Source organism: Nocardiopsis metallicus (assembly GCF_014201115.1).
Classification (GTDB): domain Bacteria; phylum Actinomycetota; class Actinomycetes; order Streptosporangiales; family Streptosporangiaceae; genus Nocardiopsis; species Nocardiopsis metallicus.
Genome location: NZ_JACHDO010000001.1, coordinates 7,627,455 through 7,683,956, shown reverse-complemented (window position 1 = coordinate 7,683,956; position 56,502 = coordinate 7,627,455). Strand labels below are relative to the sequence as shown.

Sequence of the window (56,502 nt, the reverse complement as noted above, 5' to 3'; positions counted from 1 at the left end):
CGTCAAGGTCGGCCAGGAGCACCTCACCTACGAACAGCACTCCAGGGAACTGCGGCAGGTCATGGCCGCCGAGTACCCGAACCTCGACGCCTTCGTCACCGTCACCGAGGCCGACGCGCGCACCTACGCGGAGCGGATGCCGATGCCGGGGGTCAGGTTGCTGTCCATCCCCAACTCGGTGCCCGCGCCGCCCTTCACCGTGAACGGCCAGAACTCGCGCACGATCGTTTCGGCCGGTCGCCTTGCCCCCAGCAAACGGCACGACCTGCTGGTGCAGGCGTTCTCCATGGTCAGCGACGAGTTCCCGGACTGGACGCTGCGGATCTACGGTCGGGGCAGCCGTCGCGGGGCGCTAGGCAGGCTGGTGGGTTCACTGGGGCTCCAGGACAGGGTGTGGCTGATGGGGCCGCACCCGAGGGTCGAGGAGGCATGGGCGCAGGGGGCATTCGCGGCGGTGACGTCCAGCGAGGAACCGTTCGGGATGACCATCGTGGAGGCCATGCGGTCCGGGCTGCCGGTGGTGAGCACCGACTGCCCGCACGGGCCCGCGTCGATCATCCGGGACCGGGAGGACGGGCTGCTGGTCCCGAACAAGTCCGCACCAGGGATCGCCGAGGGCTTGGCCCAGCTGATGGGCGACGACCAGCTGCGGCGCCGGATGTCGGCGGCGGCGCTCACCGACTCCGAACGCTTCGATCCGGCCAACGTGGTGCGCATGCACGAGGAGCTGTTCGCGGAGCTCGCGGGGGCGGGGGCGCCGTCACCGCCCACACCGCACCTGCCCGCTCCGCGCCCCGAACCACCCGCCTCCTGCCGGGTGGAGGCGGGCCCGGACGGGGCGGCGGTGCTGTGGTTCGGACTGGTGGAAGGGGTCGCCGGGTCGGACGCCGGGCGGATCCCGGAACGGGTGGTGCTGGCCAAGTCGGGGAGAAGGATCGAGCTGCTCCCGGAGGCCGACGGGCGTGTGGTGGTGGATGCCTCCCGCAGGGCCACCGAGGTCGGGGGCGGGGCCGAGGCGGTCGGGTCGGGCGTGCACGATCAGGCCGTGAACGGACCTGGAGCGGGCGGGTCCGGCCCGGGCGGGTCCACCACCGTGGCCGCTCCGCTGAAAGGACTGGTCACCGGCGAGTGGCAGGTCTTTCGGGTGGACGGGGGCGTGGAGGCCCCGGTCCGGGACGTGGAGATCCACCAGCACGGGTTCCCGATGCCGGCCGCAGACACCGAAGAGCTCTCCCTGGTGGTGCCCGCGCGTTCCACGAAGGGCCGTCTGGTGCTGCACGTGCGGCGCTCGGCGCACCACGCGGAGATCGAGCACGTGGAGATCGCGGACGGTCTGATCACCGTGCAGGGCCGAGTGCTCGGACGGCAGCGCCCCGATGCCCGTGCCCGGCTGGTGGTGCGGCTGCGCACCGCTGCGCAGACTCGCCGGGAGTTCCCGTCGGCGGTCACGGCCAGCGGTGAGTTCACCGCGGTCATCGACCCCGAAGTGGTGGTGCGCGGGCGGGAGGGCGACTCCGAGAAGTGGCAGATGCTCCTCATCCTCTCCGACGGCACCGAGTGCACGGTGGGCAGGCACCTGTCGGGGGTGGTCGGTTACAAGCGGATCATCGAGTACGCGTCCCAGCAGGTGCGGCCCGTCCGGGGCATCGGCTGCAAGGTGCGCCCGTACTACACGGTCAACGACCGGTTGGGGCTGCTGACCGCACCGCTGGCCCCGACTATGCCGGTGGATCGGGTCCGGGTGCGGCCGGTGGGGCGCCGCGGTGACCGGCTGCTCTTCGAGGTGGCCCTGGGCAGCCCGGCCCCGGAGGGCACGGCCTTCGCGTTGGAGGTCGTTCGGGGCACCAACGCGGGGCAGCGGTATCCGCTGGAGGCGCTGCCACACCGCCCCGGCCGCGAGGAGGGGCGGCTGGTGGGAACTCTGCCGCTGCTCGCGCACAACGACTACCGCGGGGTGTCCGTGCTGAGGGCGTCCTGGCAGCTCAGGCTGAAGGCTGGCCCGGCCGGTGCGCTGGCGAAGGTGGGTGCGAAGGCCGTCCCGGACCAGACGGCGCGCCGCTGGAGTCACGGAGCGTACGTACGTTCCGTGACCGTGGCGCCCACGGGTTCGGGCGACATGAAGGTGACCGTGGCCGACGTGCACGTGGCGGAGGCGCTCAACCGCCGCCTCCGCTGAAGGACCCCGGTGAAGAGTGCCGAGGAGCGGGCGGGGTGGGCCACCCACCCCGCTTCGTTGTGCCCCTGGACCACGCGCGCCGCCGCGTACCCCACTGTTCGGGCAGGTGGCGGGGCCAGGGCGGTCGCGGCGTTCCCGCGCTGTGCCCGCACCCGTGTTCGCGTGGGGCGGGGCGGCTGGCTTACCCCGGACCTGAGAGCTGTTCGGGCGGCGCTACAGTTCCCCTGATGGACGGGTACAGCAGCAGACAGCGGTGGGGCACCCTGGTAGTGCCGTTGATCGCTGTTGTCGTGCTGTGTTTCCTCTGCGCCCTGTGTTATCCCGGGGCCGCCTCCGCGGGTGACGGGTTCGGGGGCGCGGGGGTCGCCGTGGAGCGGGCGGTGGCTCCGGACTCCCCGGATGAGCCTGGTTTTCCGCACACCTGTCCCACTCCGGACGAGCAGGGGCTCCTGACCGCGCAGCCGATGCTCGCGTTCGGGTCCGTCCTGGTTCTCTGTGTCCCCTTGGTGCCCCGAGCCGGTCCTTCCTCGCGGCGATCGCGCCGGGACCCCGCTTCGCCGCACGGGTACCGGCTGCTCACCCTTCTCTGCGTCCAGCGGGTCTAGAAGCACCGACGAACCCCACTCCCCCGCGGCCGTGGGGCTCACACGCGTGCCCGTTTCCGAAGAACCCGGACCCCTGGGATTTCCATGAGCAAGAACCTGATCATCACCCTCTGCCTTCTCCTCGTCGCCGCCCTCGGGATCGGCCTGCTCGTCTACCTCGACCGCGACGACGACACCGCGGTCGCGGAAGGCTCCGCCAGACCGACCGCGCCCGGGGCCTCGCCCGAGGACCAGCCCACCGCCCCCGCCGACGTGCTCGTCCGGGAGAACAGCCGCTACCTCGACCAGGTGGAGGACGCCCGGGTGACCGTGGTGGAGTTCCTCGACTTCGAGTGCGAGGCCTGCCGCGCCCAGTACCCCGTGATGGAGCGGATCCGCGAGGACTACGACGGCCGGATCAACATGGTCATCCGTTACTTCCCGCTCCCCGGGCACCACAACTCCGGCCCCTCCGCCGCCGCGGTCGAGGCCGCCGCGCAGCAGGACGCCCTGGACGAGATGTACCAGCGGATGTTCGAGACCCAGGCCTCATGGGGCGAGTCCCGGGAGGACCAGAGCGAGGTGTTCGTGGGCTTCGCCGAGGACCTCGGCCTGGACATGGACGAGTTCGTCGAGACCATGGAGGCCGCCGAGACCCAGCAGCGGGTCCAGGCCGACTTCGACGACGGCGTCGCGCTGGGCGTGCAGGGCACCCCGACCATCTACGTCAACGGCCGCCTCGCACCGAGCATGCCGAGCCACGAGGTCCTGTCCGCGATGATCGACGCGGAGCTGGAGTGATGAGCGCCCGGTCCGGCGAGCGGGAAGTGCCCGCGTCCCCGTACCCCCGCCCTGGCGCCGACGTGCCGGTCCTCAGCCGGGCCCTGCCGTGGGTGCTGGTGGTGGGCGGGCTGGTCGGCCTGGTCGCGGCCGCCGCGCTGCTGGTGGAGAAGGTCCGGGTCCTGGCCGACCCGGAGCACGTGCCCGCGTGCAGTTTCAACCCGGTGCTGTCCTGCGGAACGGTGATGGCGACCCCGCAGGCCGAGGTGTTCGGGATCCCGAACCCGATCATCGGGGTGGCCTGCTTCGCCGTGGTCACGACCGTGGGAACGGCCCTGCTCGCCCGGACGGGAACGGGCACGGACCTCGGGTTCCGGCGCTGGTTCTGGCTGGGCCTCCAGACGGGCTGTGTGTTCGGGGTGGTGTTCGTGCACTGGCTGATCTTCCAGAGCCTGTACCGGATCAACGCCCTGTGCCCGTACTGCGTGGTGGTGTGGGCGGTGACGATCCCGCTCTTCTGGTACGTCACGCTGCACAACCTCCGCAGCGGGCACCTGCCGGTCCCGGCCGCCGTTCGCCGACCGGCGGGTGTGCTGGCCCGCAACCACACGGTGGTGCTCACCGTGTGGGGGCTGGTCATCGTGGGCGCGGTCGGGCAGGCCTTCTGGACCTACTGGACGACCCTGCTGTAGAGAGGGCCGTGACTTCGGGGCGGGCTACCGGTTCTCCGGTGGTTCGTCCCGATGGTGGGACCGAGGGGACCGGTGACCGACTCCGGTCAGGCTCACGGCGGGTGGCCAGGGTCTCACCTGGGCGAACGGTGACCGGTGATCCACAGAGCGCGAACCCCGTCTGTACCCGGGGTACCCGCGCGGGTTAAGCTGCGCCGGGGAGAGGTCCGTGTGACGTGCCCCCCGTTCGTCCCGGCCCCGTTTTCTCCTCGAACCGACCGTTTCCCCGCCCCCGCGGGGATGGACCCCCGGACCATCATGCGACGAACCTCCCCCACCTCGGCACGCAGACACCGACTCCAGGGACGCCGTGACGACGGACAGGCCAACGTCCTCCTCCTGTTCGGGCTGACCCTGAGCCTGCTCGCGCTCACCTTGCTGTTCGTTCGCGTGGGCAGTGCCAACGACATGCGTTCTCAGGCGCAGACGGCCGCGGACGCCGCCGCGCTGGCCGCTGTGGCGGGTCTTCGGGACAAGGCGGCCGAGCAGCTCGCCAACGACGTCTACCCCATGCCCCGGTACGACGAGGAGGTCGCCAAGGGCCGCGCCGAGACGTACGCGAAGAACAACGGCGCCGTGCTCACCGACATCCGGGCCAGCGACAACAGCATGGGCCGTTTCGGCAACATCGTGCGGGTGGAGATCCGCGGAGCGGCCTGCCAGAAGGAGCTGGCCGAGGACGGCTCCCGGCACTGGAACGACGTGGTGTGCGACGGCGAGGAGGACGACGCCTCGTCCTTCGAGGGCACCGCCGCGGCGATCGCGATCATCGAGCTGTCCGTCGACTGCGGCCGCAACGACGACGGGCTCTACTGCGACGGCCAGGCCATCAACGACGGGGACCAGGCCGCGGGCTACTTCGACGTGCACCTCATCGATCAGGAGGGGCAGTACAAGTACGACCCGAACTCGGTCTTCGGCGGCGGGGCGATCGTGGACTGCGGCGCCCTCGACGGCCTGCACCCGCAGATGTGCGCCACGCACGAGGTACTCAACCAGGAGTTCCCCGGGTTCTACCTCAGCGCCGGCGGCTATCGGCCGGGGTTGGAGAGTGACCACGGGTGGGGACAGGCCGTGGACTACATGATGGCCGAACTGGGCGGGATCCCGACGCCCCAGATGCACGCGACCGCCATCGAGGTGATCGACTTCCTCATCCAGAACCACGCGGAACTCAACGTCAAGGGGATCATCTACGACTACCACATCTGGAATCCGCGACGGGAGTCGGTGGGGCCGTGGATGCAGGTCCGACGGGAAGCGACGTACCACGGCAACCTGACCCTGGACCACGTGGACCACATCCACCTCTCGGTCGGCCCCCCGCCCTTCCGCTAGACACGGCCTGATCGGGTCGGGGCGCGGAGTTGCCCACAGGTGGGAGATCGGGGCTTGTCCGGGGCGGACGGGCGACCGAACCTGGAGACATGCCGCGAGATCACACCTCTCCCACCGGTTGCTCCCCTCCGCTCCCGTTCCCCCGCCCCGCCCACGCCCCAGGGCGCATCAGGCCGAGCCGCCGACCGGCCCGAGTTCTCCGCTCGCCGTCCTGCCGCCCGACCACGACCTCCTGCTCCGAGCGCGCCATCCCGTTCTCACACACCTGTCCGCTGACGCCGTCGCCTTCGGTCGGGCCGCCGCCTACGTGTGGGGGTGCGGACACGCGCCCCGGGGTACCGCGGTCACCCGCGACCGACTGCACGTGGCCCTGTGGCCGGGGGGTCGAGGGGGCAGCCCGGGCCGGGGGCGTTCCGCACCGCGAGCGGGCGACCGCCGCCGAGCGCAGCCTGCTCCGGGGTGCGCGGGGTGACGACCATCGCGAGGACCGCCCTCCTCGCCCACCCCCCGGCGCAGGCAGTGGCAGCTCGATCAGGCGTCCGGCGGGCCATCCGGCGCTTCGAACGGAACCAGCCACGGCTGGTTGAGGGGTTCGGGTTCGACCGCAACCGGCCATGATCCGGCCTCGGAGGGTGATCGCGTGCTGGGCCGACGATCACCTCACCCCCTGGTGCCGGTCCGTGCCCGGGGTTCCGGTCCGGGCCCCGGGCCTCCGCTACCCGCGTGGACACCAGCGATCCGGGCTGGAGCCGCTAGGCCCGGGTGACAGCTCTGCGGCCCGGCCCCGAACCCGTACGCTCCGGTGACGCGGCCCGGTTCGTCACTGTCGGCGGAGATTATGTTCGCCCGACACCCGAACAGAGCGGTGAGTCACCGCGTCGTACTCCGCGTAAGCGGTACCCCCCCGAACACCGAACTGCAGAATCGAGGCGCTGCCAGTGCCGACGTCGTTGCCGTCCACCGGTGAGGAGTCGAAGACCGAAGGGCCCGGCCGGTCCCATTGGCTGCTGAGCCTGCTGCTGACCCTGGTCGGTCTGGCCGTGGTCGCCAGCGGCTGGGGCATGGCCAAAATGACGCTGGGCGGCGGCCAACCGGACCCGGCGATGGGGGACTCCCCATCCGAGACACGCCCCCCGCTGGTCCGCGCCGGGGACGCCGACCCCACCGCCCCGGAGGAGTTCCTGGAGCTGGCCGCCCAGGAGCTGCGGTCCGCACCCTCGTTCCACATCAGTTACACGCAGAGTGTCGAAGGCCGCGGGACCGCGCACGGCTGGGCCCGGCACGAGCCCGATTCCGACACCGCCTTCGAGCACTACTTCAAGACCCACTCCGGGGTCCGGGTCTACCGGTACGACCTGCCGGGCACCGGGTTCATCATGTCGGCGGAGAAGGGGCTTCCCGGGATGACGGTGCTGGACTCACCCTCGGAGGCCGACCGGCGCCTGTGCTCGGTGGAGTTCGTCCTGGGCCCCCTGGACGAGCTGACGGGCTCGGCCACCGACCTGGAGATGACCGGCACGGAGGAGATCGAACTGCCCGAGGGTTCCCGGGGCGTCCAGGCCAGCACCCACACCGCCCACCGGTACACGGGAACCTTCCGGACCCTGGCCGGGGACTACCAGCCGGATACCGGCCGCAACACCCTGACCCGGATCGCCGAGGCCGAGTTCGAACTCTGGGTGGACGAGGACGGGCACCCCCGAAGACTCAGCTACACCTCTCCGGAGGGCTTCGGTGAGACCTACGACTACCACCCGCTGACCACCTGATCCGCCGACCGGAATCCGGTTCCCGCCGGCGAACCCGCTCTCCTGCCGGCTGAGGCCACCGGATGAAGGCCCCGCGGTCCCGGGCAGACCGCTCCCACCCGAGCCCCGGGATCAGCACGACTGCCGGTACCGGTGGGAGCCGACCGGTTCCCACCGGCGTGGTCAGTCGGTGCCGGCTCGGTTCATGACCACTTCGGGGACGTTGACGGTGTCGTCGAGCTCGTAGGCGTAGGGCGGGTCGGGCACGTTGCCGCGCAGCTGGGGCTGCTTGGAGTCGACCAGCAGGTTGTCCCGGGTGACCACGTTGCCCGGTTCGTCGGTCTCGGTGGACACCGACACCGGGGTGCCCTCGAAGTAGTTGCCCTCGACCAGCACGTTCGATCCGTAGGCGGACTCGACCCCGTACTCGGGGTTGTCCCGGAAGTAGTTGTTGAACACGTGGACGTGCTCGGCGTTGCGGGCACGCGGGTGTCGGCCGGAGGTGCCGTCGAAGAAGTTGTGGTGCACGGTCACGCGCAGCGCGCCGGGCTGGTCGTCGCGGCCGCCGATGACGACCGCGGACTCGGCCTCGGTGAAGTGGTTCCAGGAGAGGGTGACGTGGTCGGACCCTTCGGTGACGGAGATCAGGGCGCTGTCCTCGCCCCCGGAGAAGGTGGAGCCGTCCACCCACACGTGGTGGGCTCCGCCGCGGACCGCGATCGCGGGGCCCTCGGAGACCATGCCCAGGTTGGCGAGGATGACGTTGCTGGAACCGTCCACGATCAGGCCGCCGCCGGTGAGTTCGGCTCCCTCGCCCACGCCGAGCAGGGTCTTGTCCGAGGCGACCCGGACGGTGCCGTCGAGGTCGATGTCGCCCTCGACCTCGACCACCAGGGGTTCGGCCGCGGACAGGTGCTCGGCGAGTTCGTCGGCGTCGGTGGCGGTGACCGTCTCGCCCCCGGCTCCACCGGTCACCCCGGGGTGCTCGGTGGGGCCGACCGGCTCGTCCTCAAGGGGCGGCTCGTCCCCGGGGTCCGCCGGGTCCGCCGAGGACTCCGCGGAGTCGCCGTCCTCGTCAGCACCGTCCTCGGCCGTGGTGTCCTCGTCGGCCGGGTCCTGGGTGGGGGCCGCGACCGCCTTGGGCTGGTCGGCCCAGCCGACGGGGGTACCGAAGGACCATTCCGCCTCCGGCGGTTCCGGGGGCGGGCTGGCGTCGTCCGCCTCCCCGGCGCCTGGGTCCACCGCCGCCCCTACGGGGGGATCGAAGGCCTCGTCGGAGTCCTCCTCCTGGCGGGAGCAGGAGGTGAGGGCCGCACACAACAGGACCGCCAGGCACGCGGCGGCGAGAGGGTGGAGTCGCATCTGGAACTTTCCAACGAGCGGGGCGGGGGGAGTGTCGGACTCCGACGATTCTGTCAGGCAGCGGGGTGCCCCGGCACTCCGACCGTCTGTTTCGCCGCCGAATCCCGGGGACGGCGAAGGGCGCCGGCCCCTGGTGAAGGGGGCCGACGCCCTCAGTGTCACATTTCAGAACATCTGGCGAACGCTCACCGCGTCGGCCGGTTCCGCGCGGCGCCCGGTGCGGACACCGCGCGGAACCGGTGGAGAGACTCCGCGGAGAAACTCAGCGGAGAGGCATCATCCGAAGACGATGACTAGTCCTCCTTGGCCCAACCGATGTCCTCGTACACGTAGTCGGCGGCCAGGCCGTACTCACCCCAGTTGTGCAGGTTGTCCTTGAGGACGTAGAAACCGGGACGCTCGAACAGCGGGATGGTGACGACCTCCTCCCAGAGGAGGGCGTCGATCTCGTTGGCGATCTCGGCGTAGCGGTCCGGGTCGGTCTCGACCGCGAGGTCGTCGAAGAGGTCCGAGATCTCCTGGGTGGAGTGCTTGCTGTTGTTGGCACCCCAGTCCTCGCCGTCCTCGTCCAGCGGCATGCCGTAGTTGCCCTTGGTGCTGGAGGAGTAGGGGCTGGTGCCGACGAGGACGTAGGTCACCATCTCGTAGTTGCCGGGGGTGACGTACTCCGAGAACAGGGCGTTGGCGGGCACCTGCTGGACGTCGACCTCGATGTTGACCTCGGCCAGCATCTGCTGGGCCATCTCGGCCTCGTCGACCGCCAGGTCCATGCCCTCGGAGGCGACGTAGGCGAGGGTCAGGGTCTCGCCGTCCTCGTTGGTACGGAACTCGTCACCGTCCTCGAGGGTCCAGCCGGCCTCGTCGAGGAGCTCGGCGGCGCGCTCCAGGTCGCGGTCGCCCAGGTCGCCGCTGTTGTCCTGGTAGCCGTGCTGGCTGGAGCGAAGGAGGCGGTTGACCTCACCGGTGATGGGCCAGTCCACGGCTCCCAGGGCCACATTGGCCAGGGTGTCGCGGTCCATGGACAGCGCGATGGCCTGGCGGACGCGCTTGTCCTCCAGGCGCGGGCTGGAGCCGTTCAGCGCGGTGAAGCGGTGACCGTGGTTGACGGCGCGCGTGAAGTAGGTGTCGTCCATGTCCTTGACGCGCTCGTAGCCCGCGGCGTCGTAGCCGAGGTAGAAGCCGTCGACCTCGCCGTTGGCGAAGGCACCGGCCTGGGCGCTGGTGTCCAGCGCCGAGAAGATGATGCGGTCGAGCTTGGCCTCCTCTCCCCACCAGTCCTCGTTCTTGTGGACGGTGATGCGGGAGGCGACGTCGTCGAACTCCACGTCGCCGAAGGGGCCGGCGGTGACCGGGATGTCCTTGTCGTAGCCCTCGGCGAAGAGCTCCTCGTCCTCCATGTACTCCTTGGGGTACACGGGGGAGAACAGGGTCGGCCACTCGCCGAACGGCTCGTTCATCTTCAGGGTGAAGGAGTACTCGTCGTCGCCCTGGACGACCTCGTCGATCCACTCGTAACCGACGGTGGACAGGATCTCGAAGTCGCCGTCGCGCTCGCCCTTGCGGGTGATGACGGTGGCCTCGTAGTCCTCCCAGGTGATGGGGTTGCCATCGGACCAGACGGCGTCGGGGTTGAGGGTGTAGTCGACCTCGAGGCCGTCCTCGCTCACCCCGTACTCGAGGACGTAGTTCTCGTTCGGGGCGAAGCCGCCCTCGGCGTCGTAGCGGCTGGCCGAGGGCATGACGGCGGCGATGACGCGGCGGACGTCGCCCTTGTTGCCGTTGACGTGGTGCATGTTGTGCTGCTGCTCGTACTCGCTCAGGGCCCAGACGAAGTCACCCCCGTCCTGGAGGTCGTCGCGGTCCGCCGGGTTGAGGTCCTCACCGGGCAGGGACGCCTGCTCCTCGCGGGCGTCGTCCTGGTTGGAATCATCGCCGGTCGCGCAGGCGCTGGCCAGCAGCACCATGGCGGCGACGGGCGCGAGGTAACGCGCTTTCCCGATACGCAAGGGGATCTTCCTCCTAGGGGTGGTCCGGTCGGCGCGCGGGGCGGCGTCGACCTTGCCTTGGGTGAACCGTGGGTCAGACAAGACCCGCCTGCCGCTCCGCGAAGTGGCAGGCGGATCCCTGGTCTCCTCCGTTGGTCGGGAGGATGGCCGGTTCGGTGCCCGTACACGTCTCCTGGTCGGACTCCGAGAGCGTGATGAACTTCTGGCACCGCGTTCGGAAACTGCAACCCGAGGGCGGGTTGGCGGGGCTGGGCAGATCGCCTTCCAGAACGATGTGCGTGCGTGCCCGCTCGCGTTCCGGGTCGGGAACGGGGATGGCGGACAGCAGGGCCTGGGTGTAGGGGTGGCTCGGATGCGTGTAGATCGACTTGGTGTCGCCGACCTCCACGATCTTGCCGAGGTACATGACCGCGACGCGGTCGGCGATGTGCCGGACCACGGACAGGTCGTGCGCCACGAAGAGGTACGCGAGGCCGAGCTTGGCCTGGAGTTCCTCCAGCAGGTTGATCACACCCGCCTGGATGGACACGTCCAGGGCGGATACAGGCTCGTCGAGCACCAGGAGCTTGGGCTCCAGTGCCAGGGCCCGGGCGATACCGATGCGCTGGCGCTGGCCGCCGGAGAACTCCGCGGGGAAGCGGGTGGCGTGCTCGACGTTCAGGCCGACGAGCTGGATCAGCTCGTAGACGCGTTCGGTGACCTGCTGGGCCGGGACCTTGTGGGTGCGCAGCGGCTCGGCGATGATGTCGAACACCGGCATGCGCGGGTCCAGGGAGCTCATGGGGTCCTGGAACACGATCTGCATGTCGCGTCGCAGCGCGAACCGCTCGGTGCGGGTCAGCTTGGACACGTCCTTGCCCATCACCTCGACGCTGCCGCGCTGGGGCTGCTCCAGGCCGAGGATCTCCATGAGGGTGGAGGACTTGCCGCAGCCGGACTCACCGACCAGTGCCAGGGTCTCGCCCTCGCGGATGTCGAAGTCGAGGCCGTCCACCGCGTACACGGTGCCCACCCGGCGCTTGAAGATGGCGCCCTTCATCAGCGGGTGGTGCTTGATCAGGTCCTGGACCCGCAGGACCTCGGGGAGGTCCTCGCGCCTGACCGAGGCGATCTCGGCTTCGGGAATCTCCGGAACCGGGTAGATGTCCTTGGCGGTCCAGCCGTTGGCGTCGATCTCACCGGAGCGGATGCACGCGGCGCGCTGTACGCCGGTGTCCTCGACCTCGGTGTGCCCCTCGCCACCGTGCTGGGAGGAGCCGATGGTGAGCAGCTCCGGTTCGGCGCGTTCGCACTCCTCCTCCGCGATGGGGCAGCGGGGCGCGAAGGGGCAGCCGGGCGGTAGGGCGGAGAGCGAGGGCGGGGTGCCCTTGATCGGGACGAGCGCGCCCTGGTCCTCCAGGTCCATGCGGGGCACCGCGCCGAGCAGACCCATGGTGTAGGGCATACGGCTGTTGTAGTAGATCTCGTCGACGGAGCCGATCTCCACCGGCCGTCCGGCGTACATGACCAGGAGGCGGTCGACGAAACCGGCGACCACGCCGAGGTCGTGCGTGATCATGACGATCGCCGCGCCGGTCTCGCGCTGAGCGGTGCGGAGCAGGTCGAGGATCTGCGCCTGGATGGTGACGTCCAGGGCCGTGGTGGGCTCGTCGCAGATGATCACGTCGGGGTCGTTGGCCATCGCCATGGCGATCATGACGCGCTGGCGCATACCGCCGGAGAACTCGTGCGGGAACGAGCGGTAGCGGTCCTCGGCGTTGGGGATGCCGACCAGGTCGAGGAGTTCGACCGCGCGGCGGTGCGCGTGGGCCTTGCCGCCCCTGGGGTTGTGCACGAGTACGGCCTCGGCGAGCTGGTCGCCCACCGTGTACACGGGGGTCAGGCCGGACAGCGGGTCCTGGAAGACCATGGAGATGACCTTGCCGCGTTTGCGGGCCATCTCCCGGTCGGACTTGCCGAGGAGTTCCTCGCCGTGCAGGCGCACGGAGCCGGTGATCTCGGCGTGGTCGGGGAGGAGCCCCATAGCGGCCATGGAGGAGACCGACTTGCCGGAGCCGGATTCGCCGACGATACCCAGGACCTCGCCCCGGTGGACGGCGTAGCTGACGCCTCGCACCGCCTTGACGTCGGGGTTGTTGTTCATTCCGCGGAAGGTGACCGTGAGGTCGGTGACCTCCAGGACAGGGGTCTGTTCCGTGCGGTCGCTGTTCTCGGACGCGGTGTCCACGATGGTCTCGGTGCTCATTGGTGGGCCTTCCCCTACTAGGACCGACGCGACTTGGCGGCGGGGTCGAGTGCGTCGCGCAGCCCGTCCCCGATCATGTTCACGGCCAGGACCAGCAGCACCAGCAGGGCCGTGGGGAAGATGAAGACCCAGGGCGCGGTGGTGGCGAAGGAGGCCCCGTCGGCGATGACGACACCGAGGCTGACGTCGGGGGACTGCACGCCCAGACCGAAGTAGCTCAGTGCGGTCTCGCCGATGATCGCGGTGCTGACCATGATGGTGGCGTCCGCGATGAGCAGCGAGGACATGTTCGGCAGGATGTGCCGCAGGATGATCTTGTAGGGGGGCACGCCCATGAAGCGGGCGGCGTGGATGTACTCGCGTTCACGCAGCGAGATGGTCAGGCCCCTGACCATCTTGGAGGTGACCATCCAGCTGAACGCCGCGAGCAGCAGGACCAGGATGAACCAGCCGCCCTGGCCGACGAAGTGCCGGGACAGGATGGCGAGGATGACGAAGCTGGGCAACACCAGGGCGAGGTCGGCGATCCAGGTGAGGGCCTTGTCGGTGAGTCCGCCGAAGTAGCCGGCGAAGGCTCCGACGAGGGCGGCCACCACCGTGGAGATCGCGGCCACCAGGAGCCCGATGAGCAGTGACTTCTGGAGGCCAGCGGTGGTCTGGGTGAAGATGTCCAGGCCGGTGCGGTTGGTACCGAACCAGTGGTCGGGGGAGATCCCCTGGAGCAGGGCTCCGTAGTCGCGCTCGCCGACGTTCCACGGGCTGATGATCGGGCCGACGAAGGCGAGGACGGCCAGCAGCACGAGGATCACGATGCCGACGATGACGCGTCGGGTGGCGAGGAGCTGCTGGGCGATGTCCTTGAGCCGGTTGGGCGCCGGTGGCGAGGCGGGGACGTCCTGGGGCGTCTCGGTGGCGATGGTCATGGCGTGATCTCCAACATGGCTGCTGCGGTGGCGTCGGGGGAGGACTCGCGGGTGCGGGTGGCGGGGCTGTCCGGCATCGTCACACCCTCACCCTCGGGTCGAGCCAGGCGTAGAGGATGTCCGAGAGGAAGGACGCCGCCATGATGGTGATGGCCATGAACCAGGAGACCGCGGCGACCACGTGCACGTCCTGCCTGGCGATGGAGTCGATGAGCCAGGCGCCCATGCCGTGCCATCCGTAGATCTTCTCGGTGAAGGTGGATCCGGAGACCAGCGCGCCGAAGGTGAACGTGAAGTAGGTGATGGTGGGGATCAGCGCGGTTCTGAGCGCGTGCTTGAACAGCGCCTTCCTGCGGGTGAGCCCCTTGGCCATGGCGGTTCGCACGAAGTCCGAGCCGAGCACGTCCAACATCATGTTGCGCTGGTAGCGGGCGAAGGCGGCGAACAGTGCCAGGGCGAGGACGAGGGTCGGCAGGATCGCGTGGTGGATCCGGTTGAGCAGCGTCTCCCAGGCGTTGCCTTGGAAGCCCGCTGAGTACTCACCGACGTACTTGAGGAAGGTGAAGCCCAGCGCGTCGTTGATCGCCACCGCGGCGACCTGGATGACGATCGCGATCACCACGGTGGGGATCGAGAGGACGAAGAAGGAGGCGCCGGTGGCGGCCTTGTCGAAGGCGCGGTACTGGCGGACCGCGGCGTAGGCGCCGATCGCGATGCCCAGGGCACTGCCGAGGATGGTGGCCACGGTGATCAGCCGCAGGGTGACGCCGGCCTTCAACCACATCTGGGAGGTGACGTCACCGCCCTGGATGGTCTTGCCGAAGTCCCCGGTGAGGACCCCGCTCATCCAGGTGACGTAGCGCTGGGCCAGTGGCGTCTGGTCGTTGAGGTTCAGCGCGTCCAGCTGGCTGTTGACCACTTCGGGCGGCGGTGGTGGCTGCATCTGCTCGAAGTAGACGCGTGGCTGAAGGTTGGTGGCGGCGAGCAGGTAGGCGAAACTCGTCGCGATGAAAATCAGCACAACGTAGTTCAGCAGCCGCCTGGCCAGGAACTTGCCCAAAACTATCTCCGAACCTCACAGCCGAGCCCGGCGCTTGACCTGTCGTGATCTGTTGTGAGTCGCCGACACGGGGAGTGACGCGGAGCGGGCAAGGCAGAGGCGCCCCGAACGGTTAGCCCGAGTTAGCGCACATGCTCAACCGACACCACGAGGATTACCCCCGGTGACCACTGAAACACACTGACTTCCGAGTCACGTTCAGTGACCGGATTGTCAAGAGTCTGGACGACAACTAGACACTTGACGGTAACCGCCGCATCAAGAAAGGACAACGGTGCCAATAACGGCAGCAAGTTCGCGCAGAATTGTCAAAGGTTTCACGTTCAGCAACAAGGTCGCTCCAGTGCGTCACAAATGGCCACTGACCTGCACAAACACCCATGCGAGAACTACAGAGAGTAAACGTCGTTTACGAAACACCGACCCTCCTGGCGATTCGTCATCTCATTCGCGACAGCTGGCAACACACCTGAAACAAAGTTCCGCTCCGCGGTGGCCAAAGCCGCAGTTGACCGACCTCGGGTTACAACGGGTCACCAAAACCGCCGATCCAGGCGGTCGGGTCACCCCTCGACACGGGCAAATGTCGTTACCCTGGGTAACAGGTATTAACGTTCACTTAGCACGGCCAGTGATCGCGGCTTATCGCCGGGGTCTTTCGCACCCCCTGCCACCTGCGAGGACTCCAGTGACTTGGACAACACCGGCGGGCGTGCGCGCGGTACCAGCGGAGCCGCGGAACCGACCCGGGCCATGCCCCACCACGTGCCCAGCGAGCGGGCCGCGTCACCGGCGACCGACAGGCCGGTCCACACCACCGGACCCACCGGGGCCGCACCGTGACGGCGCCGCCAGGACAACAGGTGCGGAACGGTCAGCACGGCCGCCGCGGCCAGCGCCCGGTGTCCGGGCCACCCGGCTCCGGACCTGATCCCCGGCCTGGACCCGGGCCTCATCCCGGCCACGGCCCCGCCCGCGGCCACCGCCGCCACCACGGGCCACCAGCTCGTCCGCGCGACCCGCGCCGCGGTGCGCGCCGTGTGCGCCAGGTCCACCGCCACCGGCCGCAGGGCGTCCGCCGCCGGGACGCCGGCCCCGTTCATGAGTCCGCGGACCCGCAACGCTCCCCCGGCCGCGCACACCGCCAGTCCGCTCAGGGGCCGACCGGCCAACGCCAGGCCCAGACCGGCCGCGCCGGACAGGGACAGCTCCGGCCCGGCCGCCCGCCGCCCGTGCAGCCTGGCCAGCGGCCCCGCGGCGGCCCCGGCCTCGAACCGGGCACGCAGGTAGGAGCCGATACCGGTGGGCATCACGGCGTACACCCGTGAGCGGGGTTCGTACCGCACCGACCAGCCTTCCCCGGCCAGCCGCCACAGCAGGTCCACCTCCGCCGCGGCGCCCAGTGAGGGATCGGAGCAGGCTGTACCGCGCCGGACGAACAGTGTGCGAACCGGCTCCAGGGGTTCGACCGAGGCGTGTTCGTTGGGTGGGGCGGGTTGGCCGAGGCCGCGGTGGCCTTGGCCCCAGGGCAGGATCGGCGCGGGGTCGGCCCCGCGGTCGGCGTGCAGGGCGTTCAGCGCGGAGACGGTCATCCCGCGGGGGCCGCAGCGCGTCCGCGCGGCCAGGACCCGGGGCACCACGGCCGCGACGCCGGGGTCGGCGAAGTGGCCCAGAGCAGCTTCGAGCCAGCCCGGTCCGGGAAGGGTGTCGGCGTCCAGCAGCGCGATGACCTCGGCGTCGCAGGCCTTGAGCGCCGTCGCTCGGGCCTGGGCCCCGGTCATCGGCCCGTCCACGGGCACGCCCACCACCCGCAGACCGCGTTCGCGGGCCACCCGGGCGGCGAGCCCGACGGCGCCGACCACGACCAGGCGCAGGTGCGGGTACTCCTCCGCGATCAGGTCCAGGACGGTCTCCAGCTCGCGGTGATGTCCCGACCCGACCACGGCGACCTCGACGTCGGGGCCCGGGGCGGTGGGCGCCGGACGCGGGTGGGCCAGACCCGCCTCCACCAGTATCCGCGCGAGCTGACGTTCCCGGTGGCGGCCGAGGGCGGCGCCGCTGAGCCAGCGGATGACGGTGCTGACGCCCTGGGGCGGCAGCCGGAGGGCGCGGGGAGGTGAGCCGCCGACGAGGACGTGGCCCTCGTCGGTGAGCCGGACGGCGCGGTCGATCTCGACGCCGAGGCCCATGGGCATCGGAGCGGGGGTGGGCGAGGCCATGCCACATACCCTGTCGGGTGATCCACACCACGCGCAAGACCGAACCAAGTAGCAAAATTCAGGCGGTCTTCACCAAATCGTTATTCTCCACGGGAACGCCTCAAGGGCACGTATCCCCGCCGATATCCAGCCCCAACCAGGCTCCCCAGCTTGTTAAACGCTCCCTTTACCCAGCTCAGGCAGGGTTACCCTGTCCGGACCAGGTCGACCGGGTCGCCAAGGAGGCACGGAGCGTATGCTGAGCGCGAGTAGGCCCTGCAGTGTCGTAGGGCACCCCCCACACCAGACATGACCATCCGCCACGGCCAACCCCCAGGCCACGCCACCGTCCAGGGTGAAGCCCCGCGGCTTCTCCCCCACCGCGTGCCGCCACCCTCGTACCGCACCCCCAGCGATACCGAGCCGTGTCCCTCCCTGCCCCAGGGGGCTTCGCCCCGTGTGTCCACCTCGCGCCGTGACCCGTTTCGGGCATGGACGCTTCGAGGGCCAGGCGCCAGTTCAGCCCTGCCCTCGAACACACTTCCCCGGGGAGTGAACCCACTTGCATGAGACCGCAGCCCCTTATTCCACGCCTTCGCATCCGCCCCAGACGACGTCGGCACCTCTCCACCGTCCCCAACGTCCGGCGAATTCCATGGAAGAGTCCAGCAGCACATACCGATCCAGCGCGGCACCGCGTCCGGTGCCACGTCCGGCACGCAGACGTTTTCCCGGCCTGCCCAGCCAGATCGCCTACGCACGCAGATTCGTCGCCCGTCAGCTGGCGACATCACCGGAGCTGACCACCGCGACGCTGTTGACCAGCGAGCTCGCCACCAACGCCGTCACCCACAGCGCTTCGGGCCATGACACCGGGAAGTTCGAGGTGTGCGTACAGCACGCGCCGGGGTGGGCCCGCGTGGAGGTGCGGGACCTCGGCAACACGACGGAGGCCCCTCAACCCCAGCACCGGGACCCCTATGACACGGCCGAACACGGCCGGGGTCTGGATCTGGTCGAGGCGCTCTCCAGCAAATGGGGTACCGAACCACGCCGCGACGGGCGGGGCCGCCAGGTGTGGTTCGAACTCGTGTGGGACGGCGACGACCGGGAATCCGACCGCCCCGGTTGAGAGCCGATCGTGTTCTGGAGCGCCTTGCCGCCGGTCGTGAGGTCCGTGCGTCGCCGTACTGGGGGCGTGGTCGGTTCCTACTCCTCGGAGGGAGCGGTGGTCTCGGCGGTGGAGGCGGAGGCTGTAGTGTCCGCGGCGGGTAGCTTGTAACGCTCGTAGAGCTCACGCGCGTAGTCCTTCGCCTCCTGGGACGGCTCGTCACCGAGCTCGTCACGGACGAGGTCTTCCAGGCTCTTCTTCGAATCATCCATGTGAGGAAGCCTGCCTGGACTGCGCGGATAGCACAAATCGACAGCCCGGTGACAGAGAGGAAAGTCCTGGATCCCCTGCACAGCAGGGGTTCTAGACACAGATACCCGTCTGAGCTGCGACATTGGGGCCAACGGGGGCACGGCGAGACGCCGGTTAGTCCCCGTTGGTTCCGGTCACTTCCGCTCCCCGTGATGACACGGTGATGGCAGCGAAACCGCCGATACCATCACGTACCTCGGGCCCGAGGGCCATCACTGAGAGCAACCTTACCCGCAGGCCTTCATCTCAACACGGTGAACGACACAGCGGCCAGACCGCCCAGCAGGGCACCGACGATTACCTGCGCCCGTGTGTGCGCCTTGAGCTGGACCCGGGACCAGCCGACAAGGAGAGCGAGCGGCCAGACCGCCAAAGCCGCCCAGGCCCCGTACAGCAACGTCGCGATGGCAGCTCCAGTCACAGCGACCAGGGAGTGCACGGAGACCTTCCACCCGCCCTTGTCGGTGATCAGCCAGACCACCGCCAGAACCGCGCACATCACCGCGGCGAGGATCATGAGGTCCAGGGGTCCGTCGAACACCACTCCGATCCCGGCTCCGGTCGCGACAGAGAGCAGGCAGACCGCGAGCGGCCAGCGCCTCTTCGCCCCGTCCGAGACGTGGTGGTCACCCCACCACCCTGCTCGCGCCCATCGACCTGGAAGTAGACCGGTTCATGGTGACCATGAGCAGCGTCCTGCTGTCGTGGGAAGAGCGTGTCCGCACGGTCGCCGGACTCGACGCCGCACCGACTGATGTGTCCTGGGGACACCGGCCCGCAGCGATCCGCGAGGCCTGTGCGCTGCTCGACCGCTTCGTGCTGGGGCTGATCAGTTTGGAGCCCGAACCGATGCGTCGCGAACTCACCATCGAAGACCTCGGCCACCTGCCTGAAGACGTTCTCGGAATCGTCCGTCCCGAGTACGTGGACGCCTACCCCGAGCTGGCGGGTACCGAGGCCGGACAGGAGCTGTTGTGGCTGTACCGCCGCGCCCTGGCCATGACTGGGCAGACGGTAAAGACCGTGTCCTTGGACGGCGTACCGTGCCCGGAGTGCGAGCTAATGATGCTCACCAGACGGAGCGGTGAAAACGGTGTGTGGTGCGCCGGGTGCCGAACCGCAACCCCCATCGAGGAGTACACCGACTGGATCAGCCATCTAACGCAGCAGTTGGAGTAACCCGATACCGCGCCTTCAGATACAGCTGTTCCTTGTGGTGGGGCTGAGAGGGACTCAGTGCTACGGGGCACACCGGAAGACAACCCCGTAAATCTACGGAGCCCGAATGATGAGCAGGGGTATTGGACTGTATTCCAGCACCTTGGAGCTGACACTGCCCAAGACGAACTTGGGCAGACCTACGCGAGCGCGACTTGTAAGTACTGCCATCGCACCAGGACGCTGCTCAAACAGCTCGATAAGGCTCTGAGCTGGGTCCTCACCGTCCACGACCACGTCTCGGGCAGCCAAGCCGCGTTCCTCCAAACGCTTCGCTGCGGCTGAAAGAGAAGCTTCAGAGCGAGCTGTGGGAGGCAGGCAGGCGTGCACCAGTTCCAATTCCAGTTTGAGCTGGTGCGCCCAGTTCTCAGCGACTACCAAGCTGACCGCATCGCGTGGACCGCCATCCTGACAGACCACGGCTCGCTCAAAGAGAACACCGGTCTCGTCAGGCCGGTAGCACGGGCCAACCATCAATACCGGCTCGGAAACCCGATGCAGGACGTGTTCGGTCACGCTCCCCGCAACAAGGCGTGAGAACCGGTCACGGTTGTGAGTGGACATGCACACCACCGTGCCCGGTTCCTCAGCCACGGTGTTGACGATCACGTCGCCCGCCCACCCCGAGCCCACCACGGACACGCCGAGGTGCTCATAGGGAAGGTCTGCGGCGATGTCGTCGATGTTCTGGCACCATCTACCGTTCACCTGGTCATAAACGGTCAAAAGTTCCATAGGAACCTGCAAAGTGCGAGCAATTCTCAGTGCGGGCTCAAGGGCCGACGCCGCCTCCCGCGAGCCATCCAAAGGCACCAGCAGCCGCTCGATCGCAGACGGCCCCACCCAAGGTGGGTGCCCCTGCCGTCCCAGTCGCAGCCTCACCGATAGGCTCCTTCCACAACCGCCACACTGCTGACCATGGGGGAAGATGTCCGTTCAACTGCCTGCCGATGGATGGATTCTGGCAACTGGACTCTTGTTGATGGGGGCCATCCTAGCTGCCGGGTTCGCCAGCCGAATACGCATGCCAGGTTTGCTCCTCTTCATGGCATTGGGCATGCTCATCGCCGATGACGGGCTGGGGTTTCTTTCCCTGGAGGACCCCCGTATCGCCCAGATCGGCGGGACCGTGGCGTTGCTGTTGATTCTGTTCGAGGGCGGCTTGACCACCAAGCCCGGCGACGTCCGCCGTGCTGCGGCCCCCGGGTTCTTGCTGGCAACCGTCGGCGTCGTCGTGACCGCTGGAATCCTGGGGTGGGGCACCTACCTCCTACTGGACGTCGAACCGCTGACAGCCTTCTTGATCGGCGCGGTCGTAGCGTCTACCGACGCAGCAGCGGTCTTCGCGATGCTGCGCAAGGCACCGTTGCCTCGCAAACTCGCCTCCTTGCTGGAGGTGGAGTCCGGGGCGAACGATCCGATCGCCATCATGCTCACGGTGGGACTGGTCGCGACCTGGCAGGGTGCTCCCACTCCTACTGATTGGGGAATGTTTGCCCTCGTCCAACTGGGCGGGGGGATCGCTGTCGGACTCCTGGTCGGTTGGGCCGGTAGCTGGCTGCTGTCGCGTATCAACCTGGGGCCCGCGGGTGTCTACCCCGTATTGGCTCTGGCTGTAGCAGGAATTTCCTACGGGACCGCCGCTGCCCTCGGGGCGTCCGGTTTCCTGGCCGTCTATATCACCGGCTTGCTGGTGGGTGCACGCGCACCGTTGCACCGACGGGGGATCCGAACCTTCCACGAAGGGCTCTCCAACACCGCCGAGGTAGGACTGTTCCTCATGTTGGGGATGCTCGTCTTCCCCTCCGAATTGCCTGCCGTGACCGCACCCGCGCTGGCCGTCGCCGTCATGCTCGTCTTGGTGGCACGCCCGATAGCGGTGATGGTGTCCCTGGTGTGGTTCGGCTACAACTGGCGGGAACTGGTGTTCATCAGTTGGGTTGGTTTGCGCGGTGCGGTGCCGATCGTGCTGGCCACCTTCCCATTCGTGGCAGGTCACCCTGACGGGCCGCTGATCTTCAACGTGGTCTTCTTCGTGGTCCTGGTGTCGGCGGCCGTCCAGGGGGCGAGCATACAGACGGCAGCACGCTGGCTCGGGCTGACGCAAGGCGACAACGAAAATTCTCTCGCCCCGGTAGCCTCAGATGTGCCCCTCAGTGACGTCAACACCGAACTCATCGAAGTGACCGCCACACCCGGCCTGTACATCGTGGGTAAGCAACTGGATGAGCTGGACCCGCCTCACGGGCTAGTGACCACCGTCGTGCGCGGTTCACACGTACTCATTCCAACACCCCGCACCCGAATCCGCGAGGGCGACCTGATCATCCTTGCTATGCCTCGCCGCCCCGACGCCAGCAAGCTCGTCACGGCTTGGGCGAAGGGAGAGGGAACTTCGTAATTTCCGCGCCCTGATTCCCCGGTGGGCAGATCGATGTGCACTTCTTCAGAACGCTCCCACAGGCCACGAAGCAGTAGGGTCGGACCGTGGCGCCTTACCGTGATCACTCACGACAGGTTTCCACGGCCCGCCCTCCGAACCCGCCGTGCGCCTTTCAACGCAACGGGCTCTCCACGGTTCCTCAACAGGTTGCAGGTCGTGTGGTCCACGGGGTGGGAATCGAATACCCCCTGAACCGATACCGGGACACCGTGACGTTGGATGCGCCACGGAAAACAGATCCCTGATAGGCGAGCCGCCACCCACGATCGGTGAACCGCCGCCTCAACTCACGCAGACCAATATTGGAGTGCTTGCGGCGGATCCAAGAAGACAACCTCCACCAGGAAAAGGAATCCACAGTGGAGAACATCTTCTTGGACACACCATGACGGAAGTAGTTCGCCCACCCCCGAACCATCGTGTCCACCTCCGCGATCTTGCGTTCGGTGGCCGTGTTCCGGGTGGGTCTGTTCGTTGCCCGCCGCACCCCGTCCTTGATCGCCTGAACGGATTTCTTAGACGGGATGGTGTAGACGTACCGACGTCGGGTCCCTCTCTTCACCCTGCGGCGAATATGAAACCCGAGGAAATCGAACCCCTGGTCGATATGGACAACCCCGGTTTTCTCCTCGGCCAAGCGCAGCCCTAACGGGGTCAGTACCTGGCTCACCTCTTCTTTCAAGACCTCGGCCCGGTCACGGCTCCCTTGCACCATGATGACGAAGTCATCAGCGTAACGAACCAGTTTCCAGTTACCGATTCCCTTCTGGCGACGAACACGTCTACGGTATGCACTGGTTTCCCATTGCGCTGCGATGTATTCGTCCAGTGCTGACAACGCGATGTTGGCCAGCAACGGTGACAGGATTCCGCCTTGCGGCGTCCCGGTGATGGTCTCCTCTCGATTCCCGGACTGTGTCATCACGCCGGATTTCAAGAACGATTTCACCAGCGCGTTGGTCCGCTTGTCCTTGACCCGTCCTCTCACCCTATCCATCAAAGAGGTGTGATCGATCTCGTCGAAGCACGCTTTGATGTCGGCTTCCAGAACCCAGTGGTGGTTCTTCACCGGTGAGGCGAGGCTGTGGATCTCGGCGATCGCGTCCTGAGCGCGCCGGTTGGGCCGAAAACCATAGGAGCAGGGAAGGAAGTCCGCCTCGAAGACCGGTTCCAGCACCGCTTTCAGTGATGCCTGAACCACTCTGTCGATCACGGTGGGGATCCCCAGCTTGCGCAGCTTCCCGCCCGCTTTGGGGATCGCCACCCGACGTACTTCACTGGGTCGGAATTCCCCGCTTTTGAGCAGGTCGCGCACCTGTTGGAGGAACGCATCCCTTCCGATACGGGATCGGACCATGTGCACGGTGACCCCGTCGACTCCTGCTGTCCTGGCACCTTTGTTCCGGGCGGTGCGTTCGAACGCATCGACCAGGAACGCCGGATCATAGACCAGGTTGAATACGTCATCGAACCTGCGTGAAGAATCCTCCTTCGCCCATTGATGGAGTTTGGTCTGCATCTTCCGTACCCGAAAGTAGGCGGTATCGGAATCCGGCCATACGATCGAAGCTCCGGTGTTCACCGGTGCGTCTTCGGATCTTGCATTCACCTGTGTTCTCCTTGGAATCGCTGCCGCCCTTCGCCATGTGACCGGCTTTCCCGGTCTCGGACTACTACGGCGTCTCCGCCCCACTGGCCTTCTTCGGTGAGCATCGCACCTATCCTTTCCTTTCTCGATGGCATCGAGAAGGGAAGGGAGTGAGGACCGGTGGTTCCCACGTTCGCTGTTCTCCGATCGACGGGCGAGGTACCCGGCTTTACCCCCGCAGTATCGCCCTGGTTACGCCGTAGACCTTCACCAGGGCCTCCCTGCCAGATCTCACATACCGGCTCGGGAGTTTTCCACCACGAGAGAGAACTATGGTCCTCTCCGTTGGTGGATGCGCACTGCTTTCCAGCCCGGATCCACCGGGTTAGAGCTGGCGAAAAATTAGGGGGTTTTATGGCACCGGTTCCTTTCGTATACCGTCCCATCTCGCTAACCGCGGCATGACCCATCCGGTAGTACTGGGCCATCCAGGCATTGTCAGGGCTGCTTCCCGTCCTTGGCGGCGATCTCCGCTTCAGACTGCCCCTTGCTTCACCTTCTCGCTACGACGAGAAGGCGGCGGAGTTGCTTTCACCTCCACTCGGATATGTGTTTGAACAGCGCCTCGTGGCGCACCTGAGCCTTTTTCATCCTGAAGGTGCTGGTCACAGGCTCGCACCGACTACCCGAAACCTCCCCTGACAGCAAGAAGCCCCTGGTAGATGAGTTAACGACCAAGAAAACCAGCCCACCAGAGGCTCCACATGCTTTTCTACCGTGCCGCGCTGCCCCTGTCACGCCGGACCTTGAACCTGGCCGCCCGCACCATCCGCACCCACCGCAAGAACACCGGTTCCCGATGGCGACGCCTGGACCCCGCACAGCAGGCCCTGCTCGTGCTGGTCCATCTGTACAAGGGCGAGACGTTCACCCACCTCGCGGCCGGTTTCGGGGTGGGCACCACAACCGCCTGGCGGTACGTGCGCGAGACCACGGCCCTGCTCGCGAAGCTGGCACCCACCCTGGAGCAGGGGTTGCGCCGCGCACGCCGCACAGGGTGGGGGTATGTGATTGTGGACGGCACGCTCATTGCCTGCGACCGCGTCGCGGCCGACCGCCCGTTCTATTCGGGCAAGCACAAGCGGCACGGCATGAATATCCAGGTCGTCGCGGCCCCGGACGGCGAGCCCTTGTGGACCTCGTGGTCACTCCTGGGCTCGGTGCACGACACCAGAGCCGCACGGGTATGGAGGATCGCCGAGCGCATCGCTGCCGCGGGGCTCCTCGGCTTGGGTGACAAGGGGTACGTGGGGCTCTCGGACGTGGTGTTCTGCCCGTTCAAGGGCCGGGGCAAGCCGCAGTGGAAGAAGGACGCCAACTCCGAGCACGCCAAGCTTCGCGGCCCGGGCGAGCGGGCCATCGCCCAGCTCAAGAACTGGGACGTGCTACGCCGGCTGCGGTGCTGCCCGCGACGGGCCGGTGAGATCACCCGAGCCGTGCTCGCCCTCCAACTCCGAGAAGCAGGATGAAAAGCGCTCAGTGCTCCGCATTGACACTGCGGTTAACGCACGTGGGGTCATCGTGGATGCATGGGACGCGGTCTTCAGCGGCGAAGGCATGACTGCGTACTTCCGAGAAGTCGCTGAGTCTGAGCAAACAGCAACGAAAATCCGTGAGTACTCACATGGGTAAGCATTCAGAAGGCGTTGGGGACTGCGGAGGGTAGATGGCCTTAGCTGGTCAGGCGGAGGCGGGGATGGGCGGCATCCACAACTGTCCGGTGAACGCCCGGCGCAGCGCTTCGAACGCGCTCACCCCGTGCTTGCGGGCCGAGTCGATGTAGGAACGCACCCCGAGCCAGGCCGCCGCCCCCTGACGGGACTGGTGGCAACCGGAGATCTTCACCTGGGTCTTGAGGGGTCTGAGCGCTCTTTCGGCGAGGTTGTTGGTGAAGGGCACCAGGTGGGGCCGGTCGGAGAAGCCCAACACCTGCTCGGCCCGCTCCCGCAGACGCTCGAGCAGGTTGCGGGCCGGTGATTGCTTCCTTCCTTGGGCCCGGGGATGGCAGGACAGCCCGACCGCGATGCCGTGGTGGAACAACTCCCCTTGGGCCAGGAGCACCCCGGCGGGGATGTGCTCGGCCTGGCCGCAGCGCACACGCCCCGCCTCGCGGGCCAAGGTGGCCAGCGCGGACCGGATCTGACGGTGCCAGTGCTGGCCGGGGTGGTCCTGTTCGGCAGCGGTGAGCTCGCGGATCAGGTGCGCCCCGCACAGCTGGTGGGCGCACGTGTAACCCGAGTACAAGGCCAAGGAGTCGTGCACCAGGGTGCCGGTAAAGCCCGGCAGTACCCCCAACGTGTTCGCCCCGGCTCGTGAACGCGGAGCTAGACCCAGCAGGGTCAGGTGCTCGTTGCAGGCCACATGCAACCAGCACCGTTGGTCCTTGATGCGGGTGGTGGTCTCATCGGCGTGCAGCACGTGGGCCAGGGTGAGCAACGCCCGGATCAGGTTGAGGCTGTCGCTGACCAGAGCATGGGCCTCGCCCAGTAGATGCGACACCCATCCGGTGGAGACCTTCGCGCCGGTCAGGTCGTTGATGAGCTGTGCGGTGCGCTCCACCGGGATGTGCTGGAACACGAGCAGGTAGACGGCCAGGGTGCGCAGGTGGGGGCCGTAGGAGGAAGGGGAGGCGGCCAGTTCCTGGGGCATCGCTGCTTGGGTGATGCTTCCGCACTGGCACGCGCAGGTGTGGGCGCGGTGCTCACTCACCTGCACCGTGACCAGGGGGATGTCGCGGACCTGACGGCGCTGGTAGCCAATGGAGGAGGCCGGGTCCAGCTCGGCGTGGCACCCGGTGCAGGTGGCGGGCAGATGGTCGTGGACCTGGTCGGGGTTTTCGACCATAGGCAGTCCGAAGCCTTCAGCGCCTGGTTGGCGTCCGCGTTTGCGGGCGCTCTTCTTGGCGGGTGCGCGTTCGGGCTTGTCGAACAGGTCCGAGGGTGGCAGGGAGGAGTTGCCGGAGTTGCGTCCCAGGCGGCGTTCGAGCTGCGCGACCCGGGTGGTCAGACGCGCGTTGTCGGCTCGGAGCTGTTCGTTCTCGGCCTTGAGGCGGGTGATCTCTTCGGTCTGCTGGGCCAGGTGCTGGCGCAGGGCGGTGTTTTGTTCGTGGAGCACACCGATCAGCGCGAGCAGGTCCTCACGCGAGGCGGTCTCCAGTCCCGACGGCATGGTGGACATCGTGCCTGGTCCAGTGTCGCCCTGTCAGGCGAACCCAGCAACTGAATGCTTACTCACATGGGCTAGTACCTGGGCTTTACCAGGTGGAGGAGTACGTGCGAGCCATCAGCGAGTTGTCGAACCCGGAGGCTACTACCGAGGTAATCGACCAGATCATCAACACGAGGAAGAACCGACAGAAGCTCATCGACCGCGCCCATCCGCCTACCATCACGGTCCTGTTGGACGAGGTCGTGCTGCTGCGGCGGTTCGAGGACCCGAAGGTGATGCAGGCCCAGATCGACCACCTGATCAACCTGTCCTACCGCCCACGTATCAAGATCCAGATCGTTCCCATCGCCACTGAGGGACATGCGGGTCTGGGCGGGTCGTTTACGCTGATGGAAGTACCTGATTCCGGCACGTTCGTCTATATCGAGAGTCAAGAGACGGGTGTGTCACTCAAGCAACCCGAGGCTGTGGCAAGCTACGACCGGATATTCGCGGAGCTGAGGAGCTCTGCTCTACCGGCACCCGCGTCCAGGGCCCGTATGGAAGAGATTCGAGGCAGCATCACATGATGACCGATCAGTGGAACAAGTCGTCGTACAGCAACGGCAACGGCGGCCACTGCGTGGAGGCTCGCGCCACCGAGCAGGGTGCCGCTGTGCGAGACACGCAGAACCGCCACCTGGGCCACCTGGAAGCGTCCTCTCCTGAGTGGAAGGCGTTCGTCGAGGCTGTCCGCCGATAGAGCACCCAAAACCGGCCCCCGCCAGGTGAGTTGGCGGGGGCCGGTGCATGCGCACTCGGCAAGGCTACCCCGCTCAGACGACGACACAAGGAGGCTCATGGTGACCAACACCAGCCAAAAAATCCCGCCCGAAGCCATGGGAAATGAGAAGTGGCACGACACCACGCACGCGGTGTGGATGCGCTCCTCCTTGTCCAACCCGGACTCCGAGGCGATCGTGGAGGTCGCCGAGTTCGACGACGGCTTCCGCGCGGTGCGCGACGGCAAGTCCCCGGAGAAGGGCACGCTCTTCTTCACCCCCGCCGAGTGGGAGGCCTTCGTCCTGGGCGCTCGTGACGGCGAGTTCGACATCCCGGAGGAGTACCTCACCGAGGAGGAGATCAAGATCCAGCGCGGCGAGACCGAGGTCGAGGCGACCTGGGTGCCCTCCCCGCTGAACACACCGGAGGCCCTGGAGGCATACGAAGCCTGCCTGTCTGGTCAGGCCTGACCTTCCAGGGCAGTGCAGGCGGTTCCCCTAGGCCCAGGTGCGATTCTCGTTGACCGCTTCCTTGTCGCGCAGCGCCTGGCTGAGGTCGATGCCGCTTCGATTCGCGATCGCGGCGAGGTAGATCAGTACGTCGGCCAGTTCCTCACCCAGACCACCGACCGTGCTGGTGGGGTCCACACTGAGCGCGGCCTGTTTGCGCACGGCCTTGCAGACCTCTCCGGTCTCCTCCGCGAGTTTCAGGGTCTGCTCAACCAAGGTGCTGTCGGAGAACCCCCTCTCGACCTCCATCTTCGCCACGTAATCCTGGATCTGGGCCAGGGTGAGCGGGCGTTCGGGTAGCGGCTCCATGCGGGTTCCCTTCTCGGGGTGTGTGAGCACGGACGCTACCAGCGAGACGTGTGCGAGAGGAGGTGAACGGGTCAGCTCGCGGCCGATGTGTGATCTAGACCAGCACGCAGGAGCGCGCTCGTCCTTCGTGCAGCTGTGCGCACCCGAGAATGGGCGCTCGCGGAGGCCATCCCGCGCGCGATCTGGTGGCGTATTCGGAGATCCCTGTTGTCCCATGCCCACGTTCCGACGACCTGACCGTCGATCATCACGGTCGGCCGCACCTCCCCGATCTGGTTGAACGCCTTGGGTGCTGGCAGCGGGCCGAGGTAGCGGCGGCGGGTCTCGAAGTAGGCCTTGAGCGCGACGTCCTCGTGTGCCAGCAGGTGCACGCCGCTCTCCTGTGCCTCGGCTTGGGTGAACTCGGTGAACCGGTCCGCGGCCATCACCATCGGGTGCGGCGACCACGACGGCACCTGTAGTTCGACCAGCTTCACACCCGCTCGCAGCCATGCCTGCCCCACATCCCGGCGCGACAACGCAGACCACCAGGTGGCGTCGCGCATACTCACCGGCCCGTACCGGTCCAGGTAGACGACCATCAACTGTTCGGCTCCTCGCTCCCGGCTCATGTCGGTATCCCAACGGGGGTAGGCGCGGGCGGTCAGGTCGAAGGTGCGTCGTTCGCGGTTCCACACCGGTGAGGTGTTGGCATAGGTGAGGATGCCGCGCTCCCACGCGAGTTTGAGCGCCACCCGCACCACAGGCACGGCGTGACCGTGCGCGGCCAGGCGTTTCTCGATGTCCCGGTGCCCGGTGGGGCCGTCCTGCTCAAGCAGGCCGGCGAGGTCAGCGGTGGCCGTGACGACATCGGCTTCAGGAGCCTGGGCGTTGAGCATGGCGCGCAGCGCGTCCCGTTCTCGGAAGTGGCGGGTGGCGGCGTGGGCGGCCGAGGCCAGGGGCAGGGGCAGGGTGTGCAGGGTCTTGCGCATACACCGCACCGTCACCAGGTCGCGCCGCCCAGCCGGGGCCAGGAGCCGCAGCACCTGCGCTGGGTCATCGAGCCGCGCGGCGACAGTCTGGAACGGGGACGGCAGCCGCGCGGCGTGCAACCCCAGGGCGAGGTCGGCGGTTTCCTCGACCGACCCGAGCCGGGCGTGGGGTGCCAGCCCTTGACGGGCCAGCACCCATTGCCACAGCCGGGACGCCTCACTGTCGGAGAGCAGGTGGGAGTCCACGATCAGGGGCGCGAGTTCGGGGGTCATGGGCGGGAGGCTAACAGCCTCCTCCTTTCCGGTCGGCGGGAACGGTCATCCTTGAGGCCCCCATTCGGCTTCGACGAAGTCCCTGAGCTCGATGTAGGAGCGCTGGGTCTCCTCCCAGTCGGCTTCGGACCCCCACCAGTGGCGGTCGTTGTGGTGGATGTGGAACCTCTCCCAGTCGCCGTCGAAACCTGGTTGGAGGTGGGTGCCGTGTACACGGTGCAGCAAGGCGTTGTTGTACACCTCGGTCCCGGGTAGGGGCACGAATCGGAACAGCGACACCCGGCCCAGCTTGGGCCTTAGCTCGCGCAGCAGCGTGATGGTCTCCCGGGTGGTCTCGGTGTTCTCCCCTGGGTAGCCGTGGATGATGAAGGCCTTGGCCTGGATTCCTGCGGCCGCGCTCATGTGGACCGCGCGCCGGATCTTGTCCTGGGTGGTGTTCTTGCGCATCGCTTTGAGCAGGCGCTCGCTGCCCGACTCCAGCCCGTACTTGACCTCGATGCACCCGGCCGCGGCCATCGTGTCCAACAGCGGCTGGTCCACGGTGTCCACCCGCGAGAGCGCTGACCAGCGCAGCCCCAGGTCGGTGATGTTGGTGCAGATATCAGCGACACGGTTCTTGTTGACGATGAAGTTGTCGTCGACGATGGCGAAGCCCTCGATGCCGTAGGCCTCGATCAGGTGCACCAGCTCGGCGCGGGCCGAGGTACCGCCCCGGTACTGCATACGCCGTTGGGCGACCGCGCAGAAGCTGCAAGGAAAGGGGCAGCCGCGACTGAACATGGTGTGGGCCATGAGCGTGTCGGTACCGGCCAGCCGGTCGGAGAGCACGAAATCCTCGGTGGGTAGCAGGTGTCGGGCTGGATCGGGGAGCCGGTCGATGTCGCGCATCAACACCCTCGGTGGGGTACGAACCGGGTGGTCCTCGCGAGGGAAGACCACACCAGCCACACTGGTGAAGTCACGATCTTGAGCGTGGTCAAGCAATTCCAGGATGGTCTCCTCGGCTTCTCCAACCGCAGCCACATGCGCGTCGAAGTCCGCCAGGGACTCCTCGGGGTAGAAGTTGCAGTGGACCCCGCCGACCATCACCAGCGCGCGAGGGTCGATGCGTGCTTCGCGGCGGGCCTGGAGCATCAGCCCGTAGGTGGCCGAGGAGGCGAGGCTGAACCCGACTGCGTCATAGCCGGTCAGATCCAGAGCGGTGTGCTCGGGGGTGACGCGCTCGATGGCGACCTCGTGCCCGGCCTGCTCGACCACGGACGCCAGGTAGAGCACCCCGAACGGAGGGAACTCCCGGCGCCCTTCCTTGTACCGGGCCATGTCGTACACCTCGGGGTAGAGCAGCACCAGTTTCATGCCACCCGCCCCCTTCCGGCATGGCGAGCAACAAGCTCCGCGCGGACCCTCTCGGCGATGTGGGCCGCAACCTCCTGTGTTGCCAAGGCTTGTGTGGAAAGCTCCAGCACAGGCAGTCCCGCACGTTGGTAGCGCTGCGCGGTCTCGGCGAACAGGGCCTGCTCACGCTCAGCCGACCGGGTGTCGGTGTGGTGGAAGCGGCTGTAGTTGCTGCCACGGCTACGGGCCCGGTCAACACACACCCGGGGCGAGGCAGTCAAGAACACGAACAGGTCGGCGGGACGCGCGTACCGGTACAGGGACGCGATGAACTCGGTTTCAGCGCCGTCGAGCTGGTCCAGGACGAACGCGGTCGGGGTGTAGCGGTCACACACCACGACCCGGCCAGCGGCCAGGTGAGGAAGGAGTGTGGTCGTCAGGTGGTGGTAGCGGTCGGCTGCCATCAGGCACGTGAGCGCAAGGCCGTGGATGGTGTGCGTGCTGTGCCGTGCGAGTGCCCCGATGGGGGAGCTGGAGGGTTGCGTCTCAAGGACCGTTCGGTGGCCCGCAGCAGCGAGCAAGTCGTGCAACTGCTGGGTGGTTGTGGTCTTACCGACCCCGGAGGGGCCATCGAGCGAGACGAGGAAGCCGCCCGGGGCAGTAGGCGGTGGTGTGTTCAGATCATGAGGGGTGTGGGTCCTGTCCATGGGGGCCTTCCGGTGCGGGGGTGAGCACAGTCAGGGCGGGGTGTTGTGTGGGAGGGGTGTGGGCCACGTTTTCCTGCAATGCCTTTGTGAGCAGGCTTCGGATGTGGGCGACCTCCTCGGAGGCTTCATGAGAGGGGAGGATGAGGGCCAACCCGACCAGGTCCGAGGGTGAGCGGGGTAGCGTCGACGGGTCGGTAGGCATGAACTCTCCGTGATGGAAGAACAAAAAGGCCAGGGCATCGCTGCTAAACGGTGTCCTGGCTGGTCGTGGTCGGGGCCCATGAGGCGGTGCACCCGTGTGTTGGGGAGTGCGCGCCCATGAAGCCTCCTAGGTGATGTGTTTCACACTAGGCGGGTGGCCTGCTTAGGGGGAGTGCCATCTGGGGTGTCATTCACGCCGCTGCGGCCTGGATCTCCTCCATCAACAGCCGCAACGTCAGGGAGTGCTTCTCTGGGGGTAGTTGGTCCAGCGCACTCTGGGCCAGGTCAGAACCAGAGGGGTCTCCTTGACGGGCGAGCATCAGACCGCGGTGCATCTCCAAGTGGGTCTTGAATCGCGGCAAGCTGTCGGGCAGGTGCCGAGCCGCTTCGGCCTGGGCCTCATCGGCCAGACGCTCATCACCCAGCCGCGCGGCCAACAGTGAGATGAAGACGTTGAACCTCCACCAGGGCACCGCGTAGTCGGAGGGGGCGTCATCGGACCCGGCAGAGTCGAACGCACGACGTCCGTCCTCCACGAGCTCCAGAGCGCGGTCGTGGTCGCCGCGCAGCGCGGCAACGTGGGCCTGGCCCATGACCGCGTTGACCACACCCAGCGAGGGCCGCTCGTCGACCGCGAGTGCTTGCTGGCTCAGAAGATCGGCCACCCCCAGCGCAGCCCCTTCGTACCCGAGCGCGATGGCGGCCCGGCCACGCACCCACACCCGTACCTGGTCTTCCTCGGAGCGGTCGGCGAACCTGGCGGCGTACCGGTACCAGGTGACGGCTTTGACTCCATCCGAGCCTGGGAACGTTTTGGCGTACAGGGTCGCCAACCGGGCGGCGACGGACCAGGAGTGCGGATCCTCGACCTGCTGCTGAAGCACGAGAAGGTCGGCGGCCAGACGTTTTTGGATCTCGGCGGCGCCTTCGACCATGTACGCCTTGCCGTACTCGACCACCTTGGCCTCCCACTCCTCAGCTGAGGGTGCGGCGCTGCGCAAGGCGGCGTCAAAGCCGGAGCTGAGCAGGTCGGAGGCGACGACGGGGGCGATGGCGGTACCGGCTGCGTGGGTCAAAAAGTTTCGTCGGTCCATGGTGAGCAGCTCCATCGGCACTTGTAGAACAACGGCGAGGTGGCGCAGCCAGTACGGAGAAGGGGCGCAGCGGCCGTTCTCCCACCTGCTGATGTGGCTGCGATCGACCGTTGCTCCACCCGCGTTTGCGAGCAGGTTAGCGAGCCGGGCCTGGGATAGGTCCAGGGCTTGGCGGAGCTCTTTGATGGTGCGGCCGATCTCCCAGCGCTTAGCGCTGGAGGGGCTATCCTGGGTATGCAAAAGGCCCACCCTTTCTGCGATCTCGACAGTCACAGAATAGGGCGGGCTTTCTCGGTATGGGGTGTATTCAAATGGGGCCCAGACCATCCGGTCTGAGCCCCCATGATGTAGTCCTCAGGCTGGGAGGGGTTCGTGAGCGACCTGTGATGCGGTTTCCGTGTAGCGGCGGTCCGCTTCCTTCCGGACCGCCTTCGCCCACCGGCGGTTCGTCTCAGGCACGCCGTAAGCGCTGCACAAGTCCCGTTCGGAGTATCGCAGCGAGTCGCTACGGATCGCTTCGAGTTCGGCCTTCACGGCCTTCTCGAACACAAGAGGGTTACGTGCCGGGGGTAAGCATTCAGTTGCTGGGTTCGCCTGACAGGGCGACACTGGACCAGGCACGATGTCCACCATGCCGTCGGGACTGGAGACCGCCTCGCGTGAGGACCTGCTCGCGCTGATCGGTGTGCTCCACGAACAAAACACCGCCCTGCGCCAGCACCTGGCCCAGCAGACCGAAGAGATCACCCGCCTCAAGGCCGAGAACGAACAGCTCCGAGCCGACAACGCGCGTCTGACCACCCGGGTCGCGCAGCTCGAACGCCGCCTGGGACGCAACTCCGGCAACTCCTCCCTGCCACCCTCCTCGGACCTGTTCGACAAGCCCGAACGCGCACCCGCCAAGAAGAGCGCCCGCAAACGCGGACGCCAACCAGGCGCTGAAGGCTTCGGACTGCCTATGGTCGAAAACCCCGACCAGGTCCACGACCATCTGCCCGCCACCTGCACCGGGTGCCACGCCGAGCTGGACCCGGCCTCCTCCATTGGCTACCAGCGCCGTCAGGTCCGCGACATCCCCCTGGTCACGGTGCAGGTGAGTGAGCACCGCGCCCACACCTGCGCGTGCCAGTGCGGAAGCATCACCCAAGCAGCGATGCCCCAGGAACTGGCCGCCTCCCCTTCCTCCTACGGCCCCCACCTGCGCACCCTGGCCGTCTACCTGCTCGTGTTCCAGCACATCCCGGTGGAGCGCACCGCACAGCTCATCAACGACCTGACCGGCGCGAAGGTCTCCACCGGATGGGTGTCGCATCTACTGGGCGAGGCCCATGCTCTGGTCAGCGACAGCCTCAACCTGATCCGGGCGTTGCTCACCCTGGCCCACGTGCTGCACGCCGATGAGACCACCACCCGCATCAAGGACCAACGGTGCTGGTTGCATGTGGCCTGCAACGAGCACCTGACCCTGCTGGGTCTAGCTCCGCGTTCACGAGCCGGGGCGAACACGTTGGGGGTACTGCCGGGCTTTACCGGCACCCTGGTGCACGACTCCTTGGCCTTGTACTCGGGTTACACGTGCGCCCACCAGCTGTGCGGGGCGCACCTGATCCGCGAGCTCACCGCTGCCGAACAGGACCACCCCGGCCAGCACTGGCACCGTCAGATCCGGTCCGCGCTGGCCACCTTGGCCCGCGAGGCGGGGCGTGTGCGCTGCGGCCAGGCCGAGCACATCCCCGCCGGGGTGCTCCTGGCCCAAGGGGAGTTGTTCCACCACGGCATCGCGGTCGGGCTGTCCTGCCATCCCCGGGCCCAAGGAAGGAAGCAATCACCGGCCCGCAACCTGCTCGAGCGTCTGCGGGAGCGGGCCGAGCAGGTGTTGGGCTTCTCCGACCGGCCCCACCTGGTGCCCTTCACCAACAACCTCGCCGAAAGAGCGCTCAGACCCCTCAAGACCCAGGTGAAGATCTCCGGTTGCCACCAGTCCCGTCAGGGGGCGGCGGCCTGGCTCGGGGTGCGTTCCTACATCGACTCGGCCCGCAAGCACGGGGTGAGCGCGTTCGAAGCGCTGCGCCGGGCGTTCACCGGACAGTTGTGGATGCCGCCCATCCCCGCCTCCGCCTGACCAGCTAAGGCCATCTACCCTCCGCAGTCCCCAACGCCTTCTGAATGCTTACTGCCGGGGGGATGATCTGCTCCAGGGCTTCTTCCTTGGCCTGCGGTTCCTGCTCCTGGTGTTCGGTGATGATGTCGTCCACCATGTCGGCGGCCTCGGACACTCGGAATCCCTTGCGGAGACGGACCGAGACAGTTGCGGGTACCTTCCACGCCCAGAAGGGGCCGAACTCGCGGCGCAGGCGCTGGATCGCTTCCATCCGGATCATGTGGAGTTCGAGGGCGTCCTCCCAGTCCGGCACGGCCCAGAGCTGCTGGCGTCGGGTGATACCGGCGGAACCGATGGGGTCCCACAGCCACCGCGCTCGGGGAACGGAGGTTCCGAGAGTCGTCTGGGCCTGCTTCCACGTCTTCCTGCGGGAGACGAGGAGGGTTTCCAGGAGTAGGGCGGCGATGAGTGGCATCCCGGCTCGGGCGACTTGCGCGGCCAAGGCGAGGTCGGCTGCGTGAATCCATTGGAACCAGGCGGACCCGGCGATGATGAGGATGACCATCGCCCGGGGGAACAAGGCCCTGCCTCCGACCTTGGCCCACCGGTAGGCGGTGTGCGCGAAGAATCCGGCGACGCCGTCGATGCCGATGAACACGGCGACGCTGAGGACGGGGCCGAGGCCCATCTCGTCGCGGGCAAATCCGATGATGCCTTCGGCGACGAGTGCGCCGACCACCACGAGGAAGCCGATGGTGAGGAGGAGTTGGATGGTGGTGTCGCGCTTCTCCTCCGATAGGTCTCGGATGGCGCGTACCGCAGAGGCGATGAAGCGGATGAGGAGGAGGGCGATGAGAGCTACCCCCGTGAGGGCGGGGGTGAGGTCCCACCAGGGGATTGTGGTGGCCGCTTCGAGGGCGGCGACGATACGATCGTTCATGCTCGTTTCCTGCGGTCTCAGGGTTCGAGTAGGCCCTGGTGCGGCGTTGCAGCGCTGTTCCGGGGCCATCTGTTAGGTGCGGGGGTGCCATGGCACCCCTTCTTTCTTGGCTTCAGCTTCTATCAAGATGAGTTAAGATGCAACCATGATGATTGAGAACTAATAAGCAGGAAGGAGGTACGCCGTGGCCACCATGTTGGGCTGGGACACTCTCAAGATGAGCGAGAACCCGAATCAAGGCCGCCGAGCGAACGAGCTCGGACCCACAGGGCAGCAGGTGGCTGCCAACCTCAAGCGCCTACGCGCCGCGCGAGGGCTCAGCACCACCAAGCTGGCCGAGCTACTCACTGAGGAGCATGACCGCCCGTTCACTGCGGGAGCCGTCACCAGAATCGAGCACGGCAAGCGCCGGGTCGATACCGACGACCTCATGGCTCTGGCCGCAGCGTTGAAGGTGTCCCCCAGCGCGTTCCTGCTTCCGCCGACTGCGGCGGGCGAGGTCGAGGTGACGGGCCTCGGTGAGGTCGCGGCACATGACGCCTGGCGGTGGGTTGACGGGCAGTGGCCCCCAGGGGCCTCCCGAGACCCGGAGACACTGCGTCGTCAACTGCTGGACTTCCACCTCCACTCACGTCCGGCGGGCATCGCCCCCTACGTCGACGTGGAGCGTGCGGTCCGGCACCTCGCGGACTTCGGCGAGACACCGTTCGAGAAGAACCAAGCCGCTCCCCCGCCCATCGGGGAAGCTCCACATCCTGACTAGAAAGTGAGAGACCGTGTCGCTCGGAGGATCGAACCGCCTCATGACCCCTGAGGATGTTTCCGAGTACCTCGCCGTTCCGAAGAAGACGGTTTACGCCTGCTGGAAGTCGTGGGGGCTCAAGGGAATCCGTGTTGGCAAGCACCTGCGCTTCCGTGAGCGCTCGGTGGAGGACTACCTCACCCGGAACACGGTCGTCTGATGGCCTCGGTATTCAAGCGCTGCCCCTGCGCCAAGGGCCTCAGCGACGAGAAGAAGAAGATCCGCGTCTGGAAGAAGTGTGATCACTCCGCCACGGTGCAGTGGCGCAACGGCGGTCGAGGATCGAAGCTCCAGACCCTGACCTTCAAGAAGAAGGACTACGACGGGGACCATTGGGGTGCCGCCAACCGCTGGGCGGCGAAGGTCGAGGGTGCTCACGCGGTCCAAGAGGTCGTGAAGGCGCCCCGAAGAAAGGGGCGGAGCTTCCAAGAGGCAGCCGAGAAGTTTCTTGAGCAGCGGGTGGGGCCGGATAGCACCACGATCAGCTACCGAAGCAACCTGCGAACCCATATCTACGGGTTCGACCTGGGCGGGACTTCCTTCGGAGCACTTCAGGAGACGGAGGTCACGCGGGAGCACGTCAAGTCGCTGGTCGCTGGGAAGATCGAGGAGGGGTATGCCGCGAACACGGTCGCCTCGATCTACATCGCCGTTGCCGCTGTCTTCAAGGACCTCAAGGCGAGCAAGATTGTCGAGAGCAGCCCTTGTGCTGGTGTCCAGCTCCCTGAACACGTGGAGTCCCGGGTCTTCGTCTCCCCCACGCTGGAACAGGTGGACATCCTGGCCAGCCGGATCTTCGGGCCCTGGCAGATCGCTGTGTACCTCGGTTACGCTGGCGGGCTCCGTATCGGTGAGTCCCTGGCGGTACGCCGAGACCAGATCATCGAGACCGACGAAGGTGCCGTCCTGCGCATCAACCGGCAGGTGAAGGACGTGAATACCTTGGTGCCCCTCAAGCGCCGGAAGGCTCACCAGTACCGGGACATCCCCGTGACGGACTACCTGCGGGAGAAGCTGGATGACCACATCGGCCGGTACAGTACGCCGGAGACCGGTCAGTTGTGCCCGGGTAAGCTCGGGCCCTATGCCAACCTAACGATGTTCTATCAGGACTTCCGTGACGGTGTGGGAGCAGCGGAGCTCCCGGATGAGTTCACGTTCCACTGGCTGCGGCACGCGTTCGCGTCACGGGCGATTCAGGAAGCCCAGTTGTCGCTCCCCCAGGTGGCCAAGATCCTGGGCCACCGGAACTCGGCAACTACAGAACGTGTCTACTGGCACCTCCTCCAGGGGTCTACCAGCAACGCCATCAAGGTCCTCAACCGGACGTTCACGAAGCAGGGTTACAAAGTGATGGCGGCGTGATGGCAAAATCTTCGAAAAAAGGGCTTGACCTGCGCTTTCTGCTCTTTATGGACAGATAGCACAAATCGACATCCCGGTGACACAGAGGAAGGGTCCGGAATCCCCTGTTTCACAGCCCTTTCCGATCATCTCGCCCACCCCCGCGCCCGGGCGTGTCACTACTGCCGACCCGATGGGAAAGCGACGATGCGACCAATCCACAGCGGACGGACGCCCCTGCTCACCGCGCCCGCGCTCGCACTGACCGCGACGCTGCCGCTGATGCTCCTCACCGGCCAGCCCGGCCCGGTGGCGCTCTGGGGCGGCCTGGCCACCCTCGTGGCCGCTGTCCCCCTCGCGGTACCGCCGCATTACCTGCGCCCAGCGGTGTGGATGTGCGCCGCCCTGGTGACGGTGCTGGTGGTCATCACCGGCGCGTCGATCGGCCTGTTCTACTCCCCCGTCGTGATCGCCCTCCCCCTGTCCTTCTTCTTCACCCGGACTCCGGCCGTGCGGCCCGGACCCCGTGGAGAGGACCCGGCACCGAACCCGGTGCGGGACAGGCACTGACCTCCTCAGCGCCCCCGGGGTAACTCCTGAGCCGTCGGCACGACGAAGGGCGCCCCGCACGGAGACCTCCGGTGCGGGGCGCCCCCTCCCATACGGTTGTGGGGCCTACTTGTTGGCGGGCTCCTCGGCGGGCTCCTCGGAGTCGGCGCCCTCCTTCTTCTCCGGCACCTCTCCGGCCCCGCCCTCGGCGGTGCTGCCGTTGCTGGCGGCCTTGGCCCGGAGCTTGGCTCGGCGGCGCTCGTAGCGGGCGGCCGCCTTGACCTCGCGCCTGTGGCGGCGCACCTCCACCAGCTGGTAGAGGACCGGGACCAGGATCAGGGTGAGCAGGGTCGAGGTGACCAGACCGCCGATCACCACGAGGGCGACAGGGGCGGAGATGAACGCTCCTCCGCCTGCCAGCCCCGTGGCCATCGGGATCAGCGCGGCGATGGTACCGGCGGCTGTCATCAGGATGGGGCGCAGGCGGTGCCTGGCTCCCTCCACGATGGCCGGGCTGAGTTCCATCCCCTTCTTCTGGTTCTGGTTGATCAGGTCCATCAGCACGATGGCGTTGGTGATCACGATGCCGATGAGCATCACCATGCCGATCAGGGCCGCGGCGCCGATCGGGGTACCGGTCAGCATCAGCAGGCCCAGCGAACCGGTGGCCGCGAACGGGACCGATATGAGCAGCATGAGCGGCTGCATCAGGCTCTTGAACGTCGCGACCATGATCAGGTAGCAGATGATGATCGCGGCGAGCAGCGCCAGACCCAGCTGGGCGAAGCCCTCGGTCTGGTCCTGGCTGACCCCGCCGAGGCTGGCGGTGGCGCCCGAGGGCAGGTCCATGCCGTCCAGGGCCGTGGTGATCTCCATGCTGACCGCGCCGAGGTCGGAGGCGGTCGGGTTGGCCGACACCGTGGTGCTGGTGACGCCGTCGATGCGGGTGAGCTCCGGCGGCTGCTGGACCTCGGTGACCTCGGCGACCTCGGCGAGTTCGATCTCCTGCCCGGCGGGCGTGAGGATCGGCAGTTCCTCCAGCTCGGCCACGGTCTGCGGGGCGTCCTGGACCAGGACGACGACGTCGCGGCGGATGTCGTCGATGGTGGCGTTGCCGACGCTGCGGCCGTTGAAGGCCGCGGCGACCGTCTGGCCGACCATCGCCTCGTCGAGACCGAACTCGGCGGCCTCCTCACCGTCGACGTGCACCTCGAGCGCGGGCTGCGAAGCGGAGATGCCGCTGGTGACATCGTCCGCGCCGTCGATCCCGCGCAGCTCCTCCTCGATCATCCCGGCCGCCTCGGCCAGGGTCGCCTGGTCCTCGGCGGTCACGCGGACCTCGATGCCGGCTCCGCCCATGCCGCCGGTGGAGTCCAGGCGGGGCTCGTACTCGGTGTCGAGGTCGGCGAAGGTGTCGCGCAGGACGTCGCGGTTGCGGAGCTGGTCGGTGTCGGGGTCGGCGGTGATCGTGTAGTCGATCTGGTCGCCGCCTCCGCCCATCAGCGGGTTGCCGCCGATGTTGACCTGGTAGGTGTCGATCCAGGCCATCCCGGCCAGGGCTTCCTCGACCTTGACGGCCTCGGCGTCCGCGGCCTCCAGGGACATGCCCGGATCGAGCTCCTGGATGACCGTGTAGGTGTTCTCCTCGGCCTCGCCCAGCCAGTCCGTCTCGGAGTTGGCGGCCATCGCGAGGGTGCCGACGAAGATGAGTACCGACGCGGCCAGGGTGAGGACCGTGGCGGTCTTGCGCTTGGTGGTGATCCAGCGGATGACCGGCAGGTAGGCGCGCTGGAGCGGAGCGCGCATCTCGCGCTCACGGGCCTTGCGCTGGACCTCCTCGCGGGGGGCGTCGCCGACCTCGGCGGGCCGCAGGAACCAGTAGCACAGGACCGGGGTGATGGTCAGGGCGACGAGCAGCGAACCCCCGAGGGCGAGGCTGCTGGTCACGGCGAACGGCATGAAGATCTCGCCGACCATGCCGCCGACGAAGGCCAGCGGCAGGAACACGGCGATGGTGGCCAGGGAGGAGGAGGCCACGGCGGTGGCGACCTCGCGGACACCGTCCTTGGCGGCGGTCATCCGTTCCTTGCCGTAGTCCATGTGCCTGCGGATGTTCTCCAGCACCACGATGGAGTCGTCCACCACCCGGCCGATCGCGATGGTGATCGCCGCGAGGGTGAGCAGGTTCAGGGTGAACCCGAAGGCCTGGATACCGATGAAGGCCACCAGGACCGACACCGGGATGGACACCGCGACCACCAGGGTGGAGCGGATGGAGAGCATGAAGACCAGGATCACGATGACCGCCGCGGCCAGACCGTAGCCGCCGGCCTCGAACATGTCGGTGATCGAGTCGTTGATGAAGGGCGCCTGGTCGAAGACGACGGACAGGTTGATGTCGTCGCCGAGCAGGTCGGACCGCTCGTCGAGCACGTCCTGGACCCCGTCGGAGATCTCGACGGTGTTGCCGTCGGGGGTCGCCATGACCATGAGCGCGACGCTGGGGTTTCCGTCCAGGCGCGCGATGGAGGAGGACTCCTCGGTCACCATCTCGACGTCGGCGACCTCGGAGAGCTGGACCGGGGAGGGCTCCGGGGCGGGCGGGGCGCCGGGCACGGCGGCCGACTGGTCGACGCCCTGCGAGGGCCGCACCCACACGTCCTCGATCTGATCGAGGGTGGTGAGCTGGTCACCGGTGGTGACGCTCAGGCTGCGGCCGTCCTCGTCGATGGTGCCGCCGGCCATGAGCAGGCCGCTGGACTCCAGCGCGTCGGAGACGTCCTGGGTGGTGACGCCGGCGTCGGCGAGCTCGTCCTCGTCCGGGGTGACCTCGACCCGCTCGCCGGGAACTCCGATCAGGTTGGCCGAGCGGACGCCCGGGACCGACTCCAGCTCGGGGATGAGGACGTTCTCGATCGAGGAGGCCATCGCCTGCTGATCGCCGTTCTCGGTGCTGGCGGCCAGCATCATCACCGGCATCATGTCCGTGCTCATGGCCATGACGGAGGTGGTGACGTCGTCGGGGAGCATCCCGGAGATCTGGTCGACGGCGACCTGGGTCTCGCGGACCAGGGCGTCCTGGTCGCGGCCGTAGTCGAACTCCGCCATGATCTGCGCCGAGCCGGTACTGGAGGTGGAGGAGATCGTGTTGATGCCCTCGACCCCCTGGAGGGCCTGCTCGAGGGGTTCGGTGACCTGTCCCTCGACCACCTGGGGGGTCGCGCCGTTGTACTGGCCGGAGACCATCACCATCGGGAGGGAGAACTCGGGGAAGAGCTCGCGCTTGGACGACACCGCGGCGAGCACGCCGAAGAGCAGGACGGCCAAGGTGATGAGGAGGACCAGCGCCCGGTTTCCGAGCGACATGACCGATAGCCGGTTCACGCGTTCGTCCCTTCCGCCTGGTGGGCGAAGGCCCCGGGAAGGGGGTGCTCCGCGCCGGGGGCCGTCGAGGCCTGTCTGGACATGAGAGGTGCTCGCTCCTAGCTCGCCGTGTGTGGGACGGCCGGACCGGGATGTGCGGCGTTCGTCGTCGAGCGCGCACTCACTGGCTCGGTCTCGGTGCCGATCCGCGAGGTTGTGGTGTGGGGGACGCAAGGTGTTCATCCGCGTGGCGCGGGGCCCCGTCGAAGGGCGCGCATCCGCCGGGCGCACCACTCACCATACGACGCGTTATATCGGAAGTTGCGCCACCCCGCCCCGGTTCAGGGATCTCTCAGGGACATGTCAGCCTTCTGTCAGGGTTCCACCCGACCAAAGTTAGGGACGTTCTCCCGAAGTCGGAGATTCCCCCGGCTGAGGTGGGCCTTCACACTCTCGAACCAGCCACGGCCTGTAACGGACATCACATGGCTGATTCCGGCCATCCGGAAAGTGAGACCGGGGGCCGTGGACCCCGGATGCCAGTGGCGGCTTCGGACCGGCGCGGCGCGGCGACTCAGGCGGCCGAGGCCTGTTCCCCTGGTTGCCTGTCGAGGATTACTTCCGGGGCTCGGCGGGCTGGCCTTCGGAGGACTGGGGCCCCGAGGGCTCGTGGGGCTGCGTGGTGCCCCAGACGACACCGAGCAGGTCCTCCAGGGCATGGGCGAGGGAGGCGTCGACGAGTTCGTAGCTGACCTGGCGTCCGCGGGCCTGGGTGCGGACCAGTCCGCAGTCGCGCAGGCAGGCGAGGTGGTTGGAGACGTTCTGCCTGGTGAGTTCGAGGCGGTCGGCGAGCCCGGCCGGGTAGTCCGGGCCCTCCAGCAGGGCGAGCAGAAGGCGGCACCGGGTGGGGTCGGACAGGGCGCGGCCCAGGCGCTGGATCGCGGAGAGGCGCTGCTCTGAGGTCAACATGAAAATCATTGTACATCGTTTGCTGTATAGACAGCCCTCGCTGTATAAACAGTAAAGGCTGAACTATTGCTCGCGGTGCCGTCGCTGCACCCAGAACCGAGGAGGGAACCCATGGGCGCGGGACACGACCACGGCCCGATCACCGCCGGGGCCGCCAACAGCAGGAAGCTGGCGCTGGTGCTGGGCATGATGCTCCTCGTCGCTGCCGTGCAGGTCGCCGGAGCCGTCTTCAGCGGCAGCCTGGCCCTGCTCGCCGACGCCGGGCACACCGTGACCGACTCCTTCGGGGTCGCCCTGGCGCTGGCCGCGGTGTGGATCGCCGCCCGGCCCGCCACCAGCAAACGCACCTTCGGATTCCAAAGAGCCGAGATCCTCGCCGCCGCGGTCAACGCGATCGTGCTGTTCGCGCTGTGCGCCTTCATCGTGATGGAGGCCGTCGACCGACTCCGTGAACCCGCCGCGGTCTCCGGGCTCGGGATGGTGGTCGTCGCGTCCTTCGGCCTGGTGATGAACATCGCGGCGCTGCTCATCCTGCGCTCGGGGGCCAAGGAGAGCCTCAACGTCAAGGGCGCCTACCTGGAGGTGATGAGCGACGCGCTGGCCTCTGTCGGTGTCATCGCGGGCGGCCTGATCGTGTGGCTCACCGGCTGGCAACAGGCGGACACCCTGGTCTCGCTGGGTATCGCCGCGATCATCGTGCCCCGCGCGTGGTCGCTGTTGAAGGAGGCCGTGCACATCCTCTTGGAGGCCACGCCCAAGGGGATGGACCTGAACCAGGTCCGCGAACACCTCATGGGCCACCCGGCGGTGATCGACGTGCACGACCTGCACGCCTGGACCATCACGTCCGGGGTCCCGGTGATGTCCGCGCACGTGGTGGTCGCCGAGGAGGACCTGCGCGACAGCGGGAGGATGCTCGACGAACTGCACGAGTGCCTGACCGGGCACTTCGACGTGGAGCACTCCACGCTCCAGCTGGAGCCGCCGGGCCACGCCGACCACGAAGGGGCCCGACACCCCTGAGTCCGGGCGCAGTCGAGCGTCAGCTCGGTCGGCCCTCTCATCTGGCAGAATTGCGCGGGTTGTGTGAGGCCCCAGCTAGTGACGACAGGTGAGCACGGGATCATGTGGTGGAAATCCACCGCGCCCAGGCAGTCGAGGACCCGGGTGTTGGTGGCAGTACTCGAACGGGTGAGGTCCCTCTGGATCAATGCCCGGGTCCCCCTCGGCAGGCGCAAGGACCTGCCGCCCCTGCAGAAGCACCGCACCACGTGGGGCAAGCCCGCCCGAGCCTTCCTGCTGATGTTCGTGCTGGTCGACTTCCTGGGCGCGGGCCTGCTCATGACGCCTGCCGCGACGAGTGGTGAGGAGCAGCTGACCTTCGTCGAGGCGACCTTCACCTCGACCACGTCACTCGCCGTGTGCGGGCTCACCGTGATCTCCATCGGCCACGACCTGTCCCTCTTCGGACAGCTCGTGGTACTGGCGCTCATCCAGGTGGGCGGGATCGGCATCATGACGCTGGCCTCGCTCCTGGGCGCCGCCCTCATCCACCGCTTCAGTCTGCGCATGCAGCTCAACGTGCAGGCGGAGAACCGGGCCCAGGCGGTCGGGGACGTCCGCAGTCTCGTGGGCCGGGTCGTCATCGTCTGCCTCACGATCGAGGCGGTGGTGTTCCTGATCATCACGCCGCGGATGTGGTTGGGGCACGGCCTGGGGCTGGGCGAGGCGCTGTACTCGGGGCTCTTCCACTCCGTGTCCGCGTTCAACAACGCGGGGCTCTCCCTGTACGACGACAGCCTCACCCAGTTCTCCGGCGACGGGATCATCCTGTTCACGGTGGCGATGGCCGTCATCCTCGGCGGGATCGGCTTCCCCGTCCTCCTGGAGATGCGCCACCACTGGCGGACCCCGCAGCAATGGGGGCTGCACACCAAGATCACCGTCATCACCAGCGCCCTGCTCTTCGGTGTGACCGCGTTCCTGATCATCCTCATGGAGTGGAACAACCCGAGGACCCTCGGTGAACTGCACTGGTGGGCCAAGGTCTCCGACGGCTTCTTCCACGGGGTCATGCCGCGCAGCGGCGGCTTCAACGTCACCGAGACCGGCGCGATGTACGACTCCACGCTGTTCCTGACGATCATGATGATGTTCGTGGGCAACGGCAGCGCGGGAACCGCGGGCGGGATCAAGGTCGCGACGCTCGCCGTGCTCTTCCTCGTGGTGTGGTCCGAGGCCAGAGCCCACACCAGAGTGCACGTGTTCGGCCGCAGGCTCGCCCCGGACGTGATCCGCCAGTCGCTGAGCCTGACCTTCCTGTCGATGACCGTGGTGGCGTTCACCACGGTCTTCTTCCTGCACACCACCCCGTTCACCTTCATGCAGACGCTCTTCGAGGTGGTGTCGGCCGTGGGCGTGGTAGGCCTCTCCACCGGAATCACAGCCGATCTGGAGCCTTGGGCGCAACTGACGCTCTCGTTCCTCATGATCGCGGGGCGCATCGGCCCGGTCACCTTCGCGACCGCGCTGGCCTTCCGCGAGCGCAAGCGCCGTTACGACCTGCCCGAAGCCCGCCCGATGATCGGCTGAGGCCGGTCCCGCACACGAGTTAGCAAGAGGTAGCAACCAGTGCCGCAAGACAACAAGCTCTCCGACAAACGCATCCTGGTCATCGGGCTCGGCCGGTTCGGCAGCTCGCTGGCCCTGGAGCTGGTCCACCACGGCTGGGAGGTCCTGGGGGTGGACTCCAGCCCCCGGGTCGTCCAGATCTTCGGGGAGTCGCTGACCCACACCGTGATCGCCGACTCCACCGATGACGAGGCCCTGCGACAGATCGGCGCCGCCCAGTTCAGCAGGGCCGTGGTCGCCATCGGGACCCATCTGGAGGAGAGCATCCTCACCACCTCGCAACTGGTCGATCTGGGGGTCAAGGACATCTGGGCCAAGGCCACCAGCCGACGGCACGGCCGGATCCTCGAACAGGTCGGCGCCCACCATGTCGTTCTGCCCGAACACGACATGGGTGAGCGCGTGGCCCACCTGGTATCCGGGCGCATGCTCGACTACGTGGAACTGGAGGAGGGGTTCTCGCTGATCAAGACCAAGGCCCCCCAGACCCTGATCGGACGCTCCCTCAGGGAGACGAAGGTCAGGCAGCGCTTCGGGATCACCGTGGTGTCGGTGAAACGGGTGGGGGCGTCCTTCACCTACGCGACGGAGGAGACCGTGCTGCACAAGGGAGACGTGATCGTGGTGGCCGGTCGCACGAAGGACGTGGAGCGGTTCGCCGAGAGCAGCTGACCGAGACGGGGCGCAAGCGGGCAGGGCGGTACCGGACGGGTTCCGGGGGCCTCCCGCCCCCTTCCTGGCAGGTCAGGGCATCACGGTCAAAACCGATAAATTGACAACCGTTTTCATTGTCCCGATGATGGGGGTCATGAGAACTCCCATCGTGCGAGCTGCCGCCCTCGGGGCAGCCACACTCATGATCGCCGCCGGCTGCGGAACCGACGAAGAAGTGACCGACGACGCCGCGGCCCCGCCCGCCGAGGCGGCCCTGACCCTCGTCACCGGCGTCTACCCCCTGGAGTGGCTGGCCCAGGAGATCGGCGGGGACAGCGTCGCTGTCGTCCAGCTCACCGAGCCGGGCGCCGAGCCGCACGACCTGGAGCTGACCGGCCGACAGATCGCCGAGGTCAGCGAGGCCGACATCGCCTTCTACGTCGAGGGCCTGCAGCCCGCCGTGGACGAGGCCGTCGACCAGGAGGCCGCCGAGACCGCGCTCAACGTCGCCGACATCGTCGAGCTCCGTCCCGCGACGGGTGCGCACGGGCACGATGAGGACGACGACCACGGTCATGACCACGACCACGGCCACGAGGACGAGGACGACGAGCACGCCGAGGAGGACGGGCACGACCACGACCACGGCGACTACGACCCGCACTTCTGGCTGGACGTCGAGCTCATGACGGAGACCGCCGAGGCCCTGGCCGAGCGGATGGGCGAGGTGAACCCGGACGGCGCCGACCAGTACCAGGAGGGCGCCGAGCGCGTCACCGCCGAGCTCGCCACCCTCGGCGAGGCCTACGAGAGCGGCCTGGCCTCCTGCGAGCACCGCGAGGTGGTCGTGGGGCACACCGCCTTCACCTACCTCACCGAACAGTACGGCTTGGAACAGATCGGGGTCAGCGGAGTGGATCCCGACACCGAGCCCTCCCCCGCCCAGATCGCGGCGATCACCGACATCGTCAACGAGCGCGACATCACCACGATCTTCACCGAGCCGCTGATGCCCGCCGCCACCGCGGACACCATCGCCGCCGAGACCGGTGCCCAGGTGGAGGTGCTCGACCCGTTGGAGGGCGTGACCGACCAGTCGCCCGGCGACGACTACCCGTCGATCATGCTCGGCAACCTCGACGCGCTGTCCACCGCGCTCGCCTGCGAGTAGCACCAGCCCTTCAGGAAGCTCCAAGCCCCCGCCCTCCCGGAAAAGACATTCGGAGAGTGCTTTCGGGACCAGTGTCACCTTCGGCTACAGGCCCCGCCGGAACCCCCGGCGGGGCCTTTCGCTACCACAGGGAATTCGACACGGAGTGCTTTTCGGGAGAACGGTTCTGAGATCGTCATACCACCCCTGACCTGCAAGGAAAGGGGGATGTCCCGGCGGTCGGATCGCACTCCGATTACATGCCGCTTACATCCTTCCAAACCCCCGGACAAGTGGCCGGGGTCACGCTATGCTCGTGAGAGTGACAGTGCTGATGCACGTGCATCTGTCAGTGCATCGGCACGCACATCCCCTCAGAGAACTCAAGGAGCTGGCAGAAATGACCGCACACAACGGCATCCGCGCGACCGAACTGACCGAGGCCGCCTGGCAGAAGGCCAAGCGCAGCAACTCGCAGGGCGCCTGCGTCGAGATGGCCCGGCTGAACGACGGTTCGATCGCGGTACGCAACTCGCGCTTCCCGACCGGCCCGGCCCTGGTCTACACCCAGGAGGAGATCGACTGCCTCATCCTGGGCGCCAAGGACGGCGACTTCGACAACCTGCTGGGCTAGTGGCCGACGGACACGCCTCGGGGCGTGTTCCGCGCCCCGTATCGTGGAACACCCACTGGCCACCCCCGTCACCCGGTTGACGCGCCCTGGGTCGGTGCTTCGTCCGCGACCTGGTAAGCCACACCCTTGCCCTCTCCCAGGCCGCACGGGTTTCCCGACACGAGGGGCTCCGTCCACCGCTGACGGGGCCCTTCACTCTGCGCGCACCCCCACACGAGAACAGCGCCGGTCAGGGTTCACGGCGCCGCTTGCGGGGTGTCTGGGCGGGTCTGTGCTCGGGCTCTTCCCGCGTTCCCGCTCAGCCCTCTTCGAGGTCCTTGAGCATGTCCTTGAGCATGGAGAGGGTTTCGTCGGGGGTGGCCGCCGAGACGCTGAGCCTGGTCATGGCCTTGCTGTAGATCTCGACCTCGGTCGGCTTGTCCATGACCTCACCGTCGGTGAGCCGCTCGATCCAGACGATGTCCGTGAGCGTGTGGTCGTCGTAGCGCAGGACGGTGAAGGAACCGGCCTCCGCGGCGTGCGCGCCCACCTCGAAGGGGACGATCTGCAGCGTGACGTTCTTGTAGTTCTCGCACAGGTGGATCAGGTGGCGCAGCTGGCCGGGCATGATCTCCGGGCCGCGTTCCCGACCTCCGATGGGCCGGCGCACGGCAGCCTCGTCGAGGATGACCCAGATGCGCTTGTTGACGTCCTCGAGGTGCTTCTGTCTGGTGAGTCTGGCCTGGAGGCGCTGCTCGACCACCGGGTCCGGCTCGGATCCGCCCGAGATGATCTCACGGGCGTACCCCTCGGTCTGCAGCAGGCCGGGGATGAACTGGGACTCGTAGATGCGGATCTGGTCGGCGGCCTCCTCGAAGCCCACGTAGCGGATGAACCACTTGGGCAGGAAGTCGCCGTACTCCTTCCACCATCCGGGCCGGTTGGATTCCGATACGGCTTCCCGGAATTCCGCCAGGACCTTGGTGTCCGTGACGTTGTACAACTCCAGCAGGTCCTCGATATCACGGAGCTTGAAACCGACCCGACCGAGTTCCATCCGGCTGATCTTGGACGCGGAAGCGCGAATCCTCTCCCCTGCGGCCTCACGTGTGATGCCGCCGCGCTCCCGAAACATCCTCAGCTTCGCCCCGAGGAGCACACGGCGCACGGTGGGGCCACGCCCCTGCCGCAATTGAGCGATATCCACCTTCGCCGCCTCTCTGTACATTCTCCGAACAAGGGTATCGGGTCGCCCGGCCCCATTGCCGCGCGTTCAGGACACTACACGTACACGGTATAGCCAGCGCCTCGTTCCGCCCACGGGCCGATACCGTTCATCCCTCCGGCGCCCAGGACCGCCGGGCAGGATGCCCCACCGGGGCCCTTCCTCCGGACGGCGCCCGAGAACGGGCTCCCTGTCATCGACTCACACGAATTGCGCCCAAACGAACTTTCCGCCGGACGGCGTGGGAATCACACCCCACTCTCGCGCGAAAGCGCTCACCAGGGCAAGCCCTCGACCGCCCTCCATGGTCGGATCGGCTTCCCTTCTCCGGGGCAAGTGATCTCCGCCGTCGCGAACGGCACAGATGAATTCACTACCGCTCCGCATCAGGGAGAGCTGAATACCGGGCTCATCCTGCCTTGTCAAGACCAGAGGCCCGCCGTGCCGCACCGCATTGGTGACCAATTCGGAAACGACCACCGCGACATCACCGGACAAGTACTCCATCTCCCATTCGAGGAGCAGAGCCGCGGAAATCTCGCGGGCGGCGGACACCGCCCTGGGGCGGGGTTCGAAGGTCCACGTGACGGCGTCGTGCCGGTCACCGCAGACCGGTGTGTTCCAGCGGCGCGAGCTGTGGGTCAGGACCCTGAGCCACCAGGCACCGACAGGCTTCGCCACCGCCTCCGCACACTCCATGCCCTTCACTCCTCACTGAGGCCACGCACTCCGGTCCGCCGTCGAACGGGTCGCACGACGTCGAACGGTGTCGCGCGGTGCCGAACTACGTCGAACGGCGGAAAGCTCGTGCTGGTGCACGGCCCGAATGCACGTGCATCTCGGTCTAGACGGCAATCGTAAGCCACCGTTCGACAAAGTGCAGGCAAACGGGGACACGAACCCGAAAGGTTTGCCGGGCCGCAGGTGAGAGGTATCGCCGAGCTGCCGCGAAAGCGTTACCCGAGCGTTTCGAAAGTGCTCCGCAACCACCCCCCGGGCACGTACCGACCGGTAGGCATGCGGATAGGATTCCCTCGCGCCCACCACGTGAATTATGGAGGTAACACCATGTCCCCAACGCCTCGTGTGGCGATCGTGACCGGCGCGGCCCGCGGTATCGGTGCCGGGGTCGCCGAGCGCCTGGCCCGTGAGGGCCGCTCGGTGGCCGTGCTGGACCTGAAGGAGTCCGACGCCCAGGAGGTCGTGGACCGCATCACGGCCGACGGCGGCAAGGCCGTCGCGGTGGGCTGTGACGTCTCCGACGCCGACCAGGTGACCGCCGCCGTCGACACCGTGGCCGAGCGGCTCGGCCCGCCCGCCATCCTCGTGAACAACGCGGGGGTGCTGCGGGACAACCTCCTGTTCAAGATGTCCGCCGACGACTGGGACACCGTCATGAACGTCCACCTGCGTGGTTCGTTCCTGATGAGCAAGGCCGCCCAGGCCCACATGACCGAAGCCAAGTGGGGCCGGATCGTGAACCTGTCCAGCTCCTCGGCGCTGGGCAACCGCGGTCAGGCGAACTACTCGGCCGCCAAGGCGGGTCTGCAGGGCTTCACCAAGACCCTCGCGATCGAGCTCGGCAAGTTCGGTATCACCTGCAACGCGGTCGCACCCGGGTTCATCGAGACCGCGATGACCCGCGCCACCGCCGAGCGGATCGGCGTCAAGTACGAGGACATGAAGGCCTTCAAGTCCGCTGAGATCCCGGTCCAGCGGGTCGGCCACCCGGAGGACATCGCCAACGCCGTCGCGTTCTTCAGCGGCGAGGACGCCGGGTTCGTGTCCGGGCAGGTCCTGTACGTCGCCGGTGGTCCTCTGGACTAACGGCCCCGGGCTCAGCCGCCCGCCCTCAGCGGAACAGCGAGCGGGGCCCCGTCGGAGTTCTCCGACGGGGCCCCGCCGTGCGAGAGGCAGCCGTGCGAGAGGTAGCCGACGGGGTGGCCGGTTCCGGCCACCCCGTCGGCTACCGGCGGCCTGTCCCGTGCGTCCAAACCCCCCACACCCCCGATGATCTTGCTACCAGGAGCGAGTTCGGCGCCGAACTCGCTCCTGGTAGCAAGATCATCGGGGGAAAGGGGACCGGAACCCTCCCTGAACGGATCCGCGCCTCCTCAGCCGCCGTTCCGCCGGTGGGCCGGTGGGCCGGTGGGCCGGTGAGACAGTGGGCCGGTGGGGCCCCGTCAACGATCTAGCGGGCGGTGGCGGAGGTGTCGTGGGAGTGTGCGCCATCAGGGGCGGCGGGGGCCTCGATGGCCGCGATGACCTCGGTGACCAGCAGCTCCAGGAGGGCGACCCCCGAGGTGTAGTCGGGGTTGCCGTCGGACAGGACCGCCACGAGGTACTCGTGCTCGGGGCCGCTGACGTACCCGACGCTGTTGACGTTCCACAGGCCGCCGTTGGAGGACCTCGGGGTCCAGCCGTTCTTGAGCCCGACGGTGTCCCCCGCAGCGGCCGCCGCGGACACGCCCCAGGCCTGTTCGGGCGCCACGCCCTCCATGAGTCCGCGGACGTGGGCGCGGTCTTGCGGGGAGAGCGGGCCTTCGTCGGTGTACAGGGCGCGCAACAGGCGGACCTGGTCGGCGGGGGTGGTCATGGTGGAGCCCCAGCTGCCGCCCGGGTGGGGTTCGGTACCGGTGAACCCGAGGTCGCCCGCGTGGCGGACGAAGCCGTCGGTGAAGCCCAGCCGGGAGTAGAACCCGTCGGTGACGGAGTTGTCGCTGTACCGGATCATCTGTTCGGCCTCGGCGCGCTCTGCGGCGGTGAGTTCGCGGCCCTCCTCCTCGGCCTGCATGAGGAACATGGTGAGCACGGTCAGCTTGGCCACGCTCGCGGTGGGGAACCGGTGATGCGGGTTGTAGCTGTAGGTCGTCCCGGTGCGCAGGTCCTGGACCGCGATCCCGAAGTGCGCTCCGTGTTCGGCGTCGATGGCCGCGATCCGCTCGGTGAGGGCGGCCCGCTCGCCCGGGGGCAGCGCGCTTCCGCCCTCCGCCGGAGCGGTGACCGGGGCGAAGGGCGGAAGCGTCAGGTGGGCCCGGGCGGACAGCTGGTTGAGGAGCGCCGTGTCGGGGGTCAGGGTGGCGTCGTTCGCGGAGAGCGCCCCGGGCAGGGCCAGAGCCATGATGAGGACGACGAGGACGGCCGTCGTGACGGACCAGACCCGTCGGTCGGCGGAGGGACGCCGGTTCACACGATCACCGGTTCGCTTTGTACCTTGGGGGATGTTTTTGTGCCGGACATTATCCCCAGATACTCTGCGCAAATCACCCGTCCGATACTGAATCGGTATCGCTCTTCCGGGCTGGTCTTACAGCTGTGTTTCAGGAGGATGCCAGCGCGAACGGAACGTTCGTGGGGCCGGTTCGGCCCTCGGGAGCCGGTTCGGCCCGTGGCGCCGGTTCAGTTCCGGGAGGCGCGGGGGTCCGCGGGGCGCCGGATGTCCTCGCGAGCGGAGGTGTCCTCGTCGATCCCCCGGGCCACGAGCGCCTCACCGGTGGCGTCGGCCATCCGGAGCAGCTGGACGATCACCGGCACCACGAGCAGGTGCGGGCGGCCGGAGAGGCCACGGGCGCGGTAGCCCTCGCGGGCGGCCTGCCAGGCGGTGGCGACCATCGGGATGGACCGGATGGTCAGGGCGAGGACCAGGGCGACCCGGTCGGGGTTGACCCCCACGCGGCGCAGCGGCCGGGCGAGGCGTTCGAAGAGGTCGAGCATCTCGCGCACGCGCGTGGTGAGGGTGACGGCGTTGGCGAGCAGGACGAGTGCGGCGAGCTGGGCACAGAGCCGGACGCCTTCCTCCCAGGCACCCGCGAACAGGGTCTGGAACACCCCGATCGCCAGCAGGAACGGCCACAGGGCGCGCAGCACCCCGAGGGCCCGGCGCGGGTGCAGGCCGACGGCCGGGTACAGGACCAGGCTCACGGCGAGGGCGCCCAGGGCCGCCCAGAGGTCGGCGGCGATCAGCAGGGCGGCACCGATGAGCAGCAGTACGAGGAGTTTGGGTGCGGCGGTGATCCGGTGCAGCGGCCCGGTACCGGGGACGTACAGCCCGATCACGCTCACGGGGCCGCTCCGGGTTCGGGCTCGTGGACGGCGTCGGCCCCAGGTTCCAGGGGTCGGCTGTCCATGAGCTCGGTGTAGAAGGACACCGCGTCGGCGGGGGCGCCGTCGAAGGCCACCCGGCCGTCGTCCATGACCAGGACCCGGTCGAACCCCGTGAGCAGGTCGAGGTCGTGGGTGAAGAGGAGGACCTGCTGGTCGAGCCCGTCCAGGGTGCGGTGGACCATGCGGGTGTTGCGCAGGTCGAGCAGGGTGGTGGGCTCGTCGCAGACCAGGACCTCGGGCTCGGTGACCAGGACCGAGGCCAGCGCGAGCAGCTGTTTCTGCCCGCCGGAGAGCAGGTGTCCGGGGTGGTCGCGGTGGTCGGCGAGGCCGTAGCGCTCCAGGGCGGCGTCGACCCGCCGGGCGGTCTCGGCCCGGCCCAGGCGCAGGGAGCGCAGTCCGATCTCCACGTCCTCGACGACCGTCGGCATGATGATCTGGTTGGCGGCGTCGGAGAAGACTAAACCGACGCGGCGCCGGATGTGCCTGGCGTGTCGCCGGGTGTCCCACTCCCCCAGCGACACACGGCCCCGGTCCGGTAGGACGAGTCCGTTGAGGGTGCGGGCGAGCGTGGACTTGCCCGATCCGTTCGCCCCGATCACGCCGATGCGGTGTTCGGCGAGGTCGAGGCTGATGTCGCGCAGGACGGCGCGGCTTTCGTAGGAGTGGGAGACCCCCTCGAGGCGGAGCATCAGGCGTTCTTATCCCGCGAGGTGCCGGTGCCGTCAGCGGCGGCGTCAGCGCTCTCGTCGGCGACGGGGCGGCCCGCGGGCGGGATCGGGTAGGCGCGGAAGACGGCGCCGGCGATGGCGGCGGTGAGCACGGCCTTGACGATGTCGCCGGGCAGGAAGACGGCCATGGACAGCAGCGAGGCCAGGACGGCGTCACCGAGCACCACGGCCATCCAGGGGACACCGATGGCGTAGATGACGATGATGCCGCCGAGGGCGTTGATGACCAGGCCCTGCCAGAAGCTGTACTTGCCCCTGCGGACCATGAGGTCGGTGAGCAGGCCGATGACCAGGGCGGCGAAGATCCAGCTGACGATGAACCCGGCGGAGGGCCCGGCCAGGACCGCGAGCCCGCCCCGGCCGCCCGCGAAGAGGGGCAGACCGGCCAGGCCGAGGGCGAGGAAGGTGGCCACGGCGAGGCTGCCGCGCTTCCAGCCCAGGAGGCTGGGGGCGAGCATGATGCCCAGGGTCTGGAGGGTGATGGGCACCGGGGAGAACGGGATGGGGATGGCGACGGTGACGCTGAGCGCGGCGATGAGCGCGGCGAACACGGCGACGAGTGCGAGGTCGCGCGAGGTCAGGCCCCGATAGCGGACGTGGGCCGTCACTGTGGTGGGCATGCGTGGTTCCCCTCGGGGAGGCGTAGAGAGCGGATCACCGTCCATTGTCCGATATGAGGGGTGCCTGATCAGGAGCCGGGGCGCACAGAAGAGCGGGCGGCGGAGTTGTAGGGGTACGCCTGAGACCCAGGTCACAGGAACATCGAGGCCGAAGATGTGCCTGCCGATCCGCTCGCGGCGACAGGCACATCTCGTACCGCTCGTTCTTCGACACCGGGGCCAGAACCACATCAGTCTTGCCGCTCTTCGAGCTCACGATCCGAGGAGCCATGCGTAGAGTGGAGAGGCCCGGCGAACGGAGAGAAATCACCATGTCAGCTGCACCCATCGAACCAGGCGGTATGGCCGCCGAACTTGCCGAAGCGCTCGCAGAACGCGGCCTGGTGCTGGTGTCCGCAGCGTATCTGGAGGAACTGGAAGACGCAGCAGACAGCGCGGTGATCCACGCTCGATCCGACGAGGAAACAGTTCCCTTCCGGTTCGAAGACTACGAGTGAGTCTTTACAAGGTCGAAATCAAGGCTTCAGCTCGTAAGGAGTTGCGCAGGCTCGATGGTCCTATACGTAAACGCGTCGTCGCAGCCATCGCCGACCTTGCTGACGCTCCCCGACCAGACGGCTGCAAGAAGCTGAAGGCCAGAGACGGCTACCGTATTCGGGTCGGAGACCACCGGGTGGTTTATACCGTCGATGACGGTCAAATTACCGTCGTGGTCATCAAGGTTGGTCCTCGTGGTGACGTATACGACCGCTGATTCTGCCGCCCTGCACCGAACGGGAATGGCACAGCCGACTACCTGGTGTGCTAGCTGAGCACCTGACCTTGGGTCTCCCTGGCCCTACTGCGTGACTTCGAGTAGCGGAGCTCACGGAGCGGAAGCTCTTCGGTGAGCTCCACCGCACGCCTCGAACGCAGAGCGCCGCTACTACAAACCCGCCGCACCGGGCGCTCAGCCGGCCTGGATCCGCTCACCCTTGTGCAGGCTCGCCGCATCAGCGGCGGACCGGCCCGCGGACCATCCCCGCCAGCTGGACACCCGACGCACCTGGGCCGACTCCAGCTCGGGGAACGCCTCGGCCACGGCCTCCTCCACCTTGGTCTCGCGTGAGGCCAGCACGGGCAGCAGGTCGGTGCCCGCGCGGGCGTATTCGTCCACCGCCTTACGTTCCTCGGCCCCTGCCGACTCGGCGAGCCGCTCTCCGATGCGCTCGTTGAAGGCGAGCAGGAAGGAGGTGCGGAAGGAGCGGGTCCTGGACCGGCCCCCGGAGTCGCGGACGGTACCGGCACGCCGCATCGCGGTGGTGGCCTGGACCAGCAAGGAGGTGAACAGGAGTTCCACCATGTTCACGTCGTTGGGGAAGCCCATCACCGTGCACATGCCCAGGTGTTTGTGCCACACCGCTCGGCAGTGGTTGGCCTGCGCGACGATGTCGAGCAGCATCGCCTTGAGGTCCTCATAGGGAGCGTCCAGGGGCAGACGGCGTCCGCCCACCTCCG

The 56,502-nt window shown here is 67.6% G+C and carries 53 protein-coding genes (2 of these 53 running past the window's edge); 26 read left to right on the top strand and 27 right to left on the bottom strand.

Going from position 1 to position 56,502, the window contains the following annotated elements:
* The 6 genes from HNR07_RS33750 to HNR07_RS33725 form a co-directional block, all read left to right on the top strand.
* Positions 1-2,176: the 3' portion of a glycosyltransferase family 4 protein gene (locus HNR07_RS33750; protein ID WP_184371001.1), read on the top strand. It extends 416 nt beyond the left edge of the window; only the last 2,176 of its 2,592 coding nucleotides appear in the window; the start codon falls outside the window, past its left edge; it ends in the stop codon at positions 2,174-2,176.
* 227 nt (positions 2,177-2,403) lie between these two features.
* On the top strand, positions 2,404-2,781 hold the full coding sequence (locus HNR07_RS33745; protein WP_184370999.1) for a hypothetical protein: 378 nt from the start codon (positions 2,404-2,406) through the stop codon (positions 2,779-2,781).
* Between the two features lie 84 nt (positions 2,782-2,865).
* On the top strand, positions 2,866-3,561 hold the full coding sequence (locus HNR07_RS33740; protein WP_184370996.1) for a DsbA family protein: 696 nt from the start codon (positions 2,866-2,868) through the stop codon (positions 3,559-3,561).
* Positions 3,561-4,232 (top strand): vitamin K epoxide reductase family protein, encoded by a 672-nt coding sequence (locus HNR07_RS33735; RefSeq protein ID WP_184370994.1) that lies wholly within the window; start codon positions 3,561-3,563, stop codon positions 4,230-4,232. The genes HNR07_RS33740 and HNR07_RS33735 overlap by 1 nt, the downstream gene beginning before the upstream one ends.
* Before the next feature lie 297 nt (positions 4,233-4,529).
* Positions 4,530-5,609, top strand: coding sequence for a pilus assembly protein TadG-related protein (locus HNR07_RS33730; protein ID WP_246420622.1), 1,080 nt, complete (start codon positions 4,530-4,532; stop codon positions 5,607-5,609).
* Between the two features lie 938 nt (positions 5,610-6,547).
* On the top strand, positions 6,548-7,378 hold the full coding sequence (locus HNR07_RS33725) for a hypothetical protein (protein ID WP_312894050.1): 831 nt from the start codon (positions 6,548-6,550) through the stop codon (positions 7,376-7,378).
* A 162-nt stretch (positions 7,379-7,540) separates the two neighbouring features.
* On the opposite strand, the gene HNR07_RS33720 is transcribed toward HNR07_RS33725, so the two are convergent.
* The 6 genes from HNR07_RS33720 to HNR07_RS33695 form a co-directional block, all read right to left on the bottom strand.
* The gene (locus tag HNR07_RS33720) at positions 7,541-8,719 is read right to left on the bottom strand and encodes a pectate lyase family protein (protein ID WP_184370988.1); all 1,179 of its coding nucleotides are present in this window, start codon (positions 8,717-8,719) and stop codon (positions 7,541-7,543) included.
* Positions 8,720-9,012: 293 nt separating this feature from the next.
* Positions 9,013-10,725, bottom strand: a complete 1,713-nt coding sequence (locus HNR07_RS33715; protein WP_184370985.1) for an ABC transporter family substrate-binding protein — start codon at positions 10,723-10,725, stop codon at positions 9,013-9,015.
* A gap of 73 nt (positions 10,726-10,798) precedes the next feature.
* Entirely contained in the window at positions 10,799-12,970 is a 2,172-nt protein-coding gene (locus tag HNR07_RS33710; RefSeq protein ID WP_184370981.1) for a dipeptide ABC transporter ATP-binding protein, read from the bottom strand.
* A gap of 17 nt (positions 12,971-12,987) precedes the next feature.
* The gene (locus HNR07_RS33705; protein ID WP_184370978.1) at positions 12,988-13,893 is read right to left on the bottom strand and encodes an ABC transporter permease; all 906 of its coding nucleotides are present in this window, start codon (positions 13,891-13,893) and stop codon (positions 12,988-12,990) included.
* A 79-nt stretch (positions 13,894-13,972) separates the two neighbouring features.
* A complete protein-coding gene (locus HNR07_RS33700; RefSeq protein ID WP_184370974.1) occupies positions 13,973-14,953 on the bottom strand; it encodes an ABC transporter permease in 981 nt (326 codons plus the stop codon).
* Between the two features lie 608 nt (positions 14,954-15,561).
* On the bottom strand, positions 15,562-17,172 hold the full coding sequence (locus tag HNR07_RS33695; protein ID WP_184370971.1) for a glycosyltransferase: 1,611 nt from the start codon (positions 17,170-17,172) through the stop codon (positions 15,562-15,564).
* Between the two features lie 634 nt (positions 17,173-17,806).
* Between HNR07_RS33695 and HNR07_RS33690 the strand changes: the two genes are divergently transcribed.
* A complete protein-coding gene (locus tag HNR07_RS33690) occupies positions 17,807-18,283 on the top strand; it encodes an ATP-binding protein (protein ID WP_246420620.1) in 477 nt (158 codons plus the stop codon).
* Positions 18,284-18,360: 77 nt separating this feature from the next.
* On the opposite strand, the gene HNR07_RS33685 is transcribed toward HNR07_RS33690, so the two are convergent.
* Together HNR07_RS33685 and HNR07_RS33680 are read right to left on the bottom strand one after the other, a co-directional pair.
* Positions 18,361-18,534, bottom strand: a complete 174-nt coding sequence (locus tag HNR07_RS33685) for a hypothetical protein (protein ID WP_017581995.1) — start codon at positions 18,532-18,534, stop codon at positions 18,361-18,363.
* A gap of 281 nt (positions 18,535-18,815) precedes the next feature.
* Entirely contained in the window at positions 18,816-19,115 is a 300-nt protein-coding gene (locus HNR07_RS33680; RefSeq protein ID WP_184370966.1) for a phosphatase PAP2 family protein, read from the bottom strand.
* A 134-nt stretch (positions 19,116-19,249) separates the two neighbouring features.
* On the opposite strand from HNR07_RS33680, the gene HNR07_RS33675 reads away from it, so the two are divergent.
* A complete protein-coding gene (locus HNR07_RS33675) occupies positions 19,250-19,753 on the top strand; it encodes a hypothetical protein (RefSeq protein ID WP_221319016.1) in 504 nt (167 codons plus the stop codon).
* Positions 19,754-19,846: 93 nt separating this feature from the next.
* Here the strand turns inward: HNR07_RS33675 and HNR07_RS33670 are convergent, their stop codons facing one another.
* Positions 19,847-20,674, bottom strand: coding sequence for a universal stress protein (locus HNR07_RS33670; RefSeq protein ID WP_312894048.1), 828 nt, complete (start codon positions 20,672-20,674; stop codon positions 19,847-19,849).
* A gap of 46 nt (positions 20,675-20,720) precedes the next feature.
* Here HNR07_RS33670 and HNR07_RS33665 point away from each other — a divergent pair, with 46 nt between their 5' ends.
* Complete coding sequence (locus HNR07_RS33665) at positions 20,721-22,193, top strand: potassium/proton antiporter (protein ID WP_184370961.1); 1,473 nt, start codon at positions 20,721-20,723, stop codon at positions 22,191-22,193.
* A gap of 181 nt (positions 22,194-22,374) precedes the next feature.
* Here the strand turns inward: HNR07_RS33665 and ltrA are convergent, their stop codons facing one another.
* Positions 22,375-23,844 carry a group II intron reverse transcriptase/maturase gene (gene ltrA / locus HNR07_RS33660; protein ID WP_221318691.1) on the bottom strand — a complete coding sequence of 490 codons (1,470 nt, stop codon included), beginning with the start codon at positions 23,842-23,844 and terminating at the stop codon, positions 22,375-22,377.
* 743 nt (positions 23,845-24,587) lie between these two features.
* Here ltrA and HNR07_RS33655 point away from each other — a divergent pair.
* Complete coding sequence (locus HNR07_RS33655; RefSeq protein ID WP_184366778.1) at positions 24,588-25,352, top strand: transposase family protein; 765 nt, start codon at positions 24,588-24,590, stop codon at positions 25,350-25,352.
* Between the two features lie 211 nt (positions 25,353-25,563).
* Here the strand turns inward: HNR07_RS33655 and tnpC (HNR07_RS33650) are convergent, their stop codons facing one another.
* The gene (gene tnpC / locus HNR07_RS33650; RefSeq protein ID WP_221319015.1) at positions 25,564-27,060 is read right to left on the bottom strand and encodes an IS66 family transposase; all 1,497 of its coding nucleotides are present in this window, start codon (positions 27,058-27,060) and stop codon (positions 25,564-25,566) included.
* 5 nt (positions 27,061-27,065) lie between these two features.
* On the opposite strand from tnpC (HNR07_RS33650), the gene HNR07_RS33645 reads away from it, so the two are divergent.
* From HNR07_RS33645 to HNR07_RS33635, 3 genes are all read left to right on the top strand, one after another.
* Positions 27,066-27,620: a DUF5753 domain-containing protein gene (locus HNR07_RS33645; RefSeq protein WP_184373064.1), complete on the top strand. Its 555-nt coding sequence runs from the start codon at positions 27,066-27,068 to the stop codon at positions 27,618-27,620.
* A complete protein-coding gene (locus HNR07_RS33640; protein WP_184370956.1) occupies positions 27,617-27,793 on the top strand; it encodes a DUF397 domain-containing protein in 177 nt (58 codons plus the stop codon). The genes HNR07_RS33645 and HNR07_RS33640 overlap by 4 nt, the downstream gene beginning before the upstream one ends.
* Positions 27,794-27,890: 97 nt before the next feature.
* A complete protein-coding gene (locus tag HNR07_RS33635; RefSeq protein WP_184370953.1) occupies positions 27,891-28,283 on the top strand; it encodes a DUF397 domain-containing protein in 393 nt (130 codons plus the stop codon).
* Between the two features lie 27 nt (positions 28,284-28,310).
* Here the strand turns inward: HNR07_RS33635 and HNR07_RS33630 are convergent, their stop codons facing one another.
* From HNR07_RS33630 to HNR07_RS33610, 5 genes are all read right to left on the bottom strand, one after another.
* The gene (locus tag HNR07_RS33630; protein WP_184370950.1) at positions 28,311-28,631 is read right to left on the bottom strand and encodes a MazG nucleotide pyrophosphohydrolase domain-containing protein; all 321 of its coding nucleotides are present in this window, start codon (positions 28,629-28,631) and stop codon (positions 28,311-28,313) included.
* 71 nt (positions 28,632-28,702) lie between these two features.
* On the bottom strand, positions 28,703-29,875 hold the full coding sequence (locus tag HNR07_RS33625; RefSeq protein ID WP_184370947.1) for a DNA glycosylase AlkZ-like family protein: 1,173 nt from the start codon (positions 29,873-29,875) through the stop codon (positions 28,703-28,705).
* Positions 29,876-29,920: 45 nt separating this feature from the next.
* Positions 29,921-31,231 carry a B12-binding domain-containing radical SAM protein gene (locus HNR07_RS33620; RefSeq protein ID WP_184370944.1) on the bottom strand — a complete coding sequence of 437 codons (1,311 nt, stop codon included), beginning with the start codon at positions 31,229-31,231 and terminating at the stop codon, positions 29,921-29,923.
* Entirely contained in the window at positions 31,228-31,917 is a 690-nt protein-coding gene (locus tag HNR07_RS33615; RefSeq protein WP_184370941.1) for a dTMP kinase, read from the bottom strand. The genes HNR07_RS33620 and HNR07_RS33615 overlap by 4 nt, the downstream gene beginning before the upstream one ends.
* 392 nt (positions 31,918-32,309) lie before the next feature.
* Complete coding sequence (locus HNR07_RS33610; RefSeq protein ID WP_312894047.1) at positions 32,310-33,461, bottom strand: helix-turn-helix transcriptional regulator; 1,152 nt, start codon at positions 33,459-33,461, stop codon at positions 32,310-32,312.
* Positions 33,462-33,834: 373 nt separating this feature from the next.
* Between HNR07_RS33610 and tnpC (HNR07_RS33605) the strand changes: the two genes are divergently transcribed.
* The gene (tnpC, locus tag HNR07_RS33605; RefSeq protein ID WP_221318653.1) at positions 33,835-35,334 is read left to right on the top strand and encodes an IS66 family transposase; all 1,500 of its coding nucleotides are present in this window, start codon (positions 33,835-33,837) and stop codon (positions 35,332-35,334) included.
* A gap of 4 nt (positions 35,335-35,338) precedes the next feature.
* Here tnpC (HNR07_RS33605) and HNR07_RS33600 read toward each other — a convergent pair whose 3' ends face one another.
* Entirely contained in the window at positions 35,339-36,253 is a 915-nt protein-coding gene (locus tag HNR07_RS33600) for a DUF2637 domain-containing protein (RefSeq protein ID WP_184370935.1), read from the bottom strand.
* A gap of 193 nt (positions 36,254-36,446) precedes the next feature.
* On the opposite strand from HNR07_RS33600, the gene HNR07_RS33595 reads away from it, so the two are divergent.
* The 4 genes from HNR07_RS33595 to HNR07_RS33580 all read left to right on the top strand — a co-directional run bounded on the left by HNR07_RS33595 (position 36,447) and on the right by HNR07_RS33580 (position 38,969).
* Positions 36,447-37,016, top strand: a complete 570-nt coding sequence (locus HNR07_RS33595) for a helix-turn-helix domain-containing protein (protein ID WP_246421420.1) — start codon at positions 36,447-36,449, stop codon at positions 37,014-37,016.
* A 40-nt stretch (positions 37,017-37,056) separates the two neighbouring features.
* Entirely contained in the window at positions 37,057-37,215 is a 159-nt protein-coding gene (locus HNR07_RS33590) for a helix-turn-helix domain-containing protein (protein WP_184370932.1), read from the top strand.
* Positions 37,215-38,420, top strand: coding sequence for a tyrosine-type recombinase/integrase (locus HNR07_RS33585; protein WP_184370929.1), 1,206 nt, complete (start codon positions 37,215-37,217; stop codon positions 38,418-38,420). Before HNR07_RS33590 ends, HNR07_RS33585 begins: the two co-directional genes overlap by 1 nt.
* A 186-nt stretch (positions 38,421-38,606) precedes the next feature.
* Positions 38,607-38,969: a hypothetical protein gene (locus HNR07_RS33580; RefSeq protein ID WP_184370926.1), complete on the top strand. Its 363-nt coding sequence runs from the start codon at positions 38,607-38,609 to the stop codon at positions 38,967-38,969.
* A gap of 105 nt (positions 38,970-39,074) precedes the next feature.
* On the opposite strand, the gene HNR07_RS33575 is transcribed toward HNR07_RS33580, so the two are convergent.
* Both HNR07_RS33575 and cmtR read right to left on the bottom strand, forming a co-directional pair.
* Positions 39,075-42,314: an efflux RND transporter permease subunit gene (locus HNR07_RS33575; RefSeq protein ID WP_184370923.1), complete on the bottom strand. Its 3,240-nt coding sequence runs from the start codon at positions 42,312-42,314 to the stop codon at positions 39,075-39,077.
* Between the two features lie 612 nt (positions 42,315-42,926).
* A complete protein-coding gene (cmtR, locus tag HNR07_RS33570) occupies positions 42,927-43,289 on the bottom strand; it encodes a Cd(II)/Pb(II)-sensing metalloregulatory transcriptional regulator CmtR (protein WP_184370920.1) in 363 nt (120 codons plus the stop codon).
* Between the two features lie 102 nt (positions 43,290-43,391).
* On the opposite strand from cmtR, the gene HNR07_RS33565 reads away from it, so the two are divergent.
* The 5 genes from HNR07_RS33565 (at position 43,392) to HNR07_RS33545 (ending at position 48,349) form a co-directional block, all read left to right on the top strand.
* The gene (locus tag HNR07_RS33565; protein ID WP_184370917.1) at positions 43,392-44,303 is read left to right on the top strand and encodes a cation diffusion facilitator family transporter; all 912 of its coding nucleotides are present in this window, start codon (positions 43,392-43,394) and stop codon (positions 44,301-44,303) included.
* A gap of 144 nt (positions 44,304-44,447) precedes the next feature.
* Positions 44,448-45,872, top strand: coding sequence for a TrkH family potassium uptake protein (locus tag HNR07_RS33560; protein WP_376769985.1), 1,425 nt, complete (start codon positions 44,448-44,450; stop codon positions 45,870-45,872).
* Positions 45,873-45,911: 39 nt separating this feature from the next.
* Positions 45,912-46,583, top strand: a complete 672-nt coding sequence (locus HNR07_RS33555) for a potassium channel family protein (protein WP_017581989.1) — start codon at positions 45,912-45,914, stop codon at positions 46,581-46,583.
* A 136-nt stretch (positions 46,584-46,719) separates the two neighbouring features.
* Positions 46,720-47,736 carry a metal ABC transporter substrate-binding protein gene (locus HNR07_RS33550; RefSeq protein ID WP_184370914.1) on the top strand — a complete coding sequence of 339 codons (1,017 nt, stop codon included), beginning with the start codon at positions 46,720-46,722 and terminating at the stop codon, positions 47,734-47,736.
* A 379-nt stretch (positions 47,737-48,115) separates the two neighbouring features.
* A complete protein-coding gene (locus tag HNR07_RS33545) occupies positions 48,116-48,349 on the top strand; it encodes a DUF397 domain-containing protein (RefSeq protein WP_017581987.1) in 234 nt (77 codons plus the stop codon).
* A 298-nt stretch (positions 48,350-48,647) separates the two neighbouring features.
* Here HNR07_RS33545 and HNR07_RS33540 read toward each other — a convergent pair whose 3' ends face one another.
* Together HNR07_RS33540 and HNR07_RS33535 are read right to left on the bottom strand one after the other, a co-directional pair.
* On the bottom strand, positions 48,648-49,487 hold the full coding sequence (locus tag HNR07_RS33540) for a helix-turn-helix domain-containing protein (RefSeq protein ID WP_184373058.1): 840 nt from the start codon (positions 49,485-49,487) through the stop codon (positions 48,648-48,650).
* 267 nt (positions 49,488-49,754) lie between these two features.
* Positions 49,755-50,252, bottom strand: coding sequence for an ATP-binding protein (locus HNR07_RS33535; RefSeq protein WP_184370911.1), 498 nt, complete (start codon positions 50,250-50,252; stop codon positions 49,755-49,757).
* A gap of 369 nt (positions 50,253-50,621) precedes the next feature.
* Here HNR07_RS33535 and fabG point away from each other — a divergent pair, with 369 nt between their 5' ends.
* Positions 50,622-51,380, top strand: a complete 759-nt coding sequence (gene fabG / locus HNR07_RS33530) for a 3-oxoacyl-ACP reductase FabG (protein WP_184370908.1) — start codon at positions 50,622-50,624, stop codon at positions 51,378-51,380.
* 11 nt (positions 51,381-51,391) lie between these two features.
* Here fabG and HNR07_RS33525 read toward each other — a convergent pair whose 3' ends face one another.
* The 5 genes from HNR07_RS33525 to HNR07_RS33505 form a co-directional block, all read right to left on the bottom strand.
* Positions 51,392-51,547 (bottom strand): hypothetical protein, encoded by a 156-nt coding sequence (locus tag HNR07_RS33525; RefSeq protein WP_184370905.1) that lies wholly within the window; start codon positions 51,545-51,547, stop codon positions 51,392-51,394.
* A 197-nt stretch (positions 51,548-51,744) separates the two neighbouring features.
* Complete coding sequence (locus tag HNR07_RS33520) at positions 51,745-52,743, bottom strand: serine hydrolase (RefSeq protein WP_184370902.1); 999 nt, start codon at positions 52,741-52,743, stop codon at positions 51,745-51,747.
* A gap of 209 nt (positions 52,744-52,952) precedes the next feature.
* On the bottom strand, positions 52,953-53,615 hold the full coding sequence (locus HNR07_RS33515) for an energy-coupling factor transporter transmembrane component T family protein (protein ID WP_184370899.1): 663 nt from the start codon (positions 53,613-53,615) through the stop codon (positions 52,953-52,955).
* On the bottom strand, positions 53,612-54,346 hold the full coding sequence (locus HNR07_RS33510) for an energy-coupling factor ABC transporter ATP-binding protein (protein ID WP_184370896.1): 735 nt from the start codon (positions 54,344-54,346) through the stop codon (positions 53,612-53,614). Before HNR07_RS33510 ends, HNR07_RS33515 begins: the two co-directional genes overlap by 4 nt.
* Complete coding sequence (locus tag HNR07_RS33505) at positions 54,346-55,005, bottom strand: biotin transporter BioY (protein WP_184370893.1); 660 nt, start codon at positions 55,003-55,005, stop codon at positions 54,346-54,348. Before HNR07_RS33505 ends, HNR07_RS33510 begins: the two co-directional genes overlap by 1 nt.
* A 341-nt stretch (positions 55,006-55,346) precedes the next feature.
* Here HNR07_RS33505 and HNR07_RS33500 point away from each other — a divergent pair, with 341 nt between their 5' ends.
* Together HNR07_RS33500 and HNR07_RS33495 are read left to right on the top strand one after the other, a co-directional pair.
* Positions 55,347-55,502, top strand: coding sequence for a hypothetical protein (locus HNR07_RS33500; protein ID WP_246420616.1), 156 nt, complete (start codon positions 55,347-55,349; stop codon positions 55,500-55,502).
* Positions 55,499-55,759, top strand: a complete 261-nt coding sequence (locus HNR07_RS33495; RefSeq protein WP_184370886.1) for a type II toxin-antitoxin system RelE family toxin — start codon at positions 55,499-55,501, stop codon at positions 55,757-55,759. Before HNR07_RS33500 ends, HNR07_RS33495 begins: the two co-directional genes overlap by 4 nt.
* 195 nt (positions 55,760-55,954) lie before the next feature.
* Here the strand turns inward: HNR07_RS33495 and HNR07_RS33490 are convergent, their stop codons facing one another.
* On the bottom strand, positions 55,955-56,502 hold the 3' end of the coding sequence (locus HNR07_RS33490) for a DUF2786 domain-containing protein (protein WP_184370883.1). Its footprint extends 796 nt past the window's final position; 548 of the gene's 1,344 nt are visible here — the last part of the coding sequence; its start codon lies off the right edge, out of view — the gene reads right to left on this strand; its stop codon occupies positions 55,955-55,957.

What these genes read in the sequence shown, in the direction of transcription:
- HNR07_RS33585 (WP_184370929.1), top strand. Translation starts at nt 37,215, where the DNA reads ATGGCCTCGGTATTCAAGCGCTGCCCCTGCGCCAAGGGCCTCAGCGAC.
- HNR07_RS33710 (WP_184370981.1), bottom strand. Translation starts at nt 12,970, where the DNA reads ATGAGCACCGAGACCATCGTGGACACCGCGTCCGAGAACAGCGACCGC.
- cmtR (WP_184370920.1), bottom strand. Translation starts at nt 43,289, where the DNA reads ATGATTTTCATGTTGACCTCAGAGCAGCGCCTCTCCGCGATCCAGCGC.
- HNR07_RS33625 (WP_184370947.1), bottom strand. Translation starts at nt 29,875, where the DNA reads ATGACCCCCGAACTCGCGCCCCTGATCGTGGACTCCCACCTGCTCTCC.
- HNR07_RS33745 (WP_184370999.1), top strand. Translation starts at nt 2,404, where the DNA reads ATGGACGGGTACAGCAGCAGACAGCGGTGGGGCACCCTGGTAGTGCCG.
- HNR07_RS33675 (WP_221319016.1), top strand. Translation starts at nt 19,250, where the DNA reads ATGGTGACCATGAGCAGCGTCCTGCTGTCGTGGGAAGAGCGTGTCCGC.
- tnpC (WP_221319015.1), bottom strand. Translation starts at nt 27,060, where the DNA reads ATGTCCACCATGCCGTCGGGACTGGAGACCGCCTCGCGTGAGGACCTG.
- HNR07_RS33635 (WP_184370953.1), top strand. Translation starts at nt 27,891, where the DNA reads ATGGTGACCAACACCAGCCAAAAAATCCCGCCCGAAGCCATGGGAAAT.
- HNR07_RS33740 (WP_184370996.1), top strand. Translation starts at nt 2,866, where the DNA reads ATGAGCAAGAACCTGATCATCACCCTCTGCCTTCTCCTCGTCGCCGCC.
- HNR07_RS33730 (WP_246420622.1), top strand. Translation starts at nt 4,530, where the DNA reads ATGCGACGAACCTCCCCCACCTCGGCACGCAGACACCGACTCCAGGGA.
- HNR07_RS33685 (WP_017581995.1), bottom strand. Translation starts at nt 18,534, where the DNA reads ATGGATGATTCGAAGAAGAGCCTGGAAGACCTCGTCCGTGACGAGCTC.
- HNR07_RS33590 (WP_184370932.1), top strand. Translation starts at nt 37,057, where the DNA reads ATGACCCCTGAGGATGTTTCCGAGTACCTCGCCGTTCCGAAGAAGACG.
- HNR07_RS33545 (WP_017581987.1), top strand. Translation starts at nt 48,116, where the DNA reads ATGACCGCACACAACGGCATCCGCGCGACCGAACTGACCGAGGCCGCC.
- HNR07_RS33735 (WP_184370994.1), top strand. Translation starts at nt 3,561, where the DNA reads ATGAGCGCCCGGTCCGGCGAGCGGGAAGTGCCCGCGTCCCCGTACCCC.
- HNR07_RS33705 (WP_184370978.1), bottom strand. Translation starts at nt 13,893, where the DNA reads ATGACCATCGCCACCGAGACGCCCCAGGACGTCCCCGCCTCGCCACCG.
- HNR07_RS33720 (WP_184370988.1), bottom strand. Translation starts at nt 8,719, where the DNA reads ATGCGACTCCACCCTCTCGCCGCCGCGTGCCTGGCGGTCCTGTTGTGT.
- fabG (WP_184370908.1), top strand. Translation starts at nt 50,622, where the DNA reads ATGTCCCCAACGCCTCGTGTGGCGATCGTGACCGGCGCGGCCCGCGGT.
- HNR07_RS33620 (WP_184370944.1), bottom strand. Translation starts at nt 31,231, where the DNA reads ATGAAACTGGTGCTGCTCTACCCCGAGGTGTACGACATGGCCCGGTAC.
- HNR07_RS33695 (WP_184370971.1), bottom strand. Translation starts at nt 17,172, where the DNA reads ATGGCCTCGCCCACCCCCGCTCCGATGCCCATGGGCCTCGGCGTCGAG.
- HNR07_RS33690 (WP_246420620.1), top strand. Translation starts at nt 17,807, where the DNA reads ATGGAAGAGTCCAGCAGCACATACCGATCCAGCGCGGCACCGCGTCCG.
- HNR07_RS33600 (WP_184370935.1), bottom strand. Translation starts at nt 36,253, where the DNA reads ATGAACGATCGTATCGTCGCCGCCCTCGAAGCGGCCACCACAATCCCC.
- HNR07_RS33550 (WP_184370914.1), top strand. Translation starts at nt 46,720, where the DNA reads ATGAGAACTCCCATCGTGCGAGCTGCCGCCCTCGGGGCAGCCACACTC.
- HNR07_RS33510 (WP_184370896.1), bottom strand. Translation starts at nt 54,346, where the DNA reads ATGCTCCGCCTCGAGGGGGTCTCCCACTCCTACGAAAGCCGCGCCGTC.
- HNR07_RS33535 (WP_184370911.1), bottom strand. Translation starts at nt 50,252, where the DNA reads ATGGAGTGTGCGGAGGCGGTGGCGAAGCCTGTCGGTGCCTGGTGGCTC.
- HNR07_RS33580 (WP_184370926.1), top strand. Translation starts at nt 38,607, where the DNA reads ATGCGACCAATCCACAGCGGACGGACGCCCCTGCTCACCGCGCCCGCG.
- HNR07_RS33565 (WP_184370917.1), top strand. Translation starts at nt 43,392, where the DNA reads ATGGGCGCGGGACACGACCACGGCCCGATCACCGCCGGGGCCGCCAAC.
- HNR07_RS33595 (WP_246421420.1), top strand. Translation starts at nt 36,447, where the DNA reads ATGTTGGGCTGGGACACTCTCAAGATGAGCGAGAACCCGAATCAAGGC.
- HNR07_RS33640 (WP_184370956.1), top strand. Translation starts at nt 27,617, where the DNA reads ATGATGACCGATCAGTGGAACAAGTCGTCGTACAGCAACGGCAACGGC.
- tnpC (WP_221318653.1), top strand. Translation starts at nt 33,835, where the DNA reads ATGTCCACCATGCCGTCGGGACTGGAGACCGCCTCGCGTGAGGACCTG.
- HNR07_RS33500 (WP_246420616.1), top strand. Translation starts at nt 55,347, where the DNA reads ATGGCCGCCGAACTTGCCGAAGCGCTCGCAGAACGCGGCCTGGTGCTG.
- HNR07_RS33505 (WP_184370893.1), bottom strand. Translation starts at nt 55,005, where the DNA reads ATGCCCACCACAGTGACGGCCCACGTCCGCTATCGGGGCCTGACCTCG.
- HNR07_RS33655 (WP_184366778.1), top strand. Translation starts at nt 24,588, where the DNA reads ATGCTTTTCTACCGTGCCGCGCTGCCCCTGTCACGCCGGACCTTGAAC.
- HNR07_RS33630 (WP_184370950.1), bottom strand. Translation starts at nt 28,631, where the DNA reads ATGGAGCCGCTACCCGAACGCCCGCTCACCCTGGCCCAGATCCAGGAT.
- HNR07_RS33615 (WP_184370941.1), bottom strand. Translation starts at nt 31,917, where the DNA reads ATGGACAGGACCCACACCCCTCATGATCTGAACACACCACCGCCTACT.
- HNR07_RS33665 (WP_184370961.1), top strand. Translation starts at nt 20,721, where the DNA reads ATGTCCGTTCAACTGCCTGCCGATGGATGGATTCTGGCAACTGGACTC.
- HNR07_RS33575 (WP_184370923.1), bottom strand. Translation starts at nt 42,314, where the DNA reads ATGTCGCTCGGAAACCGGGCGCTGGTCCTCCTCATCACCTTGGCCGTC.